General features: G+C 72.2%; 54 protein-coding genes and 1 pseudogene (1 of these 55 cut by a window edge). 28 read left to right on the forward strand and 27 right to left on the reverse strand.

Going from position 1 to position 55591, the window contains the following annotated elements:
- From VR894_RS19140 to VR894_RS16455, 4 genes and pseudogenes are all read right to left on the reverse strand, one after another.
- A pseudogene (locus tag VR894_RS19140) lies at window positions 1–123 on the reverse strand (thioredoxin-disulfide reductase); the annotation flags it as partial.
- A 66-nt stretch (window positions 124–189) separates the two neighbouring features.
- Complete coding sequence (locus VR894_RS16445; protein WP_324653281.1) at window positions 190–4332, reverse strand: murein biosynthesis integral membrane protein MurJ; 4143 nt, start codon at window positions 4330–4332, stop codon at window positions 190–192.
- Entirely contained in the window at window positions 4329–6512 is a 2184-nt protein-coding gene (locus VR894_RS16450; RefSeq protein WP_324653283.1) for a DUF6049 family protein, read from the reverse strand. The genes VR894_RS16445 and VR894_RS16450 overlap by 4 nt, the downstream gene beginning before the upstream one ends.
- Complete coding sequence (locus VR894_RS16455) at window positions 6509–7030, reverse strand: NUDIX hydrolase (protein WP_324653284.1); 522 nt, start codon at window positions 7028–7030, stop codon at window positions 6509–6511. The genes VR894_RS16450 and VR894_RS16455 overlap by 4 nt, the downstream gene beginning before the upstream one ends.
- A 121-nt stretch (window positions 7031–7151) precedes the next feature.
- Between VR894_RS16455 and VR894_RS16460 the strand changes: the two genes are divergently transcribed.
- The gene (locus tag VR894_RS16460; RefSeq protein ID WP_324653286.1) at window positions 7152–8606 is read left to right on the forward strand and encodes a CCA tRNA nucleotidyltransferase; all 1455 of its coding nucleotides are present in this window, start codon (window positions 7152–7154) and stop codon (window positions 8604–8606) included.
- On the opposite strand, the gene VR894_RS16465 is transcribed toward VR894_RS16460, so the two are convergent.
- Window positions 8603–9136, reverse strand: coding sequence for a carbonic anhydrase (locus tag VR894_RS16465; protein ID WP_324653288.1), 534 nt, complete (start codon window positions 9134–9136; stop codon window positions 8603–8605). The two genes, VR894_RS16460 and VR894_RS16465, sit on opposite strands and share 4 nt — an antisense overlap.
- A gap of 44 nt (window positions 9137–9180) precedes the next feature.
- Window positions 9181–10512 carry an MFS transporter gene (locus tag VR894_RS16470; protein ID WP_324653289.1) on the reverse strand — a complete coding sequence of 444 codons (1332 nt, stop codon included), beginning with the start codon at window positions 10510–10512 and terminating at the stop codon, window positions 9181–9183.
- 195 nt (window positions 10513–10707) lie between these two features.
- On the opposite strand from VR894_RS16470, the gene VR894_RS16475 reads away from it, so the two are divergent.
- The 3 genes from VR894_RS16475 to VR894_RS16485 all read left to right on the forward strand — a co-directional run bounded on the left by VR894_RS16475 (window position 10708) and on the right by VR894_RS16485 (window position 15031).
- Window positions 10708–11379: a PadR family transcriptional regulator gene (locus VR894_RS16475; RefSeq protein ID WP_324653291.1), complete on the forward strand. Its 672-nt coding sequence runs from the start codon at window positions 10708–10710 to the stop codon at window positions 11377–11379.
- On the forward strand, window positions 11376–12455 hold the full coding sequence (locus tag VR894_RS16480; protein WP_324653293.1) for an inositol-3-phosphate synthase: 1080 nt from the start codon (window positions 11376–11378) through the stop codon (window positions 12453–12455). Before VR894_RS16475 ends, VR894_RS16480 begins: the two co-directional genes overlap by 4 nt.
- A gap of 212 nt (window positions 12456–12667) precedes the next feature.
- Window positions 12668–15031, forward strand: a complete 2364-nt coding sequence (locus VR894_RS16485) for a transglycosylase domain-containing protein (protein ID WP_324653294.1) — start codon at window positions 12668–12670, stop codon at window positions 15029–15031.
- Window positions 15032–15097: 66 nt separating this feature from the next.
- On the opposite strand, the gene VR894_RS16490 is transcribed toward VR894_RS16485, so the two are convergent.
- A complete protein-coding gene (locus tag VR894_RS16490) occupies window positions 15098–16123 on the reverse strand; it encodes a threonine aldolase family protein (protein ID WP_324653295.1) in 1026 nt (341 codons plus the stop codon).
- A gap of 181 nt (window positions 16124–16304) precedes the next feature.
- Between VR894_RS16490 and rpsF the strand changes: the two genes are divergently transcribed.
- From rpsF to rplI, 4 genes are read left to right on the forward strand one after another with little or no spacing between them, the layout of a single operon-like run.
- Window positions 16305–16595: a 30S ribosomal protein S6 gene (gene rpsF, locus VR894_RS16495; protein ID WP_324653296.1), complete on the forward strand. Its 291-nt coding sequence runs from the start codon at window positions 16305–16307 to the stop codon at window positions 16593–16595.
- Between the two features lie 36 nt (window positions 16596–16631).
- Window positions 16632–17168, forward strand: coding sequence for a single-stranded DNA-binding protein (locus VR894_RS16500; protein WP_324653297.1), 537 nt, complete (start codon window positions 16632–16634; stop codon window positions 17166–17168).
- 51 nt (window positions 17169–17219) lie between these two features.
- Window positions 17220–17459, forward strand: coding sequence for a 30S ribosomal protein S18 (rpsR, locus tag VR894_RS16505; RefSeq protein WP_110853882.1), 240 nt, complete (start codon window positions 17220–17222; stop codon window positions 17457–17459).
- Between the two features lie 17 nt (window positions 17460–17476).
- On the forward strand, window positions 17477–17926 hold the full coding sequence (gene rplI / locus VR894_RS16510) for a 50S ribosomal protein L9 (RefSeq protein ID WP_324653299.1): 450 nt from the start codon (window positions 17477–17479) through the stop codon (window positions 17924–17926).
- Window positions 17927–18037: 111 nt separating this feature from the next.
- Here the strand turns inward: rplI and VR894_RS16515 are convergent, their stop codons facing one another.
- Window positions 18038–19381, reverse strand: coding sequence for an MATE family efflux transporter (locus VR894_RS16515; RefSeq protein ID WP_324653301.1), 1344 nt, complete (start codon window positions 19379–19381; stop codon window positions 18038–18040).
- Between the two features lie 324 nt (window positions 19382–19705).
- Between VR894_RS16515 and dnaB the strand changes: the two genes are divergently transcribed.
- Window positions 19706–21073 (forward strand): replicative DNA helicase, encoded by a 1368-nt coding sequence (gene dnaB, locus VR894_RS16520; protein ID WP_324653303.1) that lies wholly within the window; start codon window positions 19706–19708, stop codon window positions 21071–21073.
- A 50-nt stretch (window positions 21074–21123) separates the two neighbouring features.
- On the opposite strand, the gene VR894_RS16525 is transcribed toward dnaB, so the two are convergent.
- On the reverse strand, window positions 21124–22488 hold the full coding sequence (locus VR894_RS16525) for a deoxyribodipyrimidine photo-lyase (protein ID WP_324653305.1): 1365 nt from the start codon (window positions 22486–22488) through the stop codon (window positions 21124–21126).
- Window positions 22489–22681: 193 nt separating this feature from the next.
- On the opposite strand from VR894_RS16525, the gene VR894_RS16530 reads away from it, so the two are divergent.
- A complete protein-coding gene (locus VR894_RS16530; RefSeq protein ID WP_324653306.1) occupies window positions 22682–23005 on the forward strand; it encodes a 2-polyprenylphenol hydroxylase in 324 nt (107 codons plus the stop codon).
- 10 nt (window positions 23006–23015) lie between these two features.
- Here VR894_RS16530 and VR894_RS16535 read toward each other — a convergent pair whose 3' ends face one another.
- Window positions 23016–23810 (reverse strand): class I SAM-dependent methyltransferase, encoded by a 795-nt coding sequence (locus VR894_RS16535; protein WP_324653308.1) that lies wholly within the window; start codon window positions 23808–23810, stop codon window positions 23016–23018.
- A gap of 134 nt (window positions 23811–23944) precedes the next feature.
- Between VR894_RS16535 and VR894_RS16540 the strand changes: the two genes are divergently transcribed.
- A complete protein-coding gene (locus tag VR894_RS16540; protein ID WP_324653310.1) occupies window positions 23945–24799 on the forward strand; it encodes an MBL fold metallo-hydrolase in 855 nt (284 codons plus the stop codon).
- Between the two features lie 29 nt (window positions 24800–24828).
- Here the strand turns inward: VR894_RS16540 and VR894_RS16545 are convergent, their stop codons facing one another.
- From VR894_RS16545 to VR894_RS16560, 4 genes are all read right to left on the reverse strand, one after another.
- Window positions 24829–25188 carry a GntR family transcriptional regulator gene (locus tag VR894_RS16545; RefSeq protein WP_324653312.1) on the reverse strand — a complete coding sequence of 120 codons (360 nt, stop codon included), beginning with the start codon at window positions 25186–25188 and terminating at the stop codon, window positions 24829–24831.
- A complete protein-coding gene (locus VR894_RS16550) occupies window positions 25188–26111 on the reverse strand; it encodes a hypothetical protein (RefSeq protein ID WP_324653314.1) in 924 nt (307 codons plus the stop codon). The genes VR894_RS16545 and VR894_RS16550 overlap by 1 nt, the downstream gene beginning before the upstream one ends.
- A 76-nt stretch (window positions 26112–26187) precedes the next feature.
- A complete protein-coding gene (locus tag VR894_RS16555; protein WP_324653316.1) occupies window positions 26188–26589 on the reverse strand; it encodes a hypothetical protein in 402 nt (133 codons plus the stop codon).
- Between the two features lie 29 nt (window positions 26590–26618).
- Complete coding sequence (locus VR894_RS16560) at window positions 26619–27614, reverse strand: NAD(P)/FAD-dependent oxidoreductase (RefSeq protein ID WP_324653317.1); 996 nt, start codon at window positions 27612–27614, stop codon at window positions 26619–26621.
- A 378-nt stretch (window positions 27615–27992) separates the two neighbouring features.
- Between VR894_RS16560 and VR894_RS16565 the strand changes: the two genes are divergently transcribed.
- From VR894_RS16565 to VR894_RS16595, 7 genes are all read left to right on the forward strand, one after another.
- The gene (locus VR894_RS16565) at window positions 27993–28904 is read left to right on the forward strand and encodes a ribokinase (protein ID WP_324653318.1); all 912 of its coding nucleotides are present in this window, start codon (window positions 27993–27995) and stop codon (window positions 28902–28904) included.
- A gap of 51 nt (window positions 28905–28955) precedes the next feature.
- Complete coding sequence (deoC, locus tag VR894_RS16570; RefSeq protein WP_324653319.1) at window positions 28956–29669, forward strand: deoxyribose-phosphate aldolase; 714 nt, start codon at window positions 28956–28958, stop codon at window positions 29667–29669.
- A gap of 95 nt (window positions 29670–29764) precedes the next feature.
- Entirely contained in the window at window positions 29765–30700 is a 936-nt protein-coding gene (locus VR894_RS16575) for a nucleoside hydrolase (RefSeq protein ID WP_324653320.1), read from the forward strand.
- Between the two features lie 44 nt (window positions 30701–30744).
- Window positions 30745–32187, forward strand: a complete 1443-nt coding sequence (locus tag VR894_RS16580) for an MFS transporter (RefSeq protein WP_324653321.1) — start codon at window positions 30745–30747, stop codon at window positions 32185–32187.
- A 98-nt stretch (window positions 32188–32285) separates the two neighbouring features.
- On the forward strand, window positions 32286–32981 hold the full coding sequence (locus VR894_RS16585; RefSeq protein WP_324653323.1) for a GntR family transcriptional regulator: 696 nt from the start codon (window positions 32286–32288) through the stop codon (window positions 32979–32981).
- A gap of 64 nt (window positions 32982–33045) precedes the next feature.
- On the forward strand, window positions 33046–34026 hold the full coding sequence (locus VR894_RS16590) for a nucleoside hydrolase (protein ID WP_324653325.1): 981 nt from the start codon (window positions 33046–33048) through the stop codon (window positions 34024–34026).
- A gap of 6 nt (window positions 34027–34032) precedes the next feature.
- Window positions 34033–34959, forward strand: a complete 927-nt coding sequence (locus VR894_RS16595; RefSeq protein ID WP_324653326.1) for a ribokinase — start codon at window positions 34033–34035, stop codon at window positions 34957–34959.
- 243 nt (window positions 34960–35202) lie between these two features.
- Here the strand turns inward: VR894_RS16595 and VR894_RS16600 are convergent, their stop codons facing one another.
- A complete protein-coding gene (locus tag VR894_RS16600; protein WP_324653327.1) occupies window positions 35203–35664 on the reverse strand; it encodes an SRPBCC family protein in 462 nt (153 codons plus the stop codon).
- A 77-nt stretch (window positions 35665–35741) separates the two neighbouring features.
- Window positions 35742–35969, reverse strand: coding sequence for a LapA family protein (locus VR894_RS16605; protein WP_324653328.1), 228 nt, complete (start codon window positions 35967–35969; stop codon window positions 35742–35744).
- A gap of 108 nt (window positions 35970–36077) precedes the next feature.
- Between VR894_RS16605 and VR894_RS16610 the strand changes: the two genes are divergently transcribed.
- A complete protein-coding gene (locus tag VR894_RS16610) occupies window positions 36078–36728 on the forward strand; it encodes a 4a-hydroxytetrahydrobiopterin dehydratase (protein WP_324653330.1) in 651 nt (216 codons plus the stop codon).
- An 88-nt stretch (window positions 36729–36816) separates the two neighbouring features.
- Here the strand turns inward: VR894_RS16610 and VR894_RS16615 are convergent, their stop codons facing one another.
- Complete coding sequence (locus VR894_RS16615) at window positions 36817–37113, reverse strand: YrhK family protein (protein ID WP_324653332.1); 297 nt, start codon at window positions 37111–37113, stop codon at window positions 36817–36819.
- Between the two features lie 279 nt (window positions 37114–37392).
- Between VR894_RS16615 and VR894_RS16620 the strand changes: the two genes are divergently transcribed.
- On the forward strand, window positions 37393–38535 hold the full coding sequence (locus tag VR894_RS16620) for an MFS transporter (protein WP_324653333.1): 1143 nt from the start codon (window positions 37393–37395) through the stop codon (window positions 38533–38535).
- Between the two features lie 159 nt (window positions 38536–38694).
- Here the strand turns inward: VR894_RS16620 and VR894_RS16625 are convergent, their stop codons facing one another.
- The 4 genes from VR894_RS16625 to VR894_RS16640 all read right to left on the reverse strand — a co-directional run bounded on the left by VR894_RS16625 (window position 38695) and on the right by VR894_RS16640 (window position 42497).
- A complete protein-coding gene (locus tag VR894_RS16625; protein ID WP_324653334.1) occupies window positions 38695–39186 on the reverse strand; it encodes an FHA domain-containing protein in 492 nt (163 codons plus the stop codon).
- An 80-nt stretch (window positions 39187–39266) separates the two neighbouring features.
- The gene (locus tag VR894_RS16630; protein WP_324653337.1) at window positions 39267–39857 is read right to left on the reverse strand and encodes a methylated-DNA--[protein]-cysteine S-methyltransferase; all 591 of its coding nucleotides are present in this window, start codon (window positions 39855–39857) and stop codon (window positions 39267–39269) included.
- On the reverse strand, window positions 39854–41497 hold the full coding sequence (locus tag VR894_RS16635; protein ID WP_324653339.1) for a DNA-3-methyladenine glycosylase 2 family protein: 1644 nt from the start codon (window positions 41495–41497) through the stop codon (window positions 39854–39856). The genes VR894_RS16630 and VR894_RS16635 overlap by 4 nt, the downstream gene beginning before the upstream one ends.
- Window positions 41498–41753: 256 nt before the next feature.
- A complete protein-coding gene (locus VR894_RS16640; protein ID WP_324653341.1) occupies window positions 41754–42497 on the reverse strand; it encodes a TetR/AcrR family transcriptional regulator in 744 nt (247 codons plus the stop codon).
- Window positions 42498–42580: 83 nt separating this feature from the next.
- Between VR894_RS16640 and VR894_RS16645 the strand changes: the two genes are divergently transcribed.
- The 4 genes from VR894_RS16645 to VR894_RS16660 all read left to right on the forward strand — a co-directional run bounded on the left by VR894_RS16645 (window position 42581) and on the right by VR894_RS16660 (window position 47680).
- Window positions 42581–43522, forward strand: a complete 942-nt coding sequence (locus tag VR894_RS16645) for an ATP-binding cassette domain-containing protein (RefSeq protein WP_324653343.1) — start codon at window positions 42581–42583, stop codon at window positions 43520–43522.
- The gene (locus VR894_RS16650; protein ID WP_324653345.1) at window positions 43519–44343 is read left to right on the forward strand and encodes an ABC transporter permease; all 825 of its coding nucleotides are present in this window, start codon (window positions 43519–43521) and stop codon (window positions 44341–44343) included. The genes VR894_RS16645 and VR894_RS16650 overlap by 4 nt, the downstream gene beginning before the upstream one ends.
- Complete coding sequence (locus VR894_RS16655; protein ID WP_324653346.1) at window positions 44340–46631, forward strand: ATP-binding cassette domain-containing protein; 2292 nt, start codon at window positions 44340–44342, stop codon at window positions 46629–46631. Before VR894_RS16650 ends, VR894_RS16655 begins: the two co-directional genes overlap by 4 nt.
- 152 nt (window positions 46632–46783) lie before the next feature.
- Window positions 46784–47680 carry an LLM class flavin-dependent oxidoreductase gene (locus VR894_RS16660; RefSeq protein ID WP_324653348.1) on the forward strand — a complete coding sequence of 299 codons (897 nt, stop codon included), beginning with the start codon at window positions 46784–46786 and terminating at the stop codon, window positions 47678–47680.
- Between the two features lie 54 nt (window positions 47681–47734).
- Here VR894_RS16660 and VR894_RS16665 read toward each other — a convergent pair whose 3' ends face one another.
- On the reverse strand, window positions 47735–48112 hold the full coding sequence (locus VR894_RS16665) for a transferase (RefSeq protein ID WP_324653349.1): 378 nt from the start codon (window positions 48110–48112) through the stop codon (window positions 47735–47737).
- A 356-nt stretch (window positions 48113–48468) separates the two neighbouring features.
- Between VR894_RS16665 and VR894_RS16670 the strand changes: the two genes are divergently transcribed.
- The 3 genes from VR894_RS16670 (at window position 48469) to VR894_RS16680 (ending at window position 50725) form a co-directional block, all read left to right on the forward strand.
- Window positions 48469–49518, forward strand: coding sequence for an iron-containing redox enzyme family protein (locus VR894_RS16670; RefSeq protein ID WP_416380864.1), 1050 nt, complete (start codon window positions 48469–48471; stop codon window positions 49516–49518).
- A 10-nt stretch (window positions 49519–49528) separates the two neighbouring features.
- On the forward strand, window positions 49529–49741 hold the full coding sequence (locus VR894_RS16675; protein ID WP_324653352.1) for a CDGSH iron-sulfur domain-containing protein: 213 nt from the start codon (window positions 49529–49531) through the stop codon (window positions 49739–49741).
- 81 nt (window positions 49742–49822) lie between these two features.
- The gene (locus VR894_RS16680; protein WP_324653354.1) at window positions 49823–50725 is read left to right on the forward strand and encodes a D-hexose-6-phosphate mutarotase; all 903 of its coding nucleotides are present in this window, start codon (window positions 49823–49825) and stop codon (window positions 50723–50725) included.
- Here the strand turns inward: VR894_RS16680 and VR894_RS16685 are convergent.
- Window positions 50722–51207, reverse strand: coding sequence for a TspO/MBR family protein (locus VR894_RS16685; RefSeq protein WP_324653355.1), 486 nt, complete (start codon window positions 51205–51207; stop codon window positions 50722–50724). The genes VR894_RS16680 and VR894_RS16685 overlap by 4 nt on opposite strands.
- 357 nt (window positions 51208–51564) lie before the next feature.
- On the reverse strand, window positions 51565–52053 hold the full coding sequence (locus tag VR894_RS19145) for a helix-turn-helix transcriptional regulator (RefSeq protein ID WP_416380863.1): 489 nt from the start codon (window positions 52051–52053) through the stop codon (window positions 51565–51567).
- Here VR894_RS19145 and VR894_RS16690 point away from each other — a divergent pair.
- A complete protein-coding gene (locus VR894_RS16690; protein WP_324653357.1) occupies window positions 52052–52651 on the forward strand; it encodes a hypothetical protein in 600 nt (199 codons plus the stop codon). The genes VR894_RS19145 and VR894_RS16690 overlap by 2 nt on opposite strands.
- A 54-nt stretch (window positions 52652–52705) precedes the next feature.
- On the opposite strand, the gene VR894_RS16695 is transcribed toward VR894_RS16690, so the two are convergent.
- The 3 genes from VR894_RS16695 to VR894_RS16705 all read right to left on the reverse strand — a co-directional run.
- Window positions 52706–53755 carry an alpha/beta hydrolase gene (locus VR894_RS16695; protein ID WP_324653358.1) on the reverse strand — a complete coding sequence of 350 codons (1050 nt, stop codon included), beginning with the start codon at window positions 53753–53755 and terminating at the stop codon, window positions 52706–52708.
- 91 nt (window positions 53756–53846) lie between these two features.
- A complete protein-coding gene (locus VR894_RS16700; protein ID WP_324653360.1) occupies window positions 53847–55031 on the reverse strand; it encodes an acetyl-CoA C-acyltransferase in 1185 nt (394 codons plus the stop codon).
- Window positions 55028–55591, reverse strand: the 3' portion of a protein-coding gene (locus VR894_RS16705) for a CoA transferase subunit B (RefSeq protein WP_324653361.1). 93 nt of this gene lie beyond the right edge of the window; only the last 564 of its 657 coding nucleotides appear in the window; its start codon lies off the right edge, out of view — the gene reads right to left on this strand; it ends in the stop codon at window positions 55028–55030. The genes VR894_RS16700 and VR894_RS16705 overlap by 4 nt, the downstream gene beginning before the upstream one ends.

A 55591-nucleotide genomic window follows, 5' to 3' on the forward strand; every position in this document is an offset into this window, starting at 1 on the left:
CGCCGCATAGATCCCCGCCGTATACCCCGCCGGACCCGACCCCACGACCACCACCTCGTGCACGAGACCCGCATCGCCGGTCGACGCAGTCGGAGAGAGGTTGCTCAGCTCGATCATGTCCATCCTTCGTTGCTGCTGGGGGAGGGTTGCTGCTCAGGTCAAGGTTGTGGCGTCCCGTTTTGTTCCGGCTCAGCCAACCGTGAGCTCGGCGAGCTCGATGCGGTTGCGACCGTCGGAGTCGGCGACCGGCAGCGAGGTGAACCACAGGACGAGCCTGTCGGTCTCGACCGGCTCGGGGAAGGTCAAGGTGGTGCCGGGGCCCATCGCCCCGGAGGCGAGCACGTCGCCCTCCGTGGGCGTTGCGGGGTCGGTGGCGCGGATCTCCACGTTTCCACCCTGCCCCATGAGGTCGATGGTCACCGAGGAGACGACGGTGGCCTCCTCCAACTGGACGTGCAGCCCGATGCCCGACTTCATGCCGTAGTTGGGGTCGACGTACGAGCGCGAGCGCCAGTACGAGGAGGGGTCGCCGTCGAACGCTCGCGGCGTGAGCTCGGGGTTCTCGGCCCCGTCACCCTCCGGGTCGAGCGGTGCGATGGAGGCGATGACGGGCGGCGCTGCCGGGGCGGCAGGCTCCTCCGGAGCGCTGGTGGGCTCCGGCTCGCTCGCCGGCTCGGTGGGCTCCTCGGGGGCGGGTGCCTGCGTCGTCTCCGCGGCGGGCGGCTGATAGGGCTCGGGGTCGGCGGTGAGGGTCCGGAAGGCGATGATCGCGCCGATGAGGACGGCGACGAACGCGACGGCGAGCACGATGGGGGTGGGGTCGAGCCGCCGCTCCCGGAACGGGACCGGCGCCCCCGGCTCGGGCTCCTCGACGAAGGATCCCCACGATGGCTCGGCGGGCGGCTGCTCCACGGTGGACGGCACCGTGGCCGGCGGCGAGTCGCTGACCGTCGGCGTGGGTGGTGGCGGGTCTGCCGGGACCCTGCCCTGCTCGACGGCGGCCCGGACGTCGGCCTCGCGGGTCGCCGCGAGCTCCTGCTCCGCCCTCGCCTCACGTTCGGCGGACCGGGCGGCGGCCGCGGCGGAGATCTTCTCCGCACCCGCGGTCAACCGCTGGCGGACGCTGTCGGCTGCCGTCCGGGTGGCGTCCGCGACCGTGGCGGCTGCGCCACCGACGCCCGCGCCCACGGCGGCGGTGACGACCGATCCCCGCGGATGACGTGCCGGCCGGGCCGACGAGCCGGGATCGTCCTGCGGGGCGAGGACGGCACTGAAGTCCGCCGGCGCGGCGGCGTCCTCGGGCAGGGCGCGCGGACGCCACGCGGAGGTGTCGACGGGCGTCTCGACCGTGCCGGGCTCGGCACCGACGACGCTCTCCCACGGCGGTGCGGAGGCAACGGAGGTCCCGGTCTCAGGCACGGAGCGTTCGTCCGCGCCCTCGGCTGTCCCGCCCGCCGCGTCGGTCTCGGCGACGTCTCCGGGCTCGTCGGGATGGGCGGTCTCGTCCGGATCGCCGGTTGCGGGCGGAGGAGAGGGCGGGCCCTCGGCGTCGTCGCCGGACACCTTGGTGTCCGGTGCTGGGTGCCCGCTGTCGCCGCGGCCTGCACCCGCCGCTGCGGAGGCCGCAGCAGCCCCGGCAGCGGCAGCGCCGGCGCCGACCATCCCCGCGCCGGTGCCCGCGTCCGGGCCGGGTCCAGCTGTCGCAGCAGGGGCCGCCGGAGTCGACGTCCCGGTAAGGGGCCAGAGCGGGTAGTCGCTGGTAAGCGCCTCGACGTTGATGTCGCGCCAGGGGGCGAGCTCACGGATGAGCTCGCTCGGGGTCCGCGGACCCTGGTTCGGCGACGTGAGCGTCCGTGTGCACAGGGCCTCGAGGTCCGCGGGGATGTCGGCGTGCAGGGCGCTGGGCGCGACGGGGCTGCCAGCGACGACCGGTGCGGGGGGGACCTGCTCCGGCAGGTCCGGCCCGCCGGCGGGCCTGGGCCAGGCGCCGGTGAGCGCCAGGTACAGCAGCCGGACGAGACCCAGGGTGTCCTCCTGGGCGGCGGCCAGCGGGTCGAGGTCGAGACCGAGGTAGGCGGCGGCGACACCGAGGCCGCCGAGGCGGACCTGGCCGTCGGTGGTCACGTGGACGGCGGAGGGGGTGAGGACGAGGTGGTGGACCCCGCGCCGGCGAGCTGCCTCGAGGGCGCTGGCCGCCTCCCCGACGACGGCGCGCGCCTGCTCGGGCGGCAGCACGCCGGTCGCCGTGAGCTCGGCCAGCGACGGGCCGTTGGCGACGTCCGTGACGACGAAGGCGTGCCCCTCGTGGGCGCCGACGTCCAGCACACGCTCGAGGCGAGGGTCGTCGACCAGCGCGGCCCGACGTGCGGCGTCGAGCGTCTCGGCGGACGCACCCGTCGTCGACGGGAGGACCAGCGCCCGGACTCCCCGGTCGAGGATCTCGTCGCGTCCACGCCACAGGGCGGTTCCGGGCAGCACGGGGGTGAGCTCGCGCTCCAGCAGGTAACGCCCGGAGAGCAGCGTGCCCTGTGCCAGCGTCGGGGGCGTGCCCGGTCCGTGGTCGTCCAGCGTCCTGCTCCCTCTGTCCGGCCCCGGTTCCGGGCCGCTCTTGTCGTCGGGCTCCATGGTACTGACTGGCGACGTGTCGCCCGCCGTCGCGCCCGCCACCCCGGACAGGCCGGGTACGCGGCCCGCGACGCGGTGCAGTACCCGCAGCGCCGGCGTCAGGATGACGTCGAGCTCGGAGACCTTGAGCAGGCGGAGCAGCACGAGGTAGCAGCCGAGCATGACGGCGCCGACGAGCCCGGCCTTGACGAGGGAGATCACCATCCGGGCGACCCAGACGTCCGCGGCCGAGGCCGGCCCGATGAGGTGGAGCAGTCCCCAGCCCAGCAGCAGCGCGGGGGTTGCGGCCAGCACGAGGCGGATGTGGGTGCGCAGCACGCGGGCGCCGTCGAGGCTCGGCAGCTTGAGCCGCAGCGCGAGGTAGGCGACGACCGAGCCCACGACGTTCGAGAGGGTGTTCGCCGCGGCGGCACCGACGAGCCACCACTCGGGGGGCAGCAGCGTGGACAGCAGGCAGCCGGCCACGACCATCGCGGTGAGCGGGATCTGCAGCTTGAACAGGGACTTGGTGTCCTCGAAGGCGTAGTACACCCGCTGGATCATGGTGAAGGCGCCCAGGGCAGCGATGCCGCCGAGGAGGGCGACGACGATGCGAGCGATGCCCTGCGCCTCGGGAAGCGTCGTCGTCGGCACGGCGGCCTGGACGAGCGGCAGGGCGAGGACCGCCAGCCCTCCGCCGGCGAAGACGGTGAAGACCGCGATGGTCCGCAGGCCGAGGGAGAGGTCGTCGCGCACGGCGGCCGTGTTCCCTGCTGCCGCGTAGTCCGAGACGCGCGTGAACAGCGCCGTCACGAGGGACACCGTGATGAGCGACTGCGGCAGCAGGTAGAGGAAGTTCGCGTTCTCCCAGGCGGCGTTGCCCGCGACGAAGCCGTCACCGCTGTCCGCGGCGGCGGCCGCGAGGTTGGAAATGGCGATGAAGCCGAGCTGGGCGACGAGCAGGCTCGCGAAGGCCCAGGTCGCCACCTTGCTCGCCCGGCCCAGGCCGGAGCCGCGCAGGCCCCAGCGCGGGCGGAACCGGAACCCGGCACGGCGCAGCGGCACGACGAGGATGAGCGCCTGGAGAGCCACCCCCAGGGTGGCGCTGCCGCCGATGACGGCGATGCGCAGCCCGTCCCACGCACCCGGGTCCTCGTGGGTCCCCGTGGGGGTCCCCCCGAACACGACGATGTAGGTGACCAGGCCGACGAGGGCGATGACGTTGTTGAGCGCCGGGGCCCACATGTACGGACCGAAGATGCCGCGCGCGTTGAGCACCTGCCCGAGCAGCGTGTACATCCCGTAGAAGAACAGCTGGGGGATGCACCACACGGCGAAGGCGACGGCGAGCTCGAACCACTCGGGGGCGAGCTCGGAGGCGTAGACGGTGACGAGCACGCTCGCGCCGGCCGTGAGGAGGAGCGTGAGCCCGAGCAGTGCGGCGCCCGCCATCGTGAGCAGGCGGTTGACGTACTCGTCCCCGCCGTCGCGGCCACGCATCGCGCGGACGATCTGCGGGACGAGGATCGCATTGAGGACGCCGCCGGCGACGAGCATGTAGACGACGTTGGGGAGCTTGTTCGCGACGGCGAAGGAGTTGCCCGCGCCCGTGACCCCGATGGCGCCGACGAGCGCCAGGTTGCGCAGCAGGCCGAGCATCCGGGAGACGAGGGTGCCCGAGAACATGACCGCGGCGGAGCCTGCCAGCCCCCGACGTTCGGAGCTCATGCGGGTGCCTCCTCGGCGGCGGGTTCGAGCGTGCGTCGTCGCCCCCGTCTGACGGTGCGGACGAGCCCGATGACGAGCATGAGCACGAGCAGCCCGGCGACGGCGGCGGTGCCCACCGTCTCCCAGTCGGCGCGCACCCGGACCCGGATCTCGGTCGGCTCGTCGATCGGCGTCCCGTCCGGTGCGGCGAGGACGACGTCGACGACGACGTCGCCGCTGCCGACCGCGTGGACCGGCACCTGCGCCGTCGCGGACTGCTGCGGTGGGATCTCCAGCTCGACGACCTCGTCGGCGACGAGCCGCGGGTCGCGGGGGGAGAGCCGGACGAGGACGTGGGCGGCCCGGGACATCTCGTTCGTCACGGCGACGGGGATGTGGGCCTCGTTGTTGATGAGGTTGAGCGTGCTGCTCGGCCGGGCGGCGACGAGCCCGCGGCGCGCCGCGGCGGCCTCCTCCGCGGCCGCGACGAGACGTTCGCGGGCCTCCGGGAGCTCACGCCACGCCGCTGACGTCACCTCCAGGAGGGAGGTCCGCACGGGGTCGACGAGAGCCTCGGGCTCCTCGAGCACCCCGGCGAAGGCGGTGGTCTGCTCGAGGACCTCGGAGACGCGGGCGAGCTCGGCGGCGTCGACCTCGCCCGCGGCGACGGCCCTGGTCGGCAGGGACTCGCGCTCGAGCTCGGGGGCCGGGTGGGCGAGCATCTCGGTGAGCCCGATCCGCTCGAGCCAGGGGGCGCCGTCGAGGGCGGCGAGCTGGTCGGCGAGCACGTTGGGGTCCCCCGCGAAGTCGCGCGGGACGGTGAGGAGCAGGTCGCGCCGGTCGGCGGGTCGTTCGCGCGCGACGACGGCGGTCTCCGCGAGGAGGTACTGGCGTGCGGTCAGGGCATCGAGCTCGACGACGGCCTGGTCGACGTCCGGGCTGACCGGGAGCAGCCTGCCGGTGAGCAGCCCGGAGAGCCGCTCGTCGGTGAGCACGGCGCGCAGGTCGGTCCCGTCCACGGCGACGTCCGCCCGCGCCGACGGCGTGTAGGTGAGCCGGTTCGTCACGGCCAGCCCGCTGCTCGGCAGCACGACGGAGGTGGCGCCGGCGTCGGCCAGCGCACCGAGCGTCTCCGCGTCCGGGCGCTCGCCGACGGGCCAGGCGAGGCCGGTCCGCGCGGGGACGCCCGCCTGGTCGAGGGCGTCGTCGCGGGCGTCCGCGACCGTGTCGAGGAGGTCCCTGCGGCCGGCGTGGGCCAGGCCCGCGGCATCGGCGTCCGCCCACAGGAGGGCATGGGCCGTGCGCCCCGGGGCCGCGGCGATCTCCCCGATGGTGGAGCGCAGGGTGCTCTTCTGGGTGGTCGGCGCCCGCGTCGGCTCCTCGGCCGCGGCGTCGGTGGACGACTCACCGACGGTGAGGTCGACGACGGCGGGCACGTCGACGAGGAGGGAGGGATCGACGGCCAGGTCGACGGCGGGCCGGTCGAGGGCGGCGAGGAGGGGTTCGAGCCGCTCCGCCGCGACGGCGTCGAGCCGCGCGCCGGACTCCTGTGCCGCGGCGCGCTCCGGTGCGGTCGGTGCGACTGCCCCGAGCACCGCGAGCGGCATCGTCTCCACCTCGATGTCGGGCCACCACAGGAGGAAGCTGCGCGTCGTGGCCGGTTCACCGACCGTCGTCGCCTCCGCGTCGTGGACCGTCACCTCCAGCCCGCGCGGACCCCACGCGGCGTAGGTCTGCGGGTAGGGCACGGAGTCCGCCGGAACCGAGAGGGTGAACGGGACCGTTGCGCCCGGCGCGACGGGCTCCTCCAGGCGCTCGGCGTGGAGCAGCGTCGTCGCCGACAGCGACGAGGGGTCGAGCCACCGGTCGAGCAGGGACCTGCTGATCGGCGCGCTCTGCTGGGCCCGGAGCCGCAGCTCGGGCAGCGCCATCTCCGTCTGCGTGCCGTTGGTCACCGTGCCGCGCACGACGAGGTCCTCGCCGGGGGTGAGGACCTCCGGCTGGATGTCGGTGAGGGCGACGGTGACACCATCGTCCGTCACACCCGGGGTGGGGTCCTCGGCGGCCGCGGTCGTGGGGTCGTCGCGTGGGGTCGCCGTCGCCGTCGCGAGCGAGCCGGGCAGCAGGCAGGTGAGGACCGCGAGCATGAGCAGCGCGAGGGCTCGCGTGCCGGCCCCGGACGAGGTCCAGGAGATCTTCATGCGCGGCCGGCCAGCACGTCCCTCGCGGTGGCGACGACGCGCCGCTCGTTCGGGTAGGCCAGGCGGGAGGCGACCTCCTCCAGGCTGACCCACGCGACGTCCTCGGCCTCGTGGTCCGGGTCGTTCTCGATCGTCAGCTCGCCGCCGGTCGCCTCGAGGAGGTAGTGGTGGACGACCTTGTGCACGCGACGGTCGTCCCCGGAGAACCAGTAGTCGATGGTGGCGAGGTGGCGCAGCACCCGGCCGGTGATGCCCGTCTCCTCGGCGATCTCCCGGACGGCCGCCTCCTGCGGGGTCTCCTCTCCCTCGAGGTGGCCCTTGGGCAGGCACCACTCGAGGCGTCCACCGCGGTTGCGGCGGGCGATGACGGCGGTGAAGGCCTGCCTGTCCTCGACCCGCACGACGAGTCCCCCGGCCGACGTCTCGTCCACCACCGGCAGCAGCGCCGAGCGCACCGGAGCGGCACGAGGACGCGGCGGCGCCGGGACGCGACGGCGCGGAGACGGGACGGCGGACATGAGGTCACCATAATCAACAGACCTGCGCGGCGGTTGGCCCACGCGCACGATTGGTCACATCCGGCCACTGCGGCGGTCGCCGCATGGCCGCCCGCCGCAGTGGCGTGGCAGGCTGTGGCAAGTGCCGCCCATCAACGACTCCCCCGCCGCGCTCGCACGGACGGCCGCCGCCGCGCTCACCGCGCTGCCGCCCACCGTGCTCGAGCTCGGCACCGTCTTCTCCGACGCCGGGTACGAGCTCGCCCTCGTCGGTGGACCGGTGCGCGACGCGTTCCTCGGCACCGTCAGCCACGACCTCGACTTCGCCACCTCCGCCCGCCCCGAGGAGACCCAGCGTCTGCTCGCCCGCTGGGGAGACGCCCACTGGGACGTCGGCAAGGAGTTCGGCACCATCGGTGCCCGCCGGGGCGACGTCGTCGTCGAGGTGACGACATACCGGACCGAGGCCTACGAGGCGGACTCACGCAAGCCCGTCGTCGAGTACGGTGACACGCTCGAGGGCGACCTCTCCCGCCGCGACTTCACCGTCAACGCGATGGCCGTGCGCCTGCCGTCGCTGACGTTCGTCGACCCGCACGGCGGCCTCGAGGACCTCCGGGCGGGCATGCTGCGCACGCCCGCCGACCCGGAGCAGTCCTTCGACGACGACCCGCTGCGGATCATGCGGGCCGCGCGGTTCAGCGCCCAGCTCGGTTTCGACGTCGAACCGGGGGTCCTCACGGCGATGTCGGCGATGGCCGACCGCCTCGAGATCGTGTCCCCCGAGCGCATCCGGACCGAGCTCGAGCGGCTGCTCATCAGCGACCGGCCGCGACGCGGGCTGGAGCTCATGGTCTACGCGGGCGTGGCCGCCGTCGTCCTGCCCGAGCTCGAGGAGCTGCAGCGGACGGTCGACGAGCACAACCGGCACAAGGACGTCTACGAGCACACGCTCGTCGTCCTCGACCAGGCGATCGAGCTGGAGACCGGGCCCGACGGGGCCGTGCCGAAACCCGACCTCGTGCTGCGGCTGGCCGCCGTGCTCCACGACATCGGCAAGCCCACGACCCGGCGCTTCGAGCCGGGCGGTGGCGTCAGTTTCCACCACCACGAGCTCGTCGGCGCCCGGATGGCCGCCAAGCGGCTGCGCGCCCTGCGGTTCGACAAGCAGACCGTCAGGGACGTCGCGCGGCTCGTCGAGCTCCACCTGCGTTTCCATGGCTACGGCGAGGCCAAGTGGACCGACTCGGCGGTGCGCCGCTACGTCACCGACGCCGGCCCCCTCCTCGAGCGGCTGCACCGGCTCACCCGCGCCGACTGCACGACGCGCAACCGCCGCAAGGCGATGCGCCTGGCCGCCGCCTACGACGACCTCGAGGAGCGCATCGTGGCGCTCGCCGAGGAGGAGGAGCTCGCCAAGATCCGGCCCGACCTCGACGGCGAGCAGATCATGTCGATCCTCGGGGTCCCGCCCGGGCCCACGGTCGGCAAGGCCTACCGGTTCCTGCTCGACCTGCGCATGGAGCGCGGGCCGCTCGGTGAGGACGCCGCCCGCGAGGCCCTGCTCGCCTGGTGGGCCGCCCGGGACGAGAGCTAGGCGACCGGCTCCAGCAGGCCGGTGTCGACGTCGTAGAGGAAGCCGGCGGCGGCGACCGTCTGCGGGATGAGCGGGTGCGAGCGCACCTTGGCGACCTCCGCCCGCAGTGACTGGACCTGGTCGGTGATGACGCCCAACGACATCCACGTCGCGTCCTGGCCGCGGCGCCGCCCGATCTCGGCCTGGAGCTCCTCCTCGGAGCGTGAGGCCATCGCGCAGCGGGTGTGCTGGACGACGAGCACCCGGTCCACGTTGAGCAGGTTGACACCGAGGACGAGCGCCACGAGCACCTGGTCGGTCACCCGTCCGCCGGGGTTGCGGAGGATCTTCGCGTCACCCGGGACGAGGCCGACCATGCCGAGCGGGTCGAGGCGCGAGTCCATGCACGTGACGACCGCGACGCCGGCACGCGCCACACCGTCGAAGCCGGCCAGCCGGAAGTCGGCGGCGTAGCGGCGGTTGGCGGCGAGCAGGTCGGCGAAGGCGGCGCCCGGCTCGGACGACGGAAGCTGAGGTTCGGCTGAGGTCATGCGGACGACGCTACTCGGGTGCGCCGTCGTCGTCCGGTCGAGGCTCAGGTGGTGGGCCGCTCCCGAGCTTCCTCGGCCTCACCGGCGAGCACCGGACGCGGGGTGTCCGCCAGCCGGCGGGTCGCCGCCCGGTAGCCGAGGGCGAGGAGGACGTAGACGACGGCGAGCACCGCGAAGACGGCGCGGGACCACCCGGTGTCCGGCAGCGCCCACGCGCCCAGCGCGGCCGCGGCGACGAAGGCGGCGTTGTACATGACGTCGTACAGCGAGAACGCGCGGCCGCGGTAGTCGTCGAAGGTGTCGCGGTGGACGATCGTGTCGACGGCGATCTTCGCGCCCTGGACGCTCAGCCCGAGCAACACGGCGGACGCGGCGACGACGCCCGTGAGCGGCGTCGTCACGAGCATGAGCTGGCTGGTGGCACCGATACCGAGGCACAGGACGATCCACGCCGAGGGCCGCATCCGCTCGTGGGCGATCGGGGTGAGCACGATCGCGAGGCCGTTGCCCGCGAAGGAGATCCCGGTGAGCAGCGCGAAGGTGGCGAAGCCGGCCTGCGCGTCGGCCGGGTCGGAGAGCAGGTTGCGGGAGATGAGGATGAGCGCCATGAAGTTGACGCCGTAGAGGAACCGGTGGAGCGCCATGACGCTCAGCCCGAGGCCCGGCGTGCCGCGGCGGACGAGGTAGCGCGCGCCGTCGGCGAGGTCACCCAGGGTGCGACGGACCGCGTCGGTGACCTCGACCCGTGCTCGCGCCGTCGGGCCCAGCTCGTCGCGCCCGAGCCGCAGGGCGAGGGCGGAGGCGGCCGCGAAGAGCAGCGCGGCGCAGATGAGCGTCGCCGAGTCCGTGACCGCGTCGGGCGCGACGAAGCTGATGAGGAAGCCGGTGGCGGCGCCCGCGGCGGCGGACACGGCGCCGAGCGTGGGGGTGAGCGTGTTGGCGATGAGCAGCTGGTCGCGCGGGACGACGCGGGGGAGGCCGGCGGACAGCCCAGCGAGGAGGAAGCGGTTGATGCCGAGCGTGACGAGGGCGAGGGCGTAGACGAGGACGCTCACGCCGTCGACCGCGATGAGGGTCGCCAGGACAACGGTCAGCGGGACCCGGACGGCGTTCCCGACGGCAAGGACCTGCCGACGGCGCCACCTGTCGAGCAGCGGCCCGGCGAAGGGGCCGACGACCGTGAACGGCAGCAGCAGGACGGCAAAGGCCGCCGCCACCCCGGAGGCGGTGGCCATGTTCTGCGGGCTGAAGAAGAACAGCGCGGCCAGGCCGGCCTGGAACATGCCGTCGCCGCACTGCGAGACCAGGCGCACGGTGAAGAGCTTGCGGAAGCCCGGGTGGACCACCAGCGTGCGCAGGTCGGACAGGACGCTCACGGCAGGCCCACGCGGGCGGCGGGGCGGGTCGGCACCGGTGCAGGCTATCCGACGCCGTCCTGCCGCCGGCGGGGCCGCGTGACGGGCCCCGTGGGCGTGCGGGCGGCACGCGTGGCTACCGGGCTGCGCTACTCTTCGCTAGATATATCGCCGCGATACATCGCGACGACCTAGCCACATGGCGGAGGAGGGTGGATGAGCACACGCGCCGAGGTCCTGGAGCTCGCCATCCTCGGCCAGCTGGGGGCGACCCCGATGCACGGGTACGAGCTCCGCCGCCAGCTGAGCGCACAGCTCGGCGCGTTCCGGACGCTGTCCTACGGGTCCCTCTACCCGGCCCTGCGCCGACTGACGGCCGCCGGGCTCATCACGCAGGCGGACGGCGGTGCCCTTCCGCACGCCCTCGCCGGCCGCCGCGCCCGCATCGTCTACGAGCTCACCGACGCGGGACGCACCCGCCTGGCGCAGACGCTGGCCACGGCGGAGCCGACGGCGTGGGACGACGAGACCTTCGACGTGCGGTTCACGCTCTTCGGCACCACCGACGCCCGGACCCGCCTGCGCATCCTCCAGGGCAGGCACGCGCGGATGGTCGAACGGATGGCCATGCTGCGCGAGTCGACACAGCGCGCTCGCGTGCGGATGGACGCCTACACCGCCGAGCTGGCCCGGCACGGGCTCGAGCAGGTCGAGCGCGAGGTCGAGTGGCTGGAGAACCTCATCGACACCGAGCGGGGCACCCCCGGTGCCCTCGACCTCCGCGGCCCCAAACCCACGGGTGCACCACCCGCGCCCGGGCCCCCCGACCCCACCGACGACGGCGTCACCGGCGCCCCGTCCACCACCGAACACAGGGAGCAAGAATGAGTTCCATCCGCGTAGCCATCGTGGGCGTCGGCAACTGTGCGTCCTCCTTGGTCCAGGGCGTGACGTTCTACGCCGAGGCCGACCCGCAGGAGACCATCCCCGGTCTCATGCACGTGACCTTCGGCGAGTACCACGTCCGCGACGTCGAGTTCGTCGCCGCGTTCGACGTCGACGCGAAGAAGGTCGGCCTGGACCTCGCCGACGCCATCGACGCCAGCGAGAACAACACCGTCAAGCTCTGCGACGTGCCGTCCACCGGCGTGACCGTGCAGCGCGGGCCGACGCTCGACGGCCTCGGCAAGTACTACTCCGAGATGGTCGAGGAGTCCGCCGCCGAGCCGGTCGACGTCGTCGCCGCGCTCCGGGAGGCCCGGGCCGACGTCCTCGTCTGCTACCTGCCCGTCGGCTCCGAGGACGCCGCGCGCTTCTACGCCCAGTGCGCGATCGACGCGGGCGTGGCCTTCGTCAACGCGCTGCCGGTCTTCATCGCCGGGACGCGGGAGTGGGCGGACAAGTTCACCGCCGCCGGTGTGCCGATCGTCGGGGACGACATCAAATCCCAGGTCGGCGCCACCATCACCCACCGCGTGCTCGCCAAGCTCTTCGAGGACCGCGGGGTACGCCTGGAGCGGACCTACCAGCTCAACGTCGGCGGCAACATGGACTTCAAGAACATGCTCGAGCGCGAGCGCCTGGAGTCGAAGAAGATCTCCAAGACGCAGGCCGTCACGTCGAACATGGTCGGCGAGCTCGCGCCCCGCAACGTCCACATCGGCCCGAGCGACTACGTCCAGTGGCTCGACGACCGCAAGTGGGCCTACGTGCGGCTCGAGGGCAAGGCATTCGGCGAGGTCCCGCTCAACCTGGAGTACAAGCTCGAGGTCTGGGACTCCCCGAACTCCGCCGGCATCATCATCGACGCCATCCGTGCCGCGAAGATCGCCCTCGACCGCGGCATCGGCGGCCCGCTGACCGCCGCGTCGAGCTACTTCATGAAGTCCCCGCCCGAGCAGCGCGCCGACGACGTCGCCCGCGCATCCGTCGAGGCCTTCATCGCCGGCGACGTCGAGCGCTGAGGCGCCCGCCGGCCGGACCTCCGCGGCCCGGCCGGCGGTGCCGTGAGCGGGCGCACAGCGGGTCGCGTGCTTCTGCGACGACGGTGGGCGGATTGTGTGAAGGGTGCTCCTGACGGGCGTCCCCACCCTCGGTGCGGCAAGGTCGGTACCGCATACTGAGTGGTCGTCGGGCAGGCATGTCCGCGCAATGCAGCCGAGGGAAGAGGGTACGCGTGGCGGCCAAGAGCGAGTCGGGACGCCCAGCGAGCGCCCGGGGCAGGGCCGGCAGCAGCCGGTCGGGTGCCGGCGCCAAGGGCAAGGCAGGCCGGAAGCGCCGCTTCGACTACCCGCGTGCGGGCAAGGGCCGGGTCCGCCGGTGGCTGCCGAGCTGGCGGGTCGTCCTGGGCACCGTCCTCACCGGGGCCGCGGTCGTCATCGGCGTCGTCGCGGCCGCCTACATGACCACCGACATCCCCGAGCCGGGGGACTTCGCCCAGGCCCAGGGCACCACCGTGTACTTCGCCGACGGCGAGACCGAGATGGGCAGCTTCGCGGAGTACAACCGTGAGAGCGTCGACCTGGCGACCCTTCCCGAGCACGTGGGCCACGCCGTCGTCGCCTCCGAGGACCGGCGCTTCTACGAGAACGTCGGCGTCGACCCGATCGCGATAGGCCGTGCCCTGTGGAACAACCTGCGCGGCAACGCCACGCAGGGCGGCTCGACCCTGACCCAGCAGTACGTGGAGCGCTACTACCTCGGGACCACGACCAGCTACACCGGCAAGTTCCGTGAGGCGATCCTCGCGCTGAAGATCGACCGCGAGCTGTCCAAGGACGAGATCCTCGAGGACTACCTCAACACCATCTACTTCGGCCGCAACGCCTACGGCATCGAGACCGCCGCCCAGGCCTACTTCGGCAAGCCGGCCGCCGAGCTCACGCTCTCCGAGTCCGCACTGCTCGCCGGTGTCATCCCGGCGCCCAGCGCCTGGGACCCCGCGAGCGACCCCGAGCGCGCCGAGCAGCGGTGGGAACGCACCCTGGAGTTCATGGTCCGGGACGGCTGGATCACCGAGGCGGAGGCGGCGGAGCAGACCTTCCCGGAGACCATCGAGCACGTCCGCTCCGACACCTACGCCGGGCCGACCGGCTACCTGCTCGACATGGTCCGCAAGGAGCTCGTCGCCAAGGCGGACATGACCGAGGAGCAGATCGACACGCTCGGTCTGCGGATCACGACGACGATCGACGCCGAGGCCCAGCAGGCGGCGGTCGACGTCGTCGACGCCCTCCCGGAGGACCGGCCGGACAACAACCGGGTCGCGCTCGTGTCCATGGACCCGCAGAGCGGTGCGATCGTCGCGCTCTACGGCGGCCCGGACTTCGTCTCCCAGTCCCGCAACGCCGCCACCCAGGACGTCGCGCAGGCCGGGTCGACCTTCAAGCCCTTCACCCTCGTCGCCGCGCTGCGCGAGGACATCCCGCTCAGTACGCGCTACCCCAGCTACACCCCGATGGAGATCGAGGGCTTCGACCGGCCGGTCAACAACTACGACGCCTTCAACCGCGGGCAGATCGACCTCATCGAGGCCACCGAGCAGTCCGTCAACACGACCTATGCCCAGCTCAACATCGAGGTCGGGCCGGAGAAGTCGATGCAGGCCGCGATCGACGCCGGGCTGCCCGAGGACACCGCGGGCCTCGCTCCCGTCCCGTCCAACGTCCTGGGACCGGCATCCCCGCACCCCATCGACATGGCCCGGGCCTACGCGACCTTCGCCGCGCAGGGGGTGCGCCACACCCCGTACATCGTCGCCGAGGTGGTCGACGGCGAGGGCAACACGATCTACGCCGGCACGTCGAACGGCACCGAGGTCTTCGAGCCCGACGTCATGGCCGAGGCGACCTACGCGATGACGACGGTCATCGAGGAGGGCACCGGCGTCCGGGCCAGCTCCCTGGGACGTCCGGCGGCCGGCAAGACCGGGACGTCGAACGAGGGGCGTTCGGCCTGGTTCGCCGGGTACGTCCCGCAGCTGGCGACCGTGGTGGCGATGTACCAGGTGGGCGAGGACGGCACCGAGGAGTCCCTCACCCCGTTCGGGGAGTACGCCTCGATCACCGGCTCCACCTACCCGACGACGATGTGGCGCGACTTCATGAGCGTGGCACTCGAGGGCGTCGAGGTCGAGGAGTTCCCCGACCGCCCGGAGCCCGAGACACCGACCTTCGTCCCCGCGCCCCAGCCCGAGCCGACGACGGAGGAGCCGACCACGGAGGAGCCGACGACCGAGGAGCCCACCACGGAGGAGCCGACGACCGAGGAGCCCACCACGGAGGAGCCGACCACCGAGGAACCCACCACGGAGGAGCCCACGACCCAGGCGCCGACGCCCTCGCCGACACCCACCGAGCCGGCCGACGGCGAGGAGGGTGACGGTTCGCGGGACGGTCGCGGCACGTCCGGTCGCGGTGCCGGCGGCTCTGCCGGAGGTGGCGGTCCGGGCGGGGACGGCAACGGCGGAGGCAACGGGTCCGCCGGAGGCGGGAACGACGGTCGGGGCGGCGGGAACGGGGTCTCCGGCCCTGGCGGCTGAGCTCCGCCCACCAACGTGCCGGGCGCAGTCGTCACCCCGACGGCTGCGCCCGTGCCGTCCGACCGCTCAGCGCAGCAGCCGGGCGAGCCCGGTGACCAGGGTGGTGACGTCCTCCTCCGTGGTGTCGAAGGAGCACACCGCCCGCACCACGTCCCGCTCCCACGGGAGCACGGGGAGCTGCTCGGTGACCGCGCCGAGGGAGTGCTGCGGCACCGGGACGAACACCGCGTTGGCCTCGACCGGGTAGGCGGGCTCGACCCCGAGCTCGGACCGCAGCAGGCCGGCGAGGTGGTCCGCAGCGGCATTCGCGTGCCCCGCCGTCGTCCGCCACAGGTCGTCGGTGAGGAGGGCGAGGAGCTGGGCGGAGACGAAGCGCATCTTCGACGCCAGCTGCGTGGTCGCCTTCCTCAGGCGGGCGACCGGCTCGACAAGGGCGGGGTCGAGGACGACGACGGCGTCGCCGAACAGGGCGCCGTTCTTCGTCGCCCCGAGGGACACGACGTCGACCCCGAGGTCCGAGGTGAGCGCGGCCAGCGACGTGCCGAGCCGCGCCGCCGCGTTCGCCAGCCGGGCGCCGTCGACGTGGACGCGAACGCCCCGGGCACGGGCGACCCGCACGAGAGCGGTGAGCTCCTCGGGCGTGTACACCGTGCCGAGCTCGGTGCTCTGGGTGAGTGAGACGGCGGCCGGGCGTGCGTGGTGGACGCTGCCGTCGTCGGCGGCCAGGAGCTCGGTGAGGTCGGCGACCCCCAGCTTTCCCGCCGGCGCGGGCAGGGTGCGGACCGCCATGCCGCCGATGAGCTGCGGGGCGGTCGACTCGTCGTTGGCCAGGTGCGCGTGCTCGCTGACGACGACGGCGTCCCACCGCTGGAGGAGGGCGGTGACCCCGATGACGTTCGCCCCGGTCCCGTTGAAGACCGGGAGGATCGTGGCGCTCGGCCCGAACACCTCCCGGGCCCGCTCGTCGAGGGCGGCCGTCAGGCGGTCGGCCCCGAAGGAGGCGGCATGCCCCTCGGCGGCGGCCCCCAGCGCAGCGAGGACGGCGGGGTGGGCGCCGGAGGCGTTGTCGGACGTGAAACCGCGCGTGCTCATGGGGACATGATGGGGCCAAAGGTGATGTGGATGACGCACCGGGGCCCCGCCGTCGTGCGCTAGAGTGGTGCGCTGGCCGTGGTCGGTGCGTACCTGCGTACCCGCCCGCGGCCGACGAACGCATTCACCCTCCTGTCACGGAAGGACCGTGACCGCCTAGTCCAGAGGAGGTGGGTACAGCATGCGTCAGTACGAAATGATGATCATCCTCGACCCGGAGGTCGACGAGCGCACGGTCGCCCCGTCGCTCGACAAGCTGCTCTCGGTCGTCAAGACCGGCGGCGGCCAGGTCGACAAGGTCGACATCTGGGGCAAGCGTCGTCTTGCCTACGAGATCCAGAAGCGTTCCGAGGGCATCTACGCCGTCGTCGACATGACGACGACGCCGGAGCTCGCCCAGGAGCTCGACCGTCAGCTCGGGCTCAACGAGTCCGTCCTGCGCACCAAGCTCATCCGCCCGGACGCTCACTGAGCCTCCCGGCCCCACCTGACCCCAGAGGAGACCGACATGGCAGGCGAGACCGTCATCACCGTCGTGGGCAACCTCACGGCTGACCCCGAGCTGCGCTTCACCCCGTCGGGTGCGGCCGTCGCGAGCTTCACCGTGGCGTCGACCCCGCGCACGTTCGACCGTCAGTCGAACGAGTGGAAGGACGGCGAGACGCTGTTCATGCGCTGCTCGGTGTGGCGGGAGGCGGCGGAGAACGTCGCCGAGTCCCTTGCCAAGGGCAACCGCGTCGTCGTCCAGGGGCGTCTCGTCCAGCGGTCCTTCGAGACCCGTGAGGGCGAGAAGCGCACCGTCGTCGAGATGCAGGTCGACGAGGTCGGCCCCTCGCTGCGCTACGCCACGGCCAAGGTCACCCGCACCCAGCGCGGTGGCGGAGGCGGCGGCTTCGGTGGCGGCGGCGGCCAGCAGGGCGGCGGCGGTTTCGGCGGCCAGCAGAGCGGCGGCGGTGGCTTCGGCAACCAGCCCGCAGGCGGCCAGGCCGACGACCCGTGGGCCACGGGTGGGTCGAGCTCGTTCGGTGACGAGCCCCCCTTCTGATCAGACGTACAGCGCGGCGTGAGCCGCGCACGAGGAACCTAGGAGCACAACATGGCGAAGCCCGTACTTCGCAAGCCCGGTAAGAAGAAGGCCAACCCGCTGAAGTCGGCCAAGGTCGAGGGCATCGACTACAAGGACACGGCGCTGCTGCGCAAGTTCATCTCCGACCGCGGCAAGATCCGCGCGCGTCGGGTGACCGGTGTCTCCGTCCAGGAGCAGCGAGCCATCGCCAAGGCGGTCAAGAACGCCCGCGAGATGGCGCTGCTCCCCTACGCGAGCTCCGCTCGCTGACCGGGGAGGAGGAGACAATGGCGAAGATCATTCTCACCCACGAGGTGTCCGGTCTCGGTGAGGCCGGCGACGTCGTCGAGGTCAAGGACGGGTACGCCCGGAACTACCTCATGCCCCGTGGTCTGGCGACCGCGTGGACCAAGGGCGCCCAGAAGCAGGTCGACCAGATCCGCAAGGCCCGCAAGGCCCGCGAGATCGCCACGGTCGAGGACGCTCGCGCTGCGCGCGACTCCCTGCAGTCCAAGCCCGTTGTCGTCGCCGTGCGCGCCGGCTCGGGTGGCCGCCTGTTCGGCTCGGTGACGACCGGTGAGATCGCCGAGGCCGTCAAGGCCGCCGGCGGCCCGTCGATCGACAAGCGCAAGATCGAGGTCACCAACCCGATCAAGTCGCTCGGCGAGCACCGCGTGCAGGTCCGCCTGCACACCGACGTCCAGGCCAACGTCACGGTCCAGGTCGTCGAGGCCTGACCCGGCCCTCGCTGCACACGAGGCGCCGGCCGGTGGGAGACCACCGGCCGGCGCCTCATGCGTTCCCCGGGCTCCGCCTGGAGCCGTCCAACGAGCGAGCGTCCTCCCGGGTCAGGCGCCGAGGGTCATCCAGCGCTCCCCGCGGGCACGCAGGCCGGTCGTGAGGGCACGGGCGGCCATGAAGCCGCCGGCGAAGGCCGCCCACAGCCAGGCCAGGCCGGCGCCCCCGGCCGGGGCCCACGCCCACACCGCGGCCAGCAGCGGGACGTAGGCGACGAGGGTGACGACGCCCGCCCAGGCGAGGAAGGTGCCGTCGCCCGCGCCGATGAGCACGCCGTCGAGCACGAACACCCAGCCCGCCATCGGCATGCAGACCCCCGTGACGACGAGGGCGACGGCGGCGGCCGTGCGGACGTCCGGGTCGGTGCTGAACAGGGTGGTCAGCCACCAGCCTCCGGCGGCGATGATGACGCCGATGACGGTACCGAAGCCGACCCCCCACTGCAGGGTCCGACGCAGGACCGCGCGGACTCGCGGGACTGCCCCGGCGCCCAGCGCCTGGCCGACCATTGCCTGCGCGGCGATCGCCAGGGCGTCCATGGCGAACGCGGCGAGTCCCCACAGCGCGTTGACGACCTGGTGCGACGCCAGCGCGACCGGGCCGAGCGCGGTCGCGGTGACGACGGTGAGGAGGATGGCCACCCGGAGGGTCACGGTGCGCACGAGCAGCGGAGTCCCGGAGCGGGCGCTGGCCCAGATCCCGCCCGCCCGGGGACGCAGCGAGACGTCCAGGCCGCGGGCGCCCCGGAGGACGACGACGGCGAGGACCACGCCCATGAGCGTCTGCGCGATCGCGGTGCCGAGCCCGGACCCCGCGACACCCATGTCCAGGCCGTAGATGAACGTGGCGTTGAGGGCGACGTTGACCGCTGCGCCTGCCGTGGCGACGACCAGCGGGGTGCGGGTGTCGAGCAGGCCGCGCAGGGTGCCGGTGGCGGCGAGGACGAGCAGCATCCCGGGCAGGCCGCCGGCGGAGTAGCGCAGGTAGCTCTCGGCGTGGGGGGCGACGGTGGCGTCGGCACCCAGGGCGCTGACCACCCACGGTGCCCCGACGCCGAGCAGGACTGCGGTGAGCGCGCCGAGGCCCACGGCCAGCCACATGCCGTCGACGCCGGCTCCGACGGCGCCGGCGCGGTCGCCTGCGCCGACCCGCCGGGCCGTGGCAGCGGTGGTGGCGTAGGCGAGGAAGACGAAGACGCCGACGACCGAGACGAGCAGCGTGGAGGACAACGAGAGGCCGGCGAGCTCGGCGGTCCCGAGCCGGCCGACCATGACGGAGTCGACGAGGACGAAGAGCGGCTCGGCGACGAGGGCGCCGAGCGCGGGAACGGCGAGGGCGAGGATCTGCCGGTCGAGGGGTCGCCCACTGTCCCCAGGGTGTGATGCGTTGTCCACCAATGTGCCGACCAATTTCCTTCCACACTGTGTGCACGGACCGTTCCCGCACGATCACGCGGGAACCGGAGGAGTTGCACGGGTGTTATCCACACGATTGTCCACGGACTGTGCACGGACGGATGCCCCGTATCCACCATCCGTCCCCAAGTCTGTCCACAACCGTGGATGGATTGTCGGCCCGTCCACGCCGTACCGTGGCCGGCGCAGGTCACCGCGCGCACGGCTCGCCCACGGGCGTGCCGCAGCCGGCCCTTGAGGGTCGAACGCGGACCGAGTGATGTCAGAGGTCCGCGGTAGACCAGGAGCAGGAGAGGGGTGGCGATGACTGATCTGGACGAACGGGTCCTCGGGTCGAGCACGGGAGGGCGTGAGCTCTACGACCGCACGCCCCCGCAGGACCTCGCGGCCGAGCAGAGCGTGCTCGGCGGGATGCTCCTGTCGAAGGACGCCATCGCCGACGTCATCGAGGAGCTGCGCGGGCAGGACTTCTACCGTCCCGCGCACGAGCTCGTCTACGACGCGGTCATCGACCTCTACGGGCGCGGCGAGCCGGCCGACGCCGTCACCGTGGCCGCCGAGCTCAACAAGCGGGGCGAGCTCGGGCGGGTGGGTGGCGCCGCCTACCTCCACACCCTCATCTCCTCGGTGCCGACGGCCGCGAACGCGGGGTACTACGCGCGCCTGGTCCGGGACCAGGCGGTGCTGCGCCGGCTCGTCGAGGCCGGGACGCGCATCGCCCAGCTCGGGTACGCCACCGACGGCGGGGACGTCGACGACCTCGTGAACTCCGCCCAGGCCGAGGTCTACGCCGTCACCGAGCGGCGCACGAGCGAGGACTACCTCCCGCTGCGGGACACGATCAACCTCACGATGGAGGAGATCGAGAACAACGCGAACCGCGGCGAGGGCATGGTCGGTGTCCCGACCGGGTTCGCCGACCTCGACGCGCTGACCAACGGCCTGCACCCCGGGCAGATGATCATCGTCGCGGCACGTCCGGCTATCGGTAAGTCGACCCTGTCTCTCGACATGTGTCGATCAGCCTCGATCAAGCACGGGTTGACCTCGGTCATCTTCTCCCTGGAGATGGGCCGGACCGAGTTGACCATGCGCCTGCTGTCGGCCGAGGCCGGCGTCCCGCTGCAGAACATGCGCAAGGGCACCATGCGCGACGAGGACTGGACGAAGGTCGCCGGGGCGATGAGCCGGGTGTCCGAGGCCCCGCTGTTCATCGACGACAGCCCCAACATGTCGCTCATGGAGATCCGCGCCAAGGGCCGCCGGCTCAAGCAGCGCCACGACCTGCGCCTCATCGTCGTCGACTACCTCCAGCTCATGTCCTCCGGCAAGCGCGTGGAGTCCCGGCAGCAGGAGGTCTCGGAGTTCTCCCGGGCGCTCAAGCTGCTGGCCAAGGAGCTCGAGGTGCCGGTCATCGCCGTCGCGCAGCTCAACCGTGGCCCCGAGCAGCGCACGGACAAGAAGCCCGCGATGAGCGACCTCCGCGAGTCCGGCTCGCTGGAGCAGGATGCGGACATGGTCATGCTCCTCCACCGTGAGGACGCCTACGACAAGGACAACCGTCCGGGTGAGGCCGACATCATCGTCGCGAAGCACCGTAACGGCCCCACCGACACGATCACCGTCGCCTTCCAGGGCCACTACTCGCGGTTCCACGACATGGCGCACTGACGTCCTGCCGAGAGAGCGGGGTCGTCGCACGACGCCCGGAGGTTCGGTGCTCAGCGACCAGCGGTGCGTCGTGCAGCCTCGTAGCGCCGTAGCGCGTCCGCGCGCTCCTCGCCGTGGTCGACGATGCGCTCGGGGTACCCGTTGGCGAAGCCGTCGGGAACCCTCCACGGCTGGTGGACCGCGGCCCCGGCGACGTGAGCCAGCTCAGGGATGTACCGGCGGACGTACGCGCCGTCGGGGTCGTACCGCTCTCCTTGGGTGACCGGGTTGAAGACGCGGAAGTAGGGTGAGGCGTCGGTCCCGGTGCCTGCGACCCACTGCCATCCGTGGTTGTTCGAGGCAAGGTCACCGTCCCGCAGGTGGTCCAGGAAGTACCGCGCCCCGTGCGGCCACCACACGTGGAGGTCCTTGACGAGGAAGCTCGCCACGACCATCCGCACCCGGTTGTGCATCCAGCCCTCGGTGAGGAGCTGGCGCATCCCCGCGTCGACGAACGGGTAGCCGGTGCGGCCCGCCTCCCACGCGCGCACGAGGTCGGCGGCCTCGCCCGCCGGGTCCTCGTAGACCATTCCACGCAGGTCCTCCCGGAGGTCGGCCCACGCAGAGTCCGGCCGGTGCCACAGCACGTCGGCGTAGAACTCCCGCCAGCAGAGCTCGGTGACGAACCGGCGCGCGCCCTCGGTCCTGCCGGCCGGGTGGGCCGCGACGTCGGCGAGCATCGTGCGCGGGTGGATGGTCCCGTACTTGAGGTGGACGGACATCTGGGACGTGGCGTCCAGGTCGGGGCGGTCGCGGTTGTCGTCGTACCCGGCCAGGCCCTCCTCGAGGAACTCCGCCCACCGGCTGCGGGCCGCCGTCTCACCGGTCCCGGCGGCGGGTGGGGCCTCGTCCCAGGGCAGCGGCGCCGACTCGACCCCTCGGTGCCACTCCAGGCCGGTGGGGACGGCTGCCGGCGCGGGCCAGCCGTGCTCGTGCCACGCGCGGGAGAACGGGGTGAAGACTCGGTACGGCTCGCCATCGGTCTTCCGCACCAGACCCGGTCCGACGGCGTAGGGCGTCCCGGTCGCGACGAGGGGGACGTCGTCCAGCGCGTCCTCCACCTGGCGGTCCCGGCGTCGTCCGTACGGCGTGCTCTCCCGGCTGATGTGGACGCTCGTCGCACCCACCTCCCGGGCGAGCAGCGGGATCTCCGTCTCCGGGCGGCCCACCCGCACCACCAGCGCGCCGTCGGAGGACGCCGTCACCCCCGCGATGGCGCCCGCCAGGTGGGCGCGACGCACCGGCCCCGCCGAGGCGAGCAGCACCGGGTCCGCCACGAACACCGGCAGGACGTCCCCGCCGGACTCGTGCGCCGCGAGCAGTGACGGAAGGTCGGACAGGCGGAGGTCTCGTCGGAGCCAGAGCAACGCGGTCATGGCCGTCATCATCCGAGTCCGGTCGACATTGCGCGCGCCTACCTGGGCCTGACTGCCAGGGAGGTGCCTGCGACCGGCAGGGGTGCGGCCGACACGGCGGGCCTCACTGTCCCGCGGGCTCGGTGGCTGACGACGCGACCGACATCGCCCGCGCTGAGGGGCACGGCCGCTCTCGGCGCGTCATCCTGAGGGGGTGGACGACGCGCCGAACGGTACGAACGACGACGAGCGGTGGCTCGTCGTCGACGGACGGCGCTGGCGTCGACAGGATCCCGCCCTCCCACCCGATGTCGCCCGCCGGCTGTTGTCGCACCTCGGGCGCGGCCGCTCGGCGGTCCGGGCAGTCGGGCGGGACGGGCAGGACCTCGCGCCGGCCCGCCGCCGGGTGGACCTCGCGAAGCGTGGGCTCGGCGAGCGTGGTGCTCCGTGGTGGGAGCAGGACGAGACCCAGCGCCGGCGCCGGTGGGAGGCGGCGCTCGCCGAGCTGGACGCGCTGGACCCGTCCGACGACACCTGAGGCTCACCGGTCACCGGGGCACCGTGCCGACCGCTGCACGGGCGACCGCACGCAGCGTGAAGGAACCGTGGGGCCGGCCGAGCCGCTCGAGGTAGGCACGACGCAGGCGCTCGCGGTCGTCCTCGGGACGGGCGACGACGTAGCTGCCAGCTGGACCGACCCCGAGCAGCAGGGTGGACCAGAGCTCGTCGAAGTCCGTGTAGGACGCATGGACGGTCAGCGGCTCCTCGACCACGTCGCGCAACCCGCCCGAGGAGAGCAGCTCGGCGAGCTCGCCGGCTCGACCGAACCGCATGACCCTGAGCTCGTCCGGGGCTGACGCGTCCAGCGTGCGGGCGGCGTCCCAGAAGCCGCGCAGCATCTCCATCCCACCCGCGAAGTCCCAGACGCAGGCCGCTACCCGACCGCCCGGCGTGACCGTCCTGACCATCTCGCCGACCGCCGTCGGTGGGTCGCTGACGAAGTGCAGGACCAGCTGCGCCAGGGCGACGTCGACGGACCCGCTGGCGAAGGGAAGAGCCTCGGCGCGGGCTGCGCGGAGATCGACGCCGGGCAGGCGTTCACGGCAGGCGGTGAGGAAGGTCGGTGAGGGGTCGCAGCCCACCACGTGCTCTGCCCCGAGCCGGTGCACCAGCTCCTCGGTCAGCGCGCCCGGACCGCAGCCGACGTCGAGCGCACGCTGACCACGGGTGACCCCGGCGGCATCCGCGAAGGGAGAGGCGAGTGACCGGGAGTAGCGGCCCATGAACCGGTCGTAGGCATCACCGTCCCCGGTGAAGGTTCGCGCGCCCGGCACGGGGTTCATCCCGCAAGCATCGACCCCCCGGAAGGCGGGTGCAACGCTCGACCGAGCGTCGCAAAAGGGCTCGGCGTCAGCGGCCCGGCTCGGTAGCCTCGTCGCGCCACCAGCACCAAGACCGTCCCCAAGGAGACGTCGGCATGAGCGAACCAGGCCTCCCGTCCGAGCTCGACGCTGCCCACCACGTCGTGTGCGCCACGTGCGCCGTCGAGTACGGCGCCGAGCCGCTGCCGGCGCTCTGCGTCATCTGCGACGACGAGCGGCAGTGGGTGCCGCGCACCGGTCAGACCTGGACCACGCTCGGTGAGCTCGCGGCGAGCGGCCACTCCACCGTCGTCGAGGAGCTCGAGCCCGGTCTCGTCGGGATCGGGACCGCGCCGAGCGTGGGGATCGGGCAGACCGGCAAGCTCGTCGTCACCGACGCCGGGAACGTGCTGTTCGACGTGCCCGGGATGATCGACGACCGGGCGATCGGCGCGATCCGGGCCCTCGGTGGCCTCGCCGCCATCGTCGCCAGCCACCCGCACATGTACGGGGTCCAGTCCCTGTACAGCCGGGCCTTCGACGACGCCCCCATCCTCGTCGCCCGCGCCGACGCCGACTTCCTGCCGCTGCGCGTCCCCGCGGTCCGGCTCTGGGACACGGCGCACGAGGTCGTCCCGGGTGTGCACCTCGAACAGATCGGGGGCCACTTCCCGGGCAGCACCGTCGCACACCTCACGGCTGCGGACGGCCGCGGAGTCCTCCTCACAGGAGACGGCATCTTCCCCGGCCCGCAGGGACACACGGTCAGCTTCATGCGCAGCTACCCCAACCGCATCCCGCTGTCAGCGGCCGTCGTGCGACGGATCGCCGACCAGGTGGCCAGGCTGGACTTCGACCGGCTGTACAACAACTTCCTCGGCGTCGTGCCGGAGCGGGCCGGGCAGGTCGTCGAGGCGTCCGCCCAGCGCTACGTCGAGTGGGTCTCGGGCGTTCACGACGACCTCACCTGACGGCTCGATCGCGTCGCCGGGCCGGGTCGTCACGCCCGGAGCGCTCGCCTGACGAGGAGCAGTGCCTCCTCCGGGTCGATCCCCAGGGAGTGGACCGTGCGCGCGTACGAGGTGGCGGCCTGCTGGGCCGCGGCATGGTCGTCGGCCGTGGCGCTGGGTCCGGTGACGAAGGTGCCGGCGCGCCCGCGCCCGACGATCAACCCGTCCGCCTCGAGCTCCCGGTAGGCCCGGGCGACGGTGTTGGGGGCGATCCCGAGGTCCCCGGCGAGCCGGCGCACGGTGGGCAGGCGGTCTCCCGGGCGCAGGGTGCGGTCGGTGACCTGCTCGGCGATCTGCGCCCGCAGCTGCGCGAACGGAGGTTCGGGGGAGGCTGGGTCCAGGCGTAGCACTACGCCTCCACGGGGGCGCTCGGACCGCCTGCGGGCTGCCCGCCCCAGAGCCGGTCACGGTACCGCTGCATCTCGGTCCCGCCCCACACGGTCGTGGCGGCCAGCGTCCCGAGGAGGACGACGAAGGGCAGCACGTACCCGGCGACGAGCAGCCACGTGGTCCACGCCGGAGCCAGCCGGCCGCTCGCGACGGCGGCCGTCGAGGCCGCGTCGTCGAGCACGGCACCGGAGACGACCAGGGCGAGCAGCCCGACCAGAGCCGGGGGAACCGTCAGCGAGGACAGCGTGTTGGCGCGCACCGCGTCCTGCCAGTAGAGCTCCACCTCATCCCGGGCCGGCTGGGGTGCGTCCAGCACGCGACGGACCGCCAGCTCGGAGAGGACCACGAGGACCGGGAGCGCGACGAGGAGCACGGGAACCGGACCGCGCCAGACGGCGTCCGCGTCGAACCAGCGGGTGCGTCCGAGGGCCAGGGCGAGCAGAAGCACCACCAGGCCGACACCGGTGAAGATCCAGCCGAACACCCGCACCTGGGGCGGGATGTAGTCGGACAGCCTCGGTGCCGTCGGTCGTGCCCACCGCGGACCCGCAGTGACGTCGCCCGGCCGCAGGATCTCGACTACCGCCAGGCCGGCGGCCCCGAAGGTGACCATGAGCGACACGAGGAGGTACCCGCCGCCGCGCGCACCCGGCCAGCCGAGCGCGATGACCAGCACCGTCAGCCCGGAGACGAGGATCCCGGCACCCACCCCTCGGGCGCGGCGGGTCACCCGGGCCTCCAGAGCCGGCACCTGGTCCTCCGGTACCCGCGCGTCCGCCTGCCGGGCGAGCCGGCGGGTGAGGTGCGAGCGGTAGGCACGGCTCAGCGGCAGCAGGACCGCTGCGGCCCCGACGAGGATGAGGACGACGGCGTCGACCAGCATGGCCACCTCCTTTGTGTTGCTACAAGGATGACCCCGACGTGATGGTCGTGTCAACACATAGAACGTGGGTGACCGGTCAGGACCGGAGCAGCTCCTCGTAGGTCGCGACGGGAACCACCGTCGCGGCCGTCCGGGACAGTGCGTCGTCGAGCGTGACGAACGCGTCCGCCTGCAGCCGCGTGAGCGCGAGGTACTCGGCCACGAGCGTGTCGGGCCAGCCGAGCTGGTCGGCGATGTCCCACGCGACCCGCTGGAGCACCCGGTCGCCGAGCAGCCGGATGCGCAGGCTGCGGACGTGGTCGAGCTGCTCCTCGGCCACCTGTCTGCTCAGCTCGCCGGCGCGGACGCGCCGGTAGAGCCGGCAGAGGAGCTCGGACCGGATGAGGGCGGGAGCCACCAGCTGGGTGCCCTTGGCGGGCCGGTCCGCGGTGCGGCCGAGCTTGAGCGCGACGTGGGCATCGATGACGTAACGCCGCATGGCACGTCCTCCTCGGACACGCGTGTCGGCTATTCCACCGCACCGCGCGCGGGCACGCCAGCCGGGCCGACCGGCACCTGCGCTGCGGCGTGGGCGTCCTCGAGGGCCAGCTCCCCGTTGATCCCGATCGCCGCCCGGGAGCCGAGCTCCGCCGCGCCGAGCACCTGGGCCGAGAGGTCGGCGAGGTTCCCCACCGCCCACAGACCGTGGACCGACGTGCGCCCCTCGTCGTCGGTCGCCAGGTGGACGCCCATGTCGTTCTCGACGACGTCGGGAGCCAGTGCCGCCAGGGGCCCGGCCCGTAGCCGGAACCGCGGGGAGAGGAAGACGGCCGCGCAGGGAACCTCCGCGCCGTCGCTGAGCCGCGTGCACGTGACCCGGTCATCCGTGACCACGAGCTCCCGTACCCGACCGTCGACGACGGTCACCCCGCGTGCGTCGAGCAGGGCCCGGCCCTCCACCCCGAGGTCCGCCGAGCGGACGTCGTGGAGCAGCAGGGTGACGTCGTCCGACCACTGCCGGAGGAGAAGCGCCTGGTGGACGGCGCCCTCGGCCAGGCGGGCGACGACGGCGAGGGGCCGGTCCCGCACCTCGTACCCGTGGCAGTAGGGGCAGTGCAGTGCGTCGCGTCCCCAGCGTTCGGCCACGCCGTCGATGTCGGGGAGCTCGTCGGCGATCCCCGTCGCGGCGATCACGCGCCGTGCCCTCAGCGTGCTGCCCCCGGCGAGCGTCACCCGGAAGCCCGCGCCGTCGTCGTCGACCACGGTGACGACCTCGTCCGTGACGAGCTCGACGCCGTAGCCACGCACCTCCCGTCGCGCGGCCGCGAGGAAGTCCGCGGGGGAGGCTCCGTCCCGGGTGAGGAAGCCGTGGAGGCTCGGGGAGCACGCGTTGCGGGGGTCGCCCGCGTCGACGACCGTCACTGAGCGGCGGGCTCGGCCGAGCACCAGGGCCGCGGACAGTCCGGCCGGCCCACCACCGATGACGACGACGTCACGGGTGGTGGTGGAGGACGCGTCGTTCATCGCTCTACTGTGCGGTCCGTCCGGTCCACCGGCAATCGATGGGCGCCTCGCCGCGGCCCTTCTTCCCGGCCGGCTGGACCGTTGTCGACGTCCACCACGCCATCGATCACGGGGCCCACCGGGACCCTCCACCCCCACGACGGCGCCGCCGGCATGGGGAACATGGACGCCTGACTCACCTACCGCCTGGCTTTTTGCATCCCCGCCGGGCTGTTGATCACAGGGTAGATCTGGCCTCCCGCTCCCCCCATCGACGCACTCAACGGACCGGCGCTGGGATCAATGGTGTGTACATAGGACCATCGTCCCGTTGACCCGGCCCCGAAGGCCGCCTACAGTCCTCTTGTACATAGATGTCCATGGACAGGAGCCGAGTCGATGAAGCTCGCAGTGGTTGGCGGTTACGGGGTCGGGATGACCATGCGCGTCCCCTCGTTTCCCCGTCCGGGTGAGACCGTCTCCGGTGGCAACTACGCGGAAGGTCCGGGTGGAAAGGGCTCAAATCAGGCCATCGGTGCGTCCCGGCTAGGTGCCGACGTCTCCTTGCTCACCGCGGTCGGCGACGATCGCCGGGCGACCAGGGCAAGAGAGCTCTGGGACCGCGAAGGAGTAGGACACAGCCACGTCGCACGCACCGACTCGCCGACCATGGTCGGCTTCATCCTCGTGGACGACGAGGGCGAGAACGAGATTGCGCTCGCACCGGGGGCGTTGCACGACCTCGACGAGTCTCATGTCGAGAGCTTCCGCGGGGCCATCCGCGATGCCGACATCCTCCTGGTCTCCATGGAGGTGTCCCTCAACGCGGTCAGCGCTGCCCTTCGCATTGCCAAGGAGGAGGGCACCACTTCAGTGCTCAACCCTGCCCCTGCCATTCCACTGCCGGACGAGATGTGGGCTTTGGTCGACGTCCTCACCCCCAACCAGAGCGAAGCAGCGCAGATACTCGGGCTTCAGGCCGCGAATGATCGGCCGGTGTCGGAGATCGTCGACCAACTCCGGGAGAGAACCGACGCCGCAGTCGTCATGACTCTCGGGCGGTCAGGGTGTGCCGTGCTCGACGGTTCCGGCTTCCGGACGATCGACCCGTTCTCCCCGGAGCGCGTCGCCGACACCACCGGAGCCGGCGACGCCTTCAACGCCGCGCTGGCCGTGGCGATCGGCGCCGGTGAGCCGCTCGATGACGCCGCTCTCTTCGCCAACGCCGCCGGCGCCTACGCCGTGACAAAGCACGGCGTGATCGACGCACTTCCCACCAGACAGCACATCGACCGGGTTATGGGTCGCTGATCGACCCGACGCCCCTCATACCCGACCACACCTAACGAACGGACAAGCACATTGACTTCCGCCACCACCGTCACCGACTTCGCCGAGCTCGCCCCCCTCGAGCTGGCTCCCTACATCCAGCACACCCGCATCGAAGCCGGTCTCACCCGCTCCGACATGGAGGCCCACGCCAAGGAGACCATCGAGTACGGATTCAACGCCGCGATGGTGCCCGGCTCCTGGGTTCACGTCGTGGCCGATGTCCTCCGGGGGACAGGCACCGAGTTGGCCAGTGCTCTGGACTTCCCCACCGTGGGGGTGACTACGTCCGTCGGGAAGGCATACGAGGCCGAACAGCTGGTCAAGGCCGGAGCCACCCAGATCGACATCGGTGTCCAGGTCGGCTACCTCAAGAGCGGCATGTACGACGAGTTCCGCGCCGACATCGCCGGTGTGGTCAACGCGGCCGGAGTCCCGATCAAGGTCATGCTCGAGCTCCCGCTCCTGACCGAGGACGAGAAGCGGGCCGCAGTCGAGCTGTCCATGGATGCCGGAGCCGCGTACCTCAAGAACGCCAGCAGCGGCGCGATCGAGACCGCAAACCCCGCGAGCATCCGCTACCTCGTCGACGCCGCGCGGAGCGGGGTCAAGGTCAAGGCTTCGGGCTCCATCAAGAGCTACCCGCAGGCCGTTGAACTGCTCAACGCTGGGGCTGTCCTTCTCGGCACCAGTGCGGGCGTCGCCATCGTGACCAACAACGACGACGAGAACGTCACGAGCTACTGAGCACTGAAGCACCAGGGGGCTCCCCGCTCGTCACAGCAGAGGGGGAGCCCCCAGCCCCGGCCGCGCACGCAGCCTCCACCGAGAACGAGGACATCATGACCCTTCGCTTGATCCACGACGTCGACACCGCCCAGGACGACGCCTTCGCCCTGCTCATCGGCATGCGGCACCCGAACTCCAACGTCGAGGCGGTGACCGTCAACTACGGCAACGTCGACTTCGACCAGATGGTCGAGAACACCCTGTACACCATTGAGGTCGCCGGCTTCGGCGGCAAGATCCCCGTCTACGAGGGGTGCCGTCTGCCGCTCCTGGCCCCCTTCGACGACTCCTCCTACGTCCACGGCGTGGACGGCTTCGGCGGCGCCAACTTCCCCAAGGCCAAGCAGCGCCCAGAGACCGAGAACGCCGTCGCGGCTCTTATCCGTCTCATCAACGAGAACCCCGGGGAGTTCACGCTCATCGCGCAGGCGCCGCTGACGAATCTCGCGTGCGCCGTGGCGGCCGACCGGTCGATCGCCGGAAAGCTCAAGGACCTGTTCATCATGGGCGGCACCAACAACGCCGTCGGCAACATCACCGCCGCCGCCGAGGCGAACTTCTACCACGACCCGGAGGCCGCGAAGATCGTCCTCAACGCCGGTTTCCCAGTCACGCTGGTCACCTGGGACCTCACCATGACCCAGGGCCGCTTCACGGAGGCCCAGCTTCGTGAGATCGAGGCCCTGGACACTCCGCAGAGCCGTTTCTTCGGCAAGGCGAACCGCGCCAGCGTCGAGTACGTCAAGAAGACACACGGAGTTGAAGGCAGCACTCATCCGGACTCGATCGCGGCGGCCATCGCTGTCGAGCCCGCCATCGTCAAGCGTGCGACGGACTACTACGTCGACGTCGAGACCCACGGCACCATCACCCAGGGTTACACGCTGGTCGACGCCGTTCACCGCTCCGGGCACGAGCCCAACGCCCGGGTAGTCGAGGAGATCGACCAGGACCTCTTCTTCCAGACCATGCTGACGGTTCTGTCCTGACATCAGGCACACGAACAAATCGTGACGAACAAAGGAGTTTCATGATGTCGTCGAATACTGACGTCTTGACGGGCGCCAGCCCACTGACCCGAGGGCGCATGGTCGCGCTCGTCGCGGTGCTAATCCTCGGTGTGCTCTCCTACCAGCTGAACTCGAGCATGCTCAACCCTGCCTTGCCCGACATGGCCGAGCGGCTAGGTGTCAGCGTGGACGCCGTCTCGCAGGTGATCTCGCTGTTCTTCCTGGCCGGCGCGGTCGGTGGTGTCGTGCTCGCTCGCTGGAGCGACTTCATCGGGCGGCGCCGCATGTTCATCATGGTGCTGAGCGTGCTCGCCGTGGGCACGCTGGTGTGCATCTTCGCCACGAGCCTGCCCATGCTGCTGGTGGGCCGGGTGCTGCAGGGCGCCACTGCGGCCGCGTTCCCGCTTGCCTACATCATCCTCAACGAGAATCTCAGCCGACAGGCGTTCGGCACCGCCATGGGGGTCGTCACGGCGGTCAACGGCGGCGTCGGGGGCGTCGATGCGTACGTGGGGGGCCTGCTCTCTGACACCTGGGGATACCGCTCGATCTTCGTCGCGATCCTCGCGTTCGGGGTCATCGGCATGGTGGCCATCGCGACGGTCGTCCCGCGTGACGGTGCGCCCAAGTCCGCCGGCACGATGGACTGGTGGGGCGCGGCCGCTTTCTCGGCCGGCCTTATCGGCCTGACCTACTACGTCTCGGAGGGCGGCGCACAGGGGTGGTTGGCACCCTCGTCGCTCGTCTACCTGGCACTCACTGTCGCCGCGTTCCTCGTCTTCTGGGTCATCGAGAAGCGAGTGTCCTCGCCTCTGGTGGCGGTGGAGCACCTCAAGTCGCGCCGGGTCTGGCCCGTGATGGCCACGACCGTGCTGGTGCTCAGTGGCGTCTTCGCCGTCATCAACTTCACCCTTGTCATTCTCACTCAGAACAGCGAGGTCGGACTTGGCATGAGCGCCAGCCGCTCGGCCCTGCTTGTCCTGCTGCCACCTGCACTCATCGGTGTCGCCGCGGCACCGGTGGCGGGCTGGCTCGCCGGCCGGTATGGCTGGCTTCGGATCCTGCGTATCGGACTGGTCATCTGCATCGTCGGAATTGCCGCAGTGACGATCCTTCCGCCGTCCATGCCGGTAGTCCTCTTTGCCGTGGTGCTGTTCGGAGTCGCGTACTACGGAATGGCGCTGACTACGGTCAACGGCCTGGGAGTGCTCCAGTCACCGAAGGACGAGCCTGGGATCCTGCCCGGTCTCAACGGAGCGATGTTCGGGATCGGTGCCAGCCTGGGTATCAGCTTTGTCGCACCGTACGTCGGACGGGAGACCAGCGAGGGCTTCGTGACGGCCTTGGCTATCTCGCTCGGCATCACGATCCTCGCCCTCGTCGCCAGCCTGCTGGTGAAGCCCGCCGAGGGGTCGGTGGGCACGAGGAGGACCCAGGAGGCACCGCCAGTTCACCCCGTACCCTGAGTTCGAGCGCAAGAGCGCCCGCAGCGTACAGGTTGGAAAGTGACGAGTTCATGACTTCTCTCGCCAGTCTGGATCGCGACCGGCCGGTGGCGATACACGTGCAGATCTCCGACCAGTTCCGCACGCTCATCGCCACCGGCCAGTGGCCGCCGTCCTACCGCCTGCCCAGCGAGCCCGACCTCGCCCAGGAACTGTCCGTCAGCCGAGGCACCCTTCGCAAAGCGCTACAGACACTCACGAGCGAGGGCTTGTTGCGTCAGGTCCGCGGCAGGGGAACCTTCGTCACGGCCGCCACGATCGAGCCCTCCATCGCACAGAAACTCAGCACGTTGAGTGAGGACTACGCCTCCCAGGGGATCATCGCAACAACCGAGGTGCTCAGGACGGGGATGATCGTCCCGCCCCAGCCGGTCGCCGCGCTCCTGCACATCCCCGAGGGCGGGAAGGTGTTCCGCCTCTTCCGTCGACACATGACCGATGACGGCCCGGTCGCCCTGCTCCACAACTACGTGGACGCGACCGGTGTGTCCGGAATCGAGGACATCGACTTCACCAAGGAGCAGCTCTTTGCCACACTCGAAGGGGTGTATGGGCTGCCGATCTCTGCAGGGCGCCGCGCTTTCAGCGCCCAGCGTGCAACGGCCGACGTTGCGTCTCAGCTCGAACTCCCGGAGGGCGACCCGGTGCAGTATCTCGAGCAGATCACCTACCTCTCCGGAGGCAAGCCCATCGAGTACTCCGACGTGTGGATCCGGTCGGACCGCCTACGGGTGACCTCGCTGCTCGCCCGCTGACGGGCGGCATGCCGACGAGCAGTTCGCCGAGAAAGATCTTTCCGCTCCAACGAAGGGACCTTGCATGTCTACGGACGCGCACGAGATCCGCCCCGTGTACTACGACTGCGACACCGGCATCGACGACTCCATGGGCCTGGCGTATCTACTCGGCTCACCGGAGATCCAACTCGTCGGTGTTGGCACCGTCAGCGGGAACACGGAGGCGTCGCAGGCGGCGGAGAACACCCTCCGCCTCCTGGGCCTCGCCGGTCGGACCGACATCCCGGTCGCCATCGGCGAAGCACACTTCCTCACCCACGCCTACCCAGGTGGCCCCACCGAGATCCACGGCGACAACGGGATCGGGAACGTCGAGCTGCCCCCGGTGGACGCCACGCCGGTAAGCGAGTCGGCCGCTGAGATGATCGTCCGCCTGTCCACTGAGCACGAGGGACGCCTGGAGATCATTTCGGTTGGCCCCATGACCAACCTTGCTCGAGCCCTGGAGCTAGATCCGAACCTGCCCGCGCGCGTCAGGAAGGTCACATCGATGGGCGGGGCCGCCCTCGTCCCTGGCAACGCCTCACCGGTCGGGGAAGCCAATGTGTGGAACGACCCCGAGGCTGCCGCAGCGGCTGTTGCGGCCTCGTGGCCACTGACGTTCGTTCCGCTCGATGTGACGCTCGAGAACGTCCTCGAGGAGTCCCATCGAACCCAGCTCCTCAGTTCCGAACGACCCCTGGCCAGAGCGGTCGGTGAAATCCTGGACCACTACTTCGATTTCTACCTCCCGCAGTACGGGCGGCGCTGCAGCGCGCTGCACGACCCACTTGCCGCCGCGATCGGTGTCGGCAGCATCGTCCCGGTGAGATCGCCGTGGGTGGATGTCCAGATCGACGCGACCGACGGGCCAGGACGCGGGCAGACGATCCCTGATCTACGAGGTCAACGGCTCGGAACCACCGACCGGCCAGGTGCTCACGTGCGAATGGTCCTCGCAACCGACCGGAAGCTGCAGGACCATCTGGTTGAGCGGCTCACCGGCACCGGCGAGCGACGGTAGAAGTTCATGGCCGCTCACGTCGTGGTTGTGGGATCAATCAATGCGGATCTGTCTGTCCAGGTCAGCCGTAGACCAGCACCGGGAGAGACCGTCCCCGGTGACTCCGCGCTCGTGCGACCGGGAGGTAAGGGTGCCAACCAGGCGGTCGCCGCCGCGCTCCTTGGCGCCCAAGTAACGATGGTCGGCGCTGTCGGGGACGACGCCAACGCCACCGTCGCGCTTGAGCAGATCGACGCGTCCGGCCTCGACCACACACACGTGCGCCGACTGCCGGGCCCCACTGGTCTGGCGATCGTGGTGGTCGACGAGCACGGCGAGAACTCCATCATCGTCATCCCCGGCGCTAACCTGAGCGTCGACGCAGAACTAGTCGCCCAGAACGCCAAGACAATCCGCGAGGCCGCGGTCGTCGTCGCACAAGGGGAGATTCCCGCGTCAGGAACGGCTCAGGCCGCAAGTCTGACAACCGGTCGCTTCATCCTGAACCTCGCTCCGGCCATCAGCCTTCCGACTGAGGTCATTCGTCAGGCCGACCCCCTTGTGGTCAACGAGCACGAGGCAGAACTGGTGCTCGCTGCACTGCGGCCCGACCGACACGCATCGACCACGGCATCCCATGACGAGCTCGCACGAGCGCTCCTCGAGACCGGAATCCCGTCCGTGGTCATGACCCTCGGCGCCCAGGGATCCCTCGTAGCCGAACAGCAAACGGGTGGAGTCACCACTGTCCCGTCGGCCACCATCGCAAGTGTCGACTCCACCGGAGCAGGCGATGCCTTCGTCGGGGCGCTCGCTACTCAACTCGCCGATGGTCAAAGTCTCGTGGAGGCCGCACGCTTCGCGTCCCGGGTGGGTGCTTTCGCATGCACCCGACCCGGCGCGCAGGACTCCTATCCGACCAGGAATGACGCACTCCCGCCGCTCAACGACTGAAGCATTTCGACGATCGGCAATAGCCAGCAGATCTGCGCGTGAAGGGCCCCACCAGTCGTAGACGTCGTAGAAGCGTGGTTTCAGCGGAGTAGAAGTTGGGGTGAATCGCGTACGGCCTCGGTCCTGAACAGCCCGATGACGCACGCCATGAGGGCGTTGTCGGTGAAGTGCAGGCTCGTGTATGGCGAGCCGGCCGGCGTGCCGACGGCGTGCCGGAGGGTCACGCCGTCGGCATCGGAAGCGTCAGCTCGGGTTCTCGACGTCCCCGCGCCAGCCGCCGGTCTCGACACCGCGGCTCTCGATGAACTCCTTGAAGCGCTTGGCGTCCGCCTTGACCTGACGGGTGTCCATCCCGATCGCGGCGCCGACCTTCTCCTTGGCGTCCTCGGGCTCCCAGTCGATCTGGATCATCACCCGGGTCGTCGTGTCGTTGAGGCGGTGGAAGGTGACGACACCCGCGTGGTGGACGTCGCCGCCGAGGCTGCGCCACGCGATGCGCTCATCGGGGTGCTGCTCGGTGATCTCGGTGTTGAACTCCCGGCGGGTGCCACCCACGGTCGTCACCCAGCGGTTGACGGTGTCGGTGACCTGGGTGATCGACTCGACGCCGTCCATGAAGTGCGGGAAGGACTCGAACTGCGTCCACTGGTTGTAGGCGGTGCTCACGGGCACGTCGACGTCGATCGACTCTTCTACGCGGCTCATGCACGTCCTCCTCATCGGTGGTGCTTTCGGTGGGCTACCTGCCTATCAGCGCTCCGGAAGGCCTGCCACCGGAGCGCTCAGCGGCGGGTGCGGCGGCGACGCACGAGCGCACCGACTACCCACCCGACGGCGAAGACGGCGAGGAGCACCAGCCACATGGGCGCGGCGACGCTCAGCCAGAAGAGCTGGATCTGCACGGTCGTGCGGTTCTGCACCACGAACGCGATCGCGACGACCGCGAGCGCCAGGCCGACCCACGTCGACGGCTCGACCGTTCTGGTACGCCGGGCGTCGTCCTTGCTCATGAGTCTTCCTCTCCGCGTCGGCGAACTCTCCCCACTGTGCCCGTGGTTGTCTGACGGGGCGAGAGCAGGGGTCTGGTCACGCGACCGCGGCGCGTGCCACGCTGGGGCATGGACGGACTCACGAGCCAGCAGATCCGCGACGCGGACCTCGCGGACTGGCGCAAGCTGGCCCTGGCGTTGCACGCCCGCTTCCGCACCGGGGACTTCGCCTCCGGGCTCCGCTTCGTCACCGCGCTCACGGAGCTCGCGGAGCGGGTGAACCACCACCCGGACGTGACCCTCACCTACCCGCACGTGGACCTCAGGCTCATCAGCCACGATGTCGGGGCGGTGACCCAGCGCGACATCGACCTCGCCCGGCAGATCAGCGAGCTCGCGCGGGAGCAGGGAGTGCCTGCCGACCCGAGGGCCGTCACCCAGCTCGAGCTCGCCCTGGACACGGCCGACCTCGCGGCCGTCGGTCCCTTCTGGGCCGCCCTGCTCCACGGCGACCCTGACGCTGCTTCCGACGGTCCGGACATCGTCGACCCCACGGGCCAGCTGCCGACCCTGTGGTTCCAGTCGACCGAGCCGCACGAGACCCCGCGCCAACGCTTCCACGTCGACCTCTGGGTCCCGTACGACGTCGCCGAGGGGCGTATCGCCGCCGCGGTCGCAGCGGGTGGTCGGGTCGTCGACGACTCCCGGGCCCCGTCCTTCGTCGTCGTCGCGGACCTCGACGGCAACCGCGCGTGCGTGTGCACCTTCCTCGACGTCTGACACGCCCCCACAGCGGCACATCACCGTGACGAGTGGCCGCGGCGCCGGATCCTGAGGACCGCGGCGGTGCGGTCGTCGACCTGCGGTGTCAGTAGTCGTCCTGGGCACCACCGTCGCCGCGCCCCGTGCGCTCCAGGTGCATGCGCCGAGCGAGCCGGATGGCCGGGCGAAGGAGGAAGTCGATGCTTCCCAGGAGGAACATGACGCGAGCCATGGTCTGCAGCGACTCGAAGAAGAACATGATGCTGCCCGCGACGAAGAAGACGGCCATGAGGATGTCGTTGGCGATCGACATCGTCTCGTAGCGGTGGGTGATCTTCAGGTCCTCGTGGGGGCTGATGGGCAGCCGCAGCGGCGGGTCGTTGTCGTTGCTGTGGTCCGTCATGGGACCACCGTACGGACGGTGGCTGTGCGTGCACCCGGCTTGTCGACCCGGGGAGCGCACTCCGCACAGTGGCGAAGTCGTGGCGGTGCGAGCTGCCGAGCTGCTGACCAGCGCGGTAGACATGTCACTCCACCGTGCGGACGGAGACCGTGAGGGAGGCGGCGACACGGGCCGACGACACCGGATGAGGTCTGTGCCGGGCGGGTCGTCGGGTGCGCGGGCTAGCCTGCGGACCATGTCGGTCCTTCTCGTCAGCGTGTGCTCGCCCCGCGGTGCGCTGTGAACGGCTCGGTCCTCCGCGCCCCGGGTATGCCGCTGCTCGTCGCGATGACCGTTCTCGGCTTCGCCGGGTACGCCGCCTTGCTGCCGGTCGCGCCCCTGTGGGCCGTCCACGGGGGCGCCGACTCCGTCGGGTCCGGTCTCGTCAACGGCGTCCTCATGCTGTTCACCGTGCTCACGCAGCTGGTGGTCCCCGGCGCGTTGCGCCGTTTCGGGTGGGCCCCGGTGCTGGTGGCGGGCATGCTGCTGCTCGGACTGCCCGCCGGGGCATTCGCCCTCAGTGACGGTCTCACCCCGATCCTCGCGCTCTCCGCACTGCGCGGCCTGGGCTTCGGGGTCGTCACCGTCACCGGCAGTGCGCTCGTCGCCGAGCTCGTGGACCCGCTTCAGCGCGGCAAGGCGATCGGTGTCTACGGCCTGGCGATCGCCGGGCCGCAGGTGCTGTTCGTCTCGGCCGGGCCGTGGATCGTCGACCGGTTCGGCTTCGGGGTCATCTTCGCGGTCGGGGTGCTGCCCGCCGTGGGCGCCGTCCCCGCGATCGCGCTCGCGCGGATGCTCGACCACGTCCCGGAGGCGCAGGGGAGGGCCCCCTACGCCCGGCTGCTCCGGCCGATGGCCCTGCTCCTGGCCGTCACCCTGGCCGGCGGCGCGCTCATCACCTTCATGGCCCAGATGAGCAGCAGCTCGGCCCTGAGCACCCTCGCCCTGCTGCTCATGACCGTGACTGCCGCGCTGTCCCGGTGGCGGGTCGGTGCACTGTCCGACCGGCTGGGGGCGCACCGCTTCATCTGGCCGCTCGTCGTCGTCACCGCCGTGGGAATGGCCGTGGTCGCCTGGGCGGTCCGCGACCCGCAGGCCACCGACGTCGTCGCACTTCTCGTCGGGGCGTCGCTCGTCGGCACCAGCTACGGCGGCCTGCAGAACCTCACCCTGGTCGTCGCGTTCCAAGCCGTCAGCCGTCCGCACTACGGCCCGGCGAGCGCGGTGTGGAACATCGGCTTCGACGCCGGCACCGGGCTGGGAGCCGTCCTCGTCGGGATGATCGCCGCGGGCACGTCCTTCGGCACTGCCATGCTCGTCGGCGGGGCGATCTCCCTGCTGACGCTGCCGCTCGCCCTGCGGCCGGTACCCCGCGCCGGCTGAGCACTCGGCGTGCGCACGTCTGCCGTCCCCACCATCCTCAGGACGGCGAGAGGAGAGGACGTGACGGAGCCGGGCAGGGAGAGGACGGGTTGGGCCGGACCGTCGACTGGTTCGCCGGCGCGCTCAGCAGGACCGCGTGAGCAGCGGCTGCCGGCGCTGTCAGGCGCAGTGGTACGTCAGCCGGTACTTGCCGATCTGCACCTCGTCGCCCGCGCGCAGGATGGTGGCGTCGACCCGCACCCCGTTGACGTAGGTGCCGTTGAGTGAGCCGACGTCGCGGACCATGTGTCCACCCTCGTAGGGCAGGAACTCGCTGTGTCGACGCGAGACGGTGACGTGGTCCAGGCAGATGTCTGCGTCGACGTGGCGGCCCACCAGGGCGGGGTCGGTGTCGAGGGTCAGCTCCTCACCCGCCCGCGGGCCGCGCTGCACCACCAGCAGGGCGTGCCCCGGTGGGAGAGCCGCCACGACGGCGGGGTCGGGCAGCCGCGGATCCACGGTCGTGCGCACGGGCCGGATGCCGGGCGGTGGGCTGCCGGTGAGGGGCGACGTCGCCCGCGGGTCAGGGACACGGTCATCGCGCCGGTCGACGTCCGCGACCGTACGGGGCGGGACGACCGGCGCTCGCGGGCTGAAGACGGGAGCATGCATCTCGGACCTCCGGGGGCACCGGAACACCGAGCGAGGCGAGGCGCCTCGCTCACGGCGGGTCTCCGCCGCTGGCTATGGTCCTAACCACGTCCATGGTAAACGTGTGCACGCGCATGGCCAATGGTCGTGCGCTCGTCGGAGCCTCGGGCCGAGGTCGGTCGCTCCCTCTCGAGCAGCCGCTGCTTGATGTCCAGCCCGTAGCGGAAGCCGCCGAGGCTGCCGTCGGAGCGCAGGACGCGGTGGCACGGGACGAACAGGGCCGTGGCGTTGGCGGCGCACGCCGCAGCGGCCGCGCGAATCGCTGCCGGTCGGTCGGCGCGCCGCGCGTACTCGGCGTAGCTGATGCGTTCGCCTGCGCCCACGGTGCGCAGGACGCTCCAGGCGTGCTGTCGGAAGTCACCTGACCGCTGCCGCACCGGTACCGTGCCGGGAGCCGCGAGATCGCCGTCGTAGTAGGCCGCGACGGCGGCCAGCACCGGGCCGGTCGCCGCCCGGTGCGCCGCACCGTCGGTGACGACGTCGTCGGGAGCCGGGCGGAGCGAGGGGTGCACGAGAGCCACCAGCAGGGCGACCTCCTCGGTCCACCCCGACGCCAGGACGCTGCCGCCGTCGACGAGGACGGCGAAGGGGCCGTCGGGGGTGGTCGTCGTCGCCGCGTGCGTCGGACTCATCGAACCGCCTTCGTCGTCGGGGTCACGGAGGCCGCCGCCTTCCACAGGTGCATTGCGGCGTAGGAGCGCCAGGGTGCCCAGCGGGCGGCGCGTTCGGCCAGGGCGCGGTGGCCGGCCGGTGCAGGGACGGCCGCGTCCAGCACGCCGACGGCTCGCGCCCCGGAGAGCAGGGCGACGTCCCCCACCAGCCAGGCGTCGGGATCCCCGAGGACCCGCATCGCGATGTACGCCGCCGTCCACGGTCCGATCCCGGGGCGGGACACGAGCTGGGCGTGCAGCGCCTCGGGGGCGACGCCGACGTGGACGTCGAGCTCACCGTCGGTGAGCGCTCGCGCGGTCGCGAGGACCGCACCGACGGACCGCCTCGGGAGCCGCAGCGGCCGCCCGGGGTCGGAGGGCCGGTCGGGTCCCGGATCGGGCACGCGCTCGAGGATCTGCGCCGGCGTGGGGAACAGGCGGACGAGGCCGGGGATGGCCGACACGCAGGGCGACCCCGCGGACGCGGTGAGACGACCCAGGTGGGTGCGCGCGGCCGCCACGGAGATCTGCTGCCCGACGAGCGCCCGGACCACGAGCTCGTGGGGGTCCACCGCGCCGGGGACCCTGATGCCCGGGGTGTGCTCGACGGGTCCCGCCAGAGCGGGGTCCGTGCTCAGGGCAGCATCGACGGCGACCGGGTCCGCGTCGAGGTCCAGCATCCGCCGCACGCGCGAGACGGCCGTGGCGACGTCGGCGACGGAGGTGAGCTCGAGTCGTGCCCGCAGCGTCCAGGCGGTGCCGGAGGACCGCGTCGCGACCACCTCGACGGCGCCGGGGCCGTGCGGCAGCGTGAGTGTGCGGGCGTACCTCCCGGTCGCGTCGTCCGACACCTCCGCCACCTCGACGCCGTCGACTGCGCGCGCCGCCAGGAACCGCAGGACCCCGGCAGCGTCGAACGGCTGCCGCACCGGCAGGTCGACGTCCAGCCGGACCGGCGTGGCGGTGCCTCGTGCGTCGGCGCCGCCGGCGCTCGCCGTGCTCGGGTGGGCCGCGCGGGACCGTGCCCGGAGGTCGCTCGGCGTCGCGGCGAACACCTCGCGCACCGTGTCGTTGAACTGACGTACCGACGCGAAGCCCGCGGCGAACGCGACCTCCGTCACCGGCAGGTCGCTGCCCACGAGCAGCGTTCGCGCGGTCTGCGCCCGTCGCGCCCGGGCGAGCGCGATCGGAGTCGCACCGAGCTCCGTCACCAGGAGCCGGTGCACGTGCCGGGTGGTGTACCCGAGCCGTGCCGACAGACCGTCGACCCCCTCACGGTCGACCACGCCGTCGGAGATCAGCCGCATCGCGCGCCCAGCGGCGTCGCGGCGCACGTCCCACTCCGGGGTGCCGGGTGCCGCCTCGGGGAGACAGCGCCGGCACGCACGGAATCCCGCCGCGTGCGCGGCCGCGGAGGTGAGGTAGAACGTGACGTTCCAGGGGTGGGGAGTGCGCGCCGGGCAGGACGGCCGGCAGTAGATGCCGGTCGAGGACACCGCCGTGAAGAACTGGCCGTCGAACCGCGCGTCGCGGGCACTGATCGCCCGGTAGCGCTCCGCGAACCGCGGGTCACCGAGCTCGCACCGCGGTCCCTGGGCGCTCCGTTTCCGGGTGGTGTCCACGGGCACCAGTACAGCGCGTCGCGCGTGCCACGTCTGGCGGTTTTCGGACATGGGTGTGGATCGGACGTGCCGAGCTGCCCCCTTCTGGTCCCCGACCACGGCCGGACGGGGACGGGGAGGTGGTGTGTCGAGACGTCAGCTTGACTCACCAGGCGGATCATTCTGACGTCCCGACACGAGGGTCCCCCGCCGCGGGCCAGCCGGGCTGCTGACCGCCGCGAGGGCCACCTGTGTGACACGCGCGGCTGACGCGGGCTCACTCCGTCTTGCGCGCGATGAGCGCCTCGATCCCGTCGAGGATGGTCCGGAGCCCGAACGTGTAGGCACGTTCCGGGTCGGCGGCGGCGCCGTAGGTCTCGCCGGCTGCCTGCCCGACGCGGCTCGCCAGCGGGTAGGCGGCGGCGTCCAGCACGCCGTCGAGGACGGGACCCGCCCGGTCCCACCAGTCGCCGTCGCCGACCTCTGGTGCCGCCGCCGAGAACACCTGGCGCGTGCTCGACCGCACGTGCTCGAGCACGAGGGTCAGCGCCTGGTCGATCTCGACGTCGTCGAGGCCGGTGCCGACGAGGGTGTGGAGCTCGGCGTCGTACTTCGCGATCGTCCCCGGCCCGAGCGGCGGGCGGCTGGTGTCGACGTCGATGAGCCAGCGGTGGCGAGTGAGGAGGCGTCGGTTCGCGTCCGCGACGGTCGTGAGCGCGGCGCGCCAGTCGGCGGGGGAGGGCACGGCGGGGTAGTCGACCTCCCCGAGGGCGCTGTCGACCATGAGCTCGATGAGCTCGGCCCTGCCCGGCAGGTGGGCGTAGAGCGTCATGGCCCCGACGCCGAGCCGGTCGGCGAGCTTGCGCATCGACAGGTTCGCGATGCCGATGTCGTCGGCGAGCTCGATGCCCCTCGCCACGATGGCGTCGACGGTGAGTCCGGTGCGCCCCGTCCTCACGCCCTGGCGCCACAGGAGCGGGATGACGCGCAGCGGGTCGCCACCGCCGGTGCGCTCGACCATGCCTCTCCTCCTCCGGGAATATTCCATGCCACCCTACGTTGTCGTACGGTGTACCGTACGGCGTACGCGAGAGGGGTGCGGGTATGGACGCTGCGATCGAGGCCCACGGCGTGGGGAAGGTCTTTGGCAAGGACGCGGTCGGGCTACGGGAGCTCAGCCTGGAGGTGAGACCCGGACGGGTGCTCGCGCTGCTGGGCCACAACGGGGCCGGCAAGACGACGGCGGTGCGTGGGTTGTCGACTCTGCTGCGCTTCGACCGCGGTGACGCGGCGGTGGCGGGCTTCGACGTCCGGGCCCAGGCCCACCAGGTGCGTGAGCGGATCGGCCTCGTCGGGCAGGGCGCGGCGGTCGACGACCAGCTCACGGCCGTGCAGAACCTCGTGCTGTTCGGGCGGCTGCGCGGGCTGGACCGACGCGCCGCGGCCGCTCGGGCGCGGGAGCTGGTCGTCCGGTTCGGGATGGACGACGCCGCCGACCGTCCCGTGCGGGGCTTCTCCGGTGGCATGCGGCGACGCCTCGACGTCGCCGCCGGCCTCGTCGTGCGGCCCGAGGTGCTCTTCGTCGACGAGCCGACGACCGGGCTGGACCCGGCCGGGCGACGCGACCTGTGGCAGGCGCTGCGCGAGCTGGTGGACGAGGGCACCACCGTGCTGCTCACCACCCAGTACCTGGAGGAGGCCGACGCCCTCGCCGACCACGTCGTGCTGCTGGCCCACGGGGAGGTCGTGGCCGAGGGCACCGCGGACGAGCTCAAGGACAGGCTCGGTCACGCGGCACTGCGGGTGCGTTTCACCGACGCGGAGGAGGCGGCGCGGGTGCTGCCCGCCCTCCGGGTCATCGACCCGGACCTCGAGGTGGACGGTGGCGTGGTCACGACCCTCGACGCGGCCGACCCAGGGGTGCTGCCCGCCTGCGTGCGGGCACTGGCCGCGCACGGTGTCACCCCGGCCGAGCTGTCCCTGCGCAAGCCCTCGCTCGACGAGGTCTTCCTGTCCCTCACCGAACCGAAGGAGTACGCGCGATGACCCTCGCGACCCCGACCACACGCGCGGTGCCGGCGCCCCCCGGGCTGCTCGGTTCGGCGCTCATCCTCGCGGGGCGGGTCCTCGACGGGTGGCGCCACCAGCTGCCCGTCGTGCTCACCACGTGGCTGTTCCCCGTGTTCGTCACGCTCATCTTCCTCGGGCTGTTCGGCGGTGCCCTGGAGCCGCCGGGCGGCGCCGGGTACAGCTCCTTCCTCCTGCCCGGGATGCTCACGGTGACCATGCTGTTCGGGCTGGAGACCACGACCCTCGCGGCCGCGGCCGACGCCTCACGCGGGATCAACGACCGGTTCCGCTCCTTCCCGATCAGCTCCGCGGCCATCGTGCTGGGACGGTGCCTGGCAGACCTCGCGAGCTCGCTCGTGGGGCTGGGCGTCATGGTGGTCTTCGGGCTGGTCATCGGCTGGCGCCCGGACACGACACCCGCCGGGGCCGTTCTCGCGCTCGCCGCCCTCCTGCTGCTGAGGTTCGCCCTGCTGTGGGTCGGTGTCCACATCGGCTACGGCGCCGCCTCGGTCGAGTCGGTGGCCTACGTGCAGGTCCTCGTCTGGCCCGTCGCCCTGCTCTCGAGCGTCTTCGTCGACCCGGCCGCCATGCCGGCCTGGCTGGGGACCGTGGCCGAGCTCAACCCGGTGTCCACCACCGCCACCACCGTGCGCGAGCTCCTCGGCACGGCGACCTGGCCCGACGCCGTGCTCCCGGGCACCGTGTCCGCCGTCCTGGCCGGCGCGTGGCCGCTGGTCCTCACCGCGGTGTTCCTGCCCCTCGCCGCCCGCAGCTTCCGCACCGGAAGGACAGCATGACCACCACCAGCAGCACCGACCGCGCGGGAACCGTGGACCTCGACACCATCCGTCTGCGTGGCGTGCGCGAGCACAACCTGCGCGGGTTCGACCTCGACCTGGCCAAGCGGTCGCTGGTGGTCGTCGTCGGTGTCTCGGGGTCCGGGAAGTCCTCGCTCGTCTTCGACACCATCGCGGCCGAGGCCCAGCGACAGGTCAACGCCACCTTCAGCGCCTTCGCGCAGGCCTACCTGCCGTCCTACGGCCGGCCCGACGCGGACCGCATCGAGCACCTGTCGGCCGCGATCGTCATCGACCAGCGGCGGCTGCACGGCGGGCCGCGGTCCACGCTGGCCACGATCACCGACATCGGCGACTGGCTGCGGCTGCTCTTCTCCCGCGGTGCCACCCCGACGGTCGGCTACTCCAACGCCTTCTCGTTCAACGACCCGGCCGGGATGTGCCCCCGCTGCCAGGGGCTGGGCATGGAGAAGACGGTCGACGTCGCGGAGTTCCTCGACGGCTCCCGCTCGCTGCGGGAGGGTCCCTTCCGGCACCCGGACTACCGCCCGGGGACTATCACGTGGCGCCGGTACGCCGACAGTGGCCTCTTCGACGTCGACGTCCCCGTCGAGCAGTACTCCGCGCGGGAACGCCACCTGCTGCTCGACGCCGAGCCGGGCGAGGCTCAGCCCACCGGCCCGCACGCGCTGCCCGGGGACTACGAGGGGGCGCTCGTCCGCTTCCGACGGATCCAGCTCGCCAAGGAGCCGTCGTCCCTCAAGGGCGAGGCGAGGCGGGCCTACGAGCGGCTCGTCACCACCGGGCCGTGCTCGGGGTGCGCCGGCACTCGGCTCAACGAGGCGGCCCGCACCGCCCTCCTCGAGGGGGTGAGCCTGCCGGAGGTCTACGCCATGCAGGTCGGTGAGCTCGACGCGCTCATGCGCACCTGGCGGCTGGGGCCGCTCGACCCGCTCGTCGCCGACGTCGTCGTCCGCCTCGAGCGGCTCGTCGACCTCGGCCTCGGGTACCTCCACCTCGGCCGGGACACGGCGACGCTGTCCGGCGGTGAGGCGCAGCGGGTCAAGATGGTTCGGCACCTCGGCAGCACCCTCAACGACATGCTCTACGTCTTCGACGAGCCCACGACCGGCCTGCACGCCCGGGATGTCCACCGCCTCGGGCAGATGCTCGAGCAGCTGCGTGACCAGGGCAACACGGTGATCGTCGTCGAGCACGATCCTGCCGTCATGGCGATCGCCGACGAGATCGTCGAGATCGGACCCGGCGCGGGGACCCACGGAGGGCGGCTGCTCTTCCAGGGGTCGTTCGACGCGTTGCGGGAGGCCGACACCCTCACCGGTTCCGCGCTGCGCGCGGCCGTCCCCGGGCGCCGCGAGCCCCGTCGGCCGACGGGCGCGCTGCGCATCGAGCACGCACGGAGTCACAACCTGCAGGACGTGAGCGTCGACGTCCCGCTCGGGGTGCTGACGGTCGTCACCGGCGTCGCCGGGTCGGGCAAGTCGAGCCTCGTCCACCGGCACCTGCCGCTGGTCGCCCCGGATGCCGTGCTCGTCGACCAGTCACCGATCCGCGGCTCACGCCGGTCCACGCCGGCCTCGTGGACCGGGATGCTCGACCAGGTGCGCCGGATCTTCGCCGCTCGCACCGGCCAGCACGCCGGCCTGTTCTCCCCGAACTCCGACGGCGGCTGCCGGGACTGCGAGGGCACGGGTGTGGCGTTCGTCGAGCTGGGCTTCACCGACCCGGTGATGACCCGGTGCGAGACCTGCCAGGGCCGCCGGTTCCGCCCCGGCGCCCTGCGGCACCTCGTGGACGGCCGCTCGATCGCGGACGTGTTCGAGATGACCGCCGAGGACGCGCTGGCGTTCTTCGCCGACGCGCGGCTGCACGCCGTCCTCGCGCGCATGACGCAGGTGGGGCTCGGCTACCTCACCCTCGGCCAGCACCTCACCACCCTGTCCGGCGGGGAGCGCCAGCGCCTGCGGCTCGCCCGTGAGCTCAGCGGGGACGCCGCCGTCATCGTCCTCGACGAGCCGACGACCGGGCTCCACGCCAGGGACACCGCCCGCCTGCTGTTGCTGCTGCACGAGATGGTGGACGACGGGCGCACGGTCGTCGTCATCGAGCACGACCTCGACGTCATCGCCGGGGCCGACCACGTCATCGACCTCGGCCCGGAGGGGGGCCACGACGGCGGGCGCGTCCAGTTCACCGGGACCGTCGCGGAGCTGCTGCGGACCGAGACCCACACCGGCCGCTACCTGCGGGAGCGACTGGCCGGCTGACGTCGTGCCAGCTGGACGTCGGGGTTGCGGCCGAGCGCCCCCAGGTTGCGGCGGCGGTGGGAGGACGGCATGGCCTCAGTGGAGCCCGGCCGCGCGGACGTCGCACGGCCGGCCCGGCCGGAATATCCCGCTCGGAGCCGTGTTCCACCGGCATGGCGGACTACGGGCACGACCTCCTCTTCGGCTCCTTCCTCACCCCCACCAACGCCGCGCCGGAGCGGGTCGTCGCCCTCACCCAGGCGTCCGAGGCCGCCGGGCTGGACCTCGCCACCTTCCAGGACCACCCCTACCAGCCGTCCTTCCTCGACACGTGGACGCTGCTCTCCTACGTCGCCGCCCGGACCTCCCGTGTCCGGCTGGCCGCGAACGTCGCCAACCTCCCGCTGCGGCCACCGGCCGTGCTCGCCCGCGCCGCCGCGAGCCTCGACCTGCTCAGCGGCGGCCGCGTCGAGCTCGGCATCGGCGCGGGCGGGTTCTGGGACGCGATCGAGGCGATGGGCGGCACGCGCCTGACCCCGGGGCAGAGCGTGACGGCGCTGAGCGAGGCGATCGACGTCATCCGAGGGATCTGGGACGCCGAGGACCGCTCCCGGCTCGTCGTCGAGGGCGAGCACCACCGCGTGGACGGCGCCAAGCGCGGCCCTGCCCCCGCCCACGACATCGGGATCTGGGTCGGCGCCCTCAAGCCGCGGATGCTGCGCCTCGTCGGCCGCAAGGCCGACGGCTGGCTCCCGTCGCTGGCCTACCTCACCGGCCTGGAGCAGCTCTCCGCGGGGAACGCCGTCATCGACGAGGCTGCGACCGCTGCCGGGCGTGACCCGCGCGCGGTCCGGCGCCTCCTCAACCTCGGCGGGCAGCTCACCGCCGAGCGCAGCTCCGGCCTGCTCGTCGGCCCGCCCGACCAGTGGGCCGAGCAGCTCGCGGCCATCACGCTGGAGCACGGCGTCAGCGCCTACATCCTGACCGGGGACGACCCCGCGGCGCTCGCCGTCCTCGGCCAGGAGGTCGCGCCGGCCGTGCGTGAGCTCGTCGACGCCGAGCGGGCCTGAGCCGGGAACGCGCACACCGTGCGGGCCGGTGACCGCGGGTACGCGCCGGGCGCCCTACGCCGCGCGGTCCGCCCGCACGACGGTGTCCGGCTCGACGACGGCGAAGTCGGCGACGCGTGCCTCGGCGGAGACGGTCGCGCCGTCACGTACCTTCGCGCCGCGACCGATCACGGCGCGCGGCCCGATGTGGGTGTGTGCCCCCAGACGGGCACCGCCGGCGACGACGGCGTCCTGGTCGACCCAGGCACCGGAGTCCAGGTGCGCCGAGGCGCCGACTCGCGCGCCGGGGTCGACGTACGCGGTCGGGGAGACCCAGGCGCTGGGGTGCACGTGGGCGGTGCGCTCCACCAGCCCACCACCGTTGGGGTGCTGGACGTACCGCAGCGTGGTGCCGTCGTCGGCCTCGAACTCGACGTACTTGCGTCGGCGCACGGTGCTCCTCCCATCGCGTGAACGGACCCGTCGCGGATCCACCTGTGTCAACACCTGACGACGGTGCCGGATTCCTGAGGGCCGGTGCACCGGGTGTGACCTTGCCTACGCCCCGAGCACACGCCCGCCGACGTCCGCCGGGCCGCACCACTCCTCGGAGCGGCCCGTGCCGTCGTCGCCGACCTCCAGCAGCCCGACGACGGCGTCGCGGAGGCCGCCCGCCTGGCGGGGGAGGCCGGGGCGCTGCTCGTTCTCGACGTCGGGATGCAGGGTCGCGGCACCGGTGGCACCCTCGATCTCCCGGGAGTGGCCCCGGGACGTCCCGAAGGAGAAGCACCACGGTGAAGAACGTCCTCATGTCGGCACCCGCCACCATCTCGGCCGCGCTGCCCTTCTCCGCGCGCGGAGAGCTGAGCGCGGCGCTGCTGGACGTGCTGGTGGGCGGGGCGTCGCCGGACGTGCTCGTCGGCCTCGCCGAGGCGGCCGTCGCCCGCGCGAGCGACGCCGTCCGAGACGACGACATCCAGCTCGGTCTCTTCCTCCTCTACGCCCAGCACTACGGCACCCTGGAGGAGCTCGACCCGGACCTCGAGTGGTGCCCCGAGCTCATCCGTGTGCGCGGTCAGCTCGAGGCGGCCTTCGAGGCGGCGCTGCGCGCGCAGGTCGAGGTGCCGGCAACCCCCGAGCCGCGCGTCGGCGCCGTCGCCGACGCACTCTTCGCGCTGACCGCCGAGCCGGGCGGCCCCTCGCTGGCGAAATTCGTCGCGAAGAAGGCCACCTACGAGCAGATCGTCGAGATGCTCGTCCAGCGGAGCATCTACACGCTGCGCGAGGCCGACCCGCACACGTGGGCCATCCCGCGGCTCACCGGGCGCGCCAAGGCCGCGCTCGTGGAGATCCAGTCCGACGAGTACGGCGGCGGCCGGACCGAGCGGGTCCACCAGCACATCTTCGCCGCGACGCTGCGCAGCATGGGGCTGAGCGACGAGTACGGCACGTACGTCGACAACGTCCCGGCCATCACCCTCGCCTCCTTCAACCTGATGTCGATGTTCGGCCTCAACCGACGCTTCCTCGGGGCGATCGTCGGGCACCTCGCCGCGTACGAGATGACGGCGTCGATCCCGTGCCGGCTCTACGCGGACGGCATGCGCCGGCACGGCATCCCGCCGGAGATCACCTACTACTTCGACGAGCACGTCGAGGCCGACGCGGTCCACGAGCAGATCGCCGCCCGGGACCTCGCCGGGGCGCTCGCCGAGGACCGCCCGGAGCTGACCCGGGACGTCATGTTCGGCGCCGCCGCGTGCCTCACCGTCGACGGCGCGATGGGCGATCACATCCTGCGGTCGTGGAAGGCGGGGGCCTCCTCGCTGGTCCGCCCGCTCGTCGACGTCGTGGCCTGAGGAGGACGCCATGGAGCGGCACGAGGACGCGACCATCACGGCCTACCCCAACGGCCCGCTGATCGTGCGCGGTGACGTCACCATCCTGGACGCCGACGGGCGGCCGTTGCCGCGCCACCGGCGTACCCAGGCCCTGTGCCGGTGCGGCGCCTCGACGATCAAGCCGCTGTGCGACGGCAGCCACAAGCTCGTGGGCTTCTGCACCGAGGAGCCGACGGACTGACCTGCCGGCAGCGGTCGGCGTCCGTCGGCAACGTGCGGCAACGGCTGCCCGGCGCGTGGGTCGGGCGGTAGCGTCACGGTCATGAGCACCGCACCCGCCGACCTGCCCGACTCCGTCACGCTCGCCGAAGGGGAGGGCGGGCTGCCCGTGGTGCGGGTGGCGACCGCCGTCGCCACGGGCGAGGTATATCTCCAGGGCGCCCACGTCACCGCGTGGACCCCAGCGGGGAACGATCCCGTCATCTGGATGAGCGGGTCCTCGGTGTTCGCCGACGGGCAGGCAATCCGCGGTGGCGTCCCGATCTGCTTCCCGTGGTTCGGGCCCGGCCGGGAGCCCGACCTCGCGCCGCCGGCCCACGGGTTCGCGCGGCTGGCGGCGTGGCGGCTGGTCTCCGCAGCGGACGACGACGGCGTGGTGACCGTGACCCTTCGGCTCACCGACGCCGACGCGGCGGCCGTCCCTGCGGCAGCGAAGTGGCCGCACCCGTTCACCGCGACCTACACGGTGACGTTCGGACGGGAGCTCTCGGTCGCGCTCGCCGTCGAGAACACCGGCGGCGCCGAGATCTCCTTCGAGGAGGCGCTGCACACCTACCTCGCCGTCTCCGACGTGCGGACGACGACGGTCCAGGGCCTGGACGGGGCGACGTACCTCGACAAGGCTGCCTCGGCCGGCCCGGAGCTCGTCACCCAGCAGGGTGACGTCACCTTCGCCTGGGAGACCGACCGCGTGTACGCCAGTGCCGGGACCGCCGTCGTCGTCGACGACGGCGCCTCCCGGGCGATCGGCATCGAGAAGGAGGGCTCGGCGAACACCGTCGTGTGGAACCCGTGGGTGGACAAGGCCGCGGCGATGCCGGACTACGGTGACGACGAGTGGCCGACGATGGTCTGCGTCGAGACGGCGAACGCCCTCGATGACGCCGTCGTCCTGGCGCCGGGTGAGCGCCACACGATGACGGCGCGCTACACCGTCACCCGCTAGCGGGACCGGCCGGGGTTCTTGCGCGCGATCGCCGTCGAGAGGACCGTCGCGAAACCGCACCACGCGGCGTAGGGCGCGAGTGCGATCCCGGCGGCGCGGTTGGCGCCGGCAGTCCGGCGGACGAGGTCCGCGGAGCTCACGGTGAGGACCGCGCACTCGGCTGCGGCCAGCCAGGGTTGCCTGCTGCGCCAGAAGAGCCAGCTCCACGCCCCGTTGAGCGCGAGGTTGACCGCGAGCGCACGGCGGTAGGCGGCGTGCTCGGAGGGGCTGGCGGCCTCGGTCGCGTCGAGGGTGACCGCCGAGGTGACAGCGATGTCGGCGTAGAGGGCGGTCCACACGAGGGGGAACGCCGCGGCCGGCGGCTGGAAGCTCGGCTTGCGCAGCGTCCGGTACCAGAGGCTGTCCGGCGTGGTCGCGAGTGCACCGACGACCGCGGTGCCCGCGGCAGCGGCGGTGGTCCTGAGCAGTGTCGGACAGTGCATGCGGTCCAGCCTGGCGGTCACGGGCCCGGTGCGCACGCGTGAGTGACCGATCCTCGGTGCCCGACTCCCCCAGGGCACCTCCTGGTGGCAGACGTCAGTCTGACTCGTCTGCCGAGTCATCCTGACGTCTACGCGCGACGTCTCCCTCTGCCCTCCAGTCCCATCCCGAGCCGAGTCCGCGGGGCGGGACCTCGAGGGAACGGAAGGGAAAGCGCGGGCCTTCACCCGGGAGATAGGGGCGCGGCCTCCTACCGAACCGCGTGCCGTCCGGGTGCCGGAAGCCCTCCGCGGTCCACGTCGGTTGCGGGCCGCACTCGCCGGTCCCGAGGAACTCGTGCAGTGTCCACCACAACGGACTCAGTCCGCCGGGCGGGACCTGCCTGACGTCCCGGTGCGCAGGGAAGCGACGGCCGGCGCGGTCGCGCGCCGGGGGATCCGTGACGCTCCAGCGGGTGACGAGCGCACCGTCCGCGTCCACGACGCCGAGCGTGTGACCGGTCGCAGCCAGCAGGCGGCTGATCGTGCCGAGCGAGCGCACATCTCCGCTGACCGCTCGAGGCGGGCGACGGTCGGCTGCGTGACGCGCACTTCCTCGGCAAAGGCACGCTGGCTCAAACCTCGTTCCCGGCGGTACGCACGCAGCACCAGGCCCACCTGATCGCTGAACGGGACCGGATCTGACCTGTCGGGGACCGGGTCGCGCTCCATGCGTCCGACGATGCTCACCCTCGGCGGTGCCTGCATCGACGGGACCCGCATCTGTGGACGGAGCCCCGGTAGCCCCAGGACTGTGGGTGACCTCCGCCGCGCGGTGCGCGCAGGCCGCGTCGGGTAGAACTGCAGCATGCGCCTCTACGCGGACCGCCCGGCCCGGCGAGCTCGCCAGGTGCTCGCCGACCTGTTCGCGCTGGGCTGGCTCGCCCTGTGCACCGCGGCCGGCCGGGCGGTTCACGAGCTGCTCGGCGCCGTCGCTGCACCGCTGAGGCGAGTGAGCGAGGTGGGTCGCGACGTCGACACGTCGATGTCCGAGGCCGCGGGGACGGCGTCGGATGTGCCCGTTGTCGGGGACCGGCTGGGTGTCCCGTTCCTCGACGTCGCTGCCGCCGGCCGGCGGCTGCGGGAGGCAGGGGACGAGGGCGCCGCGCTCGTCGACTCGCTGGCCGTCACGCTGGGCGTCCTGACCTCGGTCGTCCTCGGCCTGCTCGTGCTCGTCCCCTGGCTCGCGGCGCGGGTGATGTTCGCCCGCCACGCCACCATCGCGCGGCACCTCGCGGACAGCCCGGGCGGCCGTGACCTGCTCGCCCTGCGCGCTCTCGTGAACCAGCCGGTGACCCGCCTGAGCGCGGAGGTGCCCGACCCGGTGGCTGCGTGGCGCGCCGGAGACCCCGAGACCTCCCGTCGCCTCGCCGCGCTCGAGCTGGCCCGCTTGGGCCTGCGCGCCTGAGGGCACCCGCGCCCGGCGGGGCCGTCCCCGGCGGTCGCTGTGGAGGTCCGGCTGTCAGTGCGGCTGGACCTCGAGGAGCTCGGCGAGAAGCACGCGGAACTCGTCCGGGGCCTCGATGTGCGGGCTGTGGCCGATGCCGGGCAGCTCGACCTCACGGTAGGTCGCGCCCGCAGCGGCGAACCGGTCGAGCACCGCGCGCATCTGGCCGACCATCGGCTGTGGCGGGTAGACGTCCGCGCCCGGCCAGCCGGGAACTGCGCCAAGGGCGCCGAGCTGGCCGAAGTCCAGCGACGAGGTGTCCGACACGATCGCGTCGAGGCTGCCGCGCACCCACAGCACCGGGCCCACCTCGGGCACCCCCGCGAACGCCGAGACGTCGAAGTACTTCGGGGACAGGGCGTTGTTGATCCCGCTCGTCCCCGGCGCCACGGCCGGCCAGTTGTCGCTCGGCACCGTGTCACCGGGGTAGTTCGCCGGCCCGATCCGCGTGGAGAGCACCGACTCCAGCAGCAGCTCCTCGTCCAGCAGCTGCGAGCCCGGGGCGACGTACAGCGAGCGGAACACGTTGAGCGGCGAGTGGGGGTGGTCCGCCGAGCGGTCCCCGGCGGCGATGGCGGCGGAGAAGGCCGGGTTGGCGGTGCCGCCCCCGGACCCGGCGAAGTCCGGCCAGGTCGGGGTGCCGTCGACGTCGCGGGTGCCGCCGAAGCCGTAGGGCGACGCGGGCGCCTCGAGCAGCACCTGCGCGACCCGGTCAGGGTGGTCTATGGCCAGCTGCATGACCACGCCCGCGCCTGCCGAGTGCCCGACGAACGCCGCCCGCTCGACGCCGAGCTCGTCGAGGAGCGACACGACGTCGTCGGACATGTCCCGCAGGCCGCGCGTCGCGTCGAGGGGCAACACCTCGGTGTCGCCGTAGCCCCGCATGTCCGGCGCGACGCCCCGCCAGCCCGGTGGCAGCTCGTCCAGGAGGCGGTGGAAGAACGCCGAGGACGAGCAGTTGCCATGGACGAGCACCACGGTGCCGCGAGGTGCGGTGGCGAGGTCCGTCTCCCGCACGTGGACTCGCAGACGGGAGGTCTGGACGTCGCGCTCGGTCACGGGCATCGCGGGCTCCTTGGGTGAGGGGACGGTCGAGCGACGGGAAGGGCGTGGTGGACACAATCCCGCTGTCGGCGCGGGTGGCGGCTGGGTGGGGTTACGGGGCCTCGAGGAGGAGGGCCTCGCCCTGGCCTCCCCCGCCGCACAGGCCGACGGCGGAGCGGGTGGCGTCGCCCGCCGCGAGGCGGTGGGCCGCGTGCACGGCGAGGCGCGCACCGGACGCACCGATGGGGTGACCGATCGCGATGCCGCCGCCGTGCGGGTTGATCGACTCGGCGGGGACGCCGAGCCGCTTGGCGGAGGCGGCGACGACCGCGCCGAACGCCTCGTTGACCTCGACGTGGTCGAGGTCGGCCACGCGCCAGCCCTGCCGCTCGAGTGCCCGCTCGATCGCGGCTGCGGGCTGCTCGTGCAGCGAGGTGTCCGGCCCGGCGACCTGGCCGGAGGCGCGGACGACCGCGAGCACCGGCCACCCCTCCTGGTCCGCCCGCTGCCGGGTGGTGAGCACGAGCGCGGCAGCGCCGTCGGACAGCGGCGAGGCGTTGCCCGCGGTGATGTCGCCGTCGGGACTGAAGGCCGGCCGCAGGCCGGCGAGCGTCTCGACCGTGGTCTCGGGCCGGATGCCCTCGTCTCGGTCGACCACGCTCTCCCCGCGGCGGGAGCGCACGGTGAGGGGCACGACCTCGGCGGCGAACACGCCGGCCTCCCACGCCGCGGCGGCACGCTGGTGGGAGTGGGCGGCGACCGTGTCCTGCTCCTCGCGGGTGGTGGGGAACTGCTCGCGGCGTCGGTCGGTGGCCAGGCCCATCGACTCGCGGTCGAAGGGGTCGGTGAGACCGTCGTGGGCGGCGTGGTCGACGGCCGTGACGTCGCCGTAGGTCCAGCCGCGCCGTGAGCCACCGAGCAGGTGCGGCGCCTGGGTCATCGACTCCATGCCACCGGCGACGACGACACCCGCCTCCCCGAGACGGATGAGGCGTGCGGCGTCGATGACGGCGGTGAGGCCGGACAGGCAGATCTTGTTGACCGTGGTGGCGTGGGCACGCCAGCCGATCCCGGCGGCGACGGCGGCCTGGCGGGCCGGCCCCTGCCCGGCGCCGGCCTGGAGCACTTGTCCCATGATCACCGCGTCCACGGCGCCGGCCGGGACGCCGGACCGCTCGAGCGCCCCCCGGATGGCGTGCGCTCCCAGCTCGGTGGCCGCGAGGGTGGCGAGCTGCCCGCCCAGCTTGCCCTGCGCCGTGCGGGCGGCACCGACGATGACGACGTCGTCGGTGCTCATGCCGTCACCTCCACGAGGCCGGCCGCGGCGGTCAGCGGAGGCTCGGTGGCCGCGACGACCTCCTCGGCGCTCACCCCCGGCGCGGTCTCGACGAGGACGAGACCGTCGTCGGTGACGTCGATGACGGCGAGGTCGGTGATGATCCGGTCGACCACCCCGCGGCCGGTGAGCGGCAGCGAGCACTCGTGGACGATCTTGGGTGCGCCGTCGCGGGCGGTGTGGGCCATGAGGACGATGAGGCGGCGCGCGCCGTGGACGAGGTCCATCGCCCCGCCGGGCCCCTTGACCATCTTGCCGGGGATCATCCAGTTGGCCAGGTCCCCGCACTCGGAGACCTGCATCGCCCCGAGGATCGCGACGTCGATCTTCCCGCCGCGGATCATCCCGAAGCTCATCGCCGAGTCGAAGAACGCGGCCCCGGGCAGGGTGGTCACGGTCTCCTTGCCGGCGTTGATGAGGTCGGGGTCGACCGCGTCCTCGGTGGGGTAGGGGCCCACCCCGAGGATCCCGTTCTCCGACTGCAGCACGAGGTCGCTGCCGGCCGGGACGTAGTTGGGCAC

The organism is Georgenia sp. H159 (assembly GCF_035607575.1).
Lineage (GTDB): Bacteria > Actinomycetota > Actinomycetes > Actinomycetales > Actinomycetaceae > Oceanitalea.

Bases quoted from the DNA above. Each gene is read 5' to 3' on its own strand.
- VR894_RS16640 (WP_324653341.1), bottom strand. From the start codon at position 42,497: ATGGTCGAGCGCACCGGCGGTGGCGACCCGCTGCGCGTCATCCCGCTC.
- VR894_RS16700 (WP_324653360.1), bottom strand. From the start codon at position 55,031: ATGAGCACCGACGACGTCGTCATCGTCGGTGCCGCCCGCACGGCGCAG.
- rplI (WP_324653299.1), top strand. From the start codon at position 17,477: ATGGCGAAGATCATTCTCACCCACGAGGTGTCCGGTCTCGGTGAGGCC.
- VR894_RS16455 (WP_324653284.1), bottom strand. From the start codon at position 7,030: ATGTCCGCCGTCCCGTCTCCGCGCCGTCGCGTCCCGGCGCCGCCGCGT.
- VR894_RS16625 (WP_324653334.1), bottom strand. From the start codon at position 39,186: ATGCATGCTCCCGTCTTCAGCCCGCGAGCGCCGGTCGTCCCGCCCCGT.
- VR894_RS16565 (WP_324653318.1), top strand. From the start codon at position 27,993: ATGAAGCTCGCAGTGGTTGGCGGTTACGGGGTCGGGATGACCATGCGC.
- VR894_RS16540 (WP_324653310.1), top strand. From the start codon at position 23,945: ATGAGCGAACCAGGCCTCCCGTCCGAGCTCGACGCTGCCCACCACGTC.
- VR894_RS16590 (WP_324653325.1), top strand. From the start codon at position 33,046: ATGTCTACGGACGCGCACGAGATCCGCCCCGTGTACTACGACTGCGAC.
- VR894_RS16670 (WP_416380864.1), top strand. From the start codon at position 48,469: ATGTCGGCACCCGCCACCATCTCGGCCGCGCTGCCCTTCTCCGCGCGC.
- VR894_RS16600 (WP_324653327.1), bottom strand. From the start codon at position 35,664: ATGAGCCGCGTAGAAGAGTCGATCGACGTCGACGTGCCCGTGAGCACC.
- VR894_RS16660 (WP_324653348.1), top strand. From the start codon at position 46,784: ATGGCGGACTACGGGCACGACCTCCTCTTCGGCTCCTTCCTCACCCCC.
- VR894_RS16655 (WP_324653346.1), top strand. From the start codon at position 44,340: ATGACCACCACCAGCAGCACCGACCGCGCGGGAACCGTGGACCTCGAC.
- rpsF (WP_324653296.1), top strand. From the start codon at position 16,305: ATGCGTCAGTACGAAATGATGATCATCCTCGACCCGGAGGTCGACGAG.
- VR894_RS16610 (WP_324653330.1), top strand. From the start codon at position 36,078: ATGGACGGACTCACGAGCCAGCAGATCCGCGACGCGGACCTCGCGGAC.
- VR894_RS16575 (WP_324653320.1), top strand. From the start codon at position 29,765: ATGACCCTTCGCTTGATCCACGACGTCGACACCGCCCAGGACGACGCC.
- VR894_RS16650 (WP_324653345.1), top strand. From the start codon at position 43,519: ATGACCCTCGCGACCCCGACCACACGCGCGGTGCCGGCGCCCCCCGGG.
- VR894_RS16580 (WP_324653321.1), top strand. From the start codon at position 30,745: ATGTCGTCGAATACTGACGTCTTGACGGGCGCCAGCCCACTGACCCGA.
- rpsR (WP_110853882.1), top strand. From the start codon at position 17,220: ATGGCGAAGCCCGTACTTCGCAAGCCCGGTAAGAAGAAGGCCAACCCG.
- VR894_RS16500 (WP_324653297.1), top strand. From the start codon at position 16,632: ATGGCAGGCGAGACCGTCATCACCGTCGTGGGCAACCTCACGGCTGAC.
- VR894_RS16525 (WP_324653305.1), bottom strand. From the start codon at position 22,488: ATGACCGCGTTGCTCTGGCTCCGACGAGACCTCCGCCTGTCCGACCTT.
- VR894_RS16535 (WP_324653308.1), bottom strand. From the start codon at position 23,810: ATGAACCCCGTGCCGGGCGCGCGAACCTTCACCGGGGACGGTGATGCC.
- VR894_RS16680 (WP_324653354.1), top strand. From the start codon at position 49,823: ATGAGCACCGCACCCGCCGACCTGCCCGACTCCGTCACGCTCGCCGAA.
- VR894_RS16595 (WP_324653326.1), top strand. From the start codon at position 34,033: ATGGCCGCTCACGTCGTGGTTGTGGGATCAATCAATGCGGATCTGTCT.
- VR894_RS16645 (WP_324653343.1), top strand. From the start codon at position 42,581: ATGGACGCTGCGATCGAGGCCCACGGCGTGGGGAAGGTCTTTGGCAAG.
- dnaB (WP_324653303.1), top strand. From the start codon at position 19,706: ATGACTGATCTGGACGAACGGGTCCTCGGGTCGAGCACGGGAGGGCGT.
- VR894_RS16475 (WP_324653291.1), top strand. From the start codon at position 10,708: ATGAGCACACGCGCCGAGGTCCTGGAGCTCGCCATCCTCGGCCAGCTG.
- VR894_RS16480 (WP_324653293.1), top strand. From the start codon at position 11,376: ATGAGTTCCATCCGCGTAGCCATCGTGGGCGTCGGCAACTGTGCGTCC.
- VR894_RS19145 (WP_416380863.1), bottom strand. From the start codon at position 52,053: ATGCTGCAGTTCTACCCGACGCGGCCTGCGCGCACCGCGCGGCGGAGG.
- VR894_RS16690 (WP_324653357.1), top strand. From the start codon at position 52,052: ATGCGCCTCTACGCGGACCGCCCGGCCCGGCGAGCTCGCCAGGTGCTC.
- VR894_RS16555 (WP_324653316.1), bottom strand. From the start codon at position 26,589: ATGCGGCGTTACGTCATCGATGCCCACGTCGCGCTCAAGCTCGGCCGC.
- VR894_RS16465 (WP_324653288.1), bottom strand. From the start codon at position 9,136: ATGACCTCAGCCGAACCTCAGCTTCCGTCGTCCGAGCCGGGCGCCGCC.
- VR894_RS16685 (WP_324653355.1), bottom strand. From the start codon at position 51,207: ATGCACTGTCCGACACTGCTCAGGACCACCGCCGCTGCCGCGGGCACC.
- VR894_RS16550 (WP_324653314.1), bottom strand. From the start codon at position 26,111: ATGCTGGTCGACGCCGTCGTCCTCATCCTCGTCGGGGCCGCAGCGGTC.
- VR894_RS16630 (WP_324653337.1), bottom strand. From the start codon at position 39,857: ATGAGTCCGACGCACGCGGCGACGACGACCACCCCCGACGGCCCCTTC.
- VR894_RS16675 (WP_324653352.1), top strand. From the start codon at position 49,529: ATGGAGCGGCACGAGGACGCGACCATCACGGCCTACCCCAACGGCCCG.
- VR894_RS16560 (WP_324653317.1), bottom strand. From the start codon at position 27,614: ATGAACGACGCGTCCTCCACCACCACCCGTGACGTCGTCGTCATCGGT.
- VR894_RS16450 (WP_324653283.1), bottom strand. From the start codon at position 6,512: ATGAAGATCTCCTGGACCTCGTCCGGGGCCGGCACGCGAGCCCTCGCG.
- VR894_RS16490 (WP_324653295.1), bottom strand. From the start codon at position 16,123: ATGAGCACGCGCGGTTTCACGTCCGACAACGCCTCCGGCGCCCACCCC.
- VR894_RS16615 (WP_324653332.1), bottom strand. From the start codon at position 37,113: ATGACGGACCACAGCAACGACAACGACCCGCCGCTGCGGCTGCCCATC.
- VR894_RS16445 (WP_324653281.1), bottom strand. From the start codon at position 4,332: ATGAGCTCCGAACGTCGGGGGCTGGCAGGCTCCGCCGCGGTCATGTTC.
- VR894_RS16695 (WP_324653358.1), bottom strand. From the start codon at position 53,755: ATGCCCGTGACCGAGCGCGACGTCCAGACCTCCCGTCTGCGAGTCCAC.
- VR894_RS16605 (WP_324653328.1), bottom strand. From the start codon at position 35,969: ATGAGCAAGGACGACGCCCGGCGTACCAGAACGGTCGAGCCGTCGACG.